The organism is Xanthomonas maliensis, from assembly GCF_009192945.1.
In the GTDB taxonomy this organism is placed as follows: Bacteria; Pseudomonadota; Gammaproteobacteria; order Xanthomonadales; family Xanthomonadaceae; genus Xanthomonas; species Xanthomonas maliensis.
In genome coordinates this window covers 1-51,887 of the sequence record NZ_NSET01000022.1, presented here as the reverse complement: position 1 = coordinate 51,887, position 51,887 = coordinate 1, and the positions used below count along the sequence as shown (strand labels likewise).

Genomic DNA, 51,887 nt, shown 5'->3' with positions numbered 1-51,887 from the left:
GAGTCAGCCCTCGGCCGATTGGACCGCAGCCGGATGGCTGTCGATCAAGCCGGCCTGCTCCAGACCTTCGACAAGCGCAGCATCGAATGGCCGCACCTGGCCGCACTTGCCATACGGACTATCGCGCAGGACCAGCGCCTGCTTGGACTCGCCGCCCTCGCGGGGGGCACCGAGCAGCGCGCTTTCGGTGGTGGCGCTGTCGCCGGTGCTCGGCAACGTCACGATGGCAACTTCTGCGCGCTCGGCGCCCGGCGTGCCTTCCGGGGTGGCAGCAATCACCGCCTGCTGCGTGCCCAGCGCCGTGGTTGCTTCGGACGCGACGCCGGCATCGCCGAGCGCGGCGCGCTCTTCTGGGGTGATCTGAACGCCGATGTCGTCCGTCGGCGGCACCTGGCCGGGAAACACAACGGCCGCCGGCGCGGTCGCCACGGTGGTCTCGGTCGTTGCGACCGGTGCGGTTTCTGCAACCGGCGCCGCGGTGGCGGGGGTGGTCTGATTCTTCTTGGCCATCAGGAAAGCTCCGATGTTGAGGAAAGGCGGGCAGCGAACTGCCCGCCAGTGCAAGCCGGTTTAGGCGGCCGCGCCGTGCTGGAACAGCTTCACTGCATCGCCCTGATCCAGCAGCGCGCCACCCGTGCGCATCCAGGCCAGGAAGCCGACCTGGCCGCGGCGCGTGTACACCGAGTCCGTGAAGCGGAACATGGTGAAAGCCATCACGTCGCGGATCTTGTAGTACTTGAAGTCGCCGAAGGCGATCGACTTGGCACCGGGCGCCGGCGCCGGCATGTGCTGGTTGATCTCCAGGCCCCGATTCAGCAATCGGTCCGGCGCGCCCTGCGGATTGCCCTGGTCGTAACCCGGCACGAAGATCGGGCGGCCTTCGCCATCCTTGACCTTGCGCAGCGAGGCCAGCACGTTGTCGTGGAACATCCACTTTGCATTGGCGCGGTAGGCCGGATCGACGCTGTGCTCGAGGTCCACCAGGTCGTCGTAGGTGACCGCTGCAGAAGCCAGCACCGCGCCGATCTTGCCCACGGTCGCACCGGTGACCAAGCCCTGCGGCTGGCCCACGCCCGTGCCGACGGTGTAGTGGCGGTTGGTGATGCGGTTCAGGCGGTGCACCAGGCGCCCGGCGATGAACGCTTCGATGTCCACCGAGCTGTCCTGCAGCAGCTCCCACGGCACAGTGACGACCTTGGAGCTGTACTTGAACACGCCCAGGTTCTTGGTGCCGAAGGACACATCCAGATCGGTGGCAGCCTGGTTTTCCGGCACCAGCTCACCCTCCTCGGCCGTGCCGTCGCTGGTCGGGAAGTTGATCGGCTCGCCGCCGGCGGTCGGGATGATTTCGGCGACACGCCGCATCGCGCCGTATTCCTTCATCCGATCCAGAATGGTGGTGGCCACACGGGTCGGCACGGTGTAGCCGCCCTGCTCGGGATTGAGCGCCGGATTGCCGCTCATGGCGTTACTGATCTGGCGGCGTTCTTCGGCGCTGAGCGCCGCTTCGCCACCGCGGCACCAGGAATTGAACAGCTTCATTGCGGCCGACGCGTTCTTGCCGCCGGCGCCGCCGTTGTCGTGCTCCTTGACGCCTGCATCGCGCATCGCGTTTTCGGCAGTCAGGTCCATGACCTTCTGGTGGCGATCGATGGCGGCATCGATGCGCTCGATTTCCGACATGTTGTTGTCGTACTTGGTCTGATCCTCGTTGGTCCAGGCGTTGCCGTTGCCGGTGCTGGCGTCCAGCAGGTTGCGGGTTTCCTTCGCCAGGGTGTTACGGCGCTCCCGCTCAGCGTTCAAATTGAAGGGCATTTCGGTTCCTTGTTGTAGGCACAAAAAAGCCGCCTTTCGGCGGCGGTGGTTTGCAAGCGGGAGCCGCTTACGCTGGTGCGCGCTCCAGCAGCGCCAGGCGCCGCTCGAGTGCGTTTCGGTGGGCGGCGATGGCTGTGCCATCGTCCGCGGTGGGGCCGGGCTCGGTCAGAGCTTTGGGGGCGTTCTCGTAGGCCGACAGATCCCACTGATTGGACGCCTTCTTCTTGCCGACGACCTCAATCACGCGGTCGGCAAAGCCGTGCTCCTTCGCCTCGTCGGCGGTGAACCACGTTTCGTCGTTCATCCACTGCACGACCTGCGCGATCTCGTTACCAGTGCGGCGGGTGTAGTCGCCAGCCAGACCGTCATCGATCTTGCCCAGCAGCTCGCCGGTCTTGGCCATATCGGCCCTGTTGCCGATGGCGATGGTCCAAGCGTTGTGGATCATGAAGCCGGCGCCCTGGGTGATCTCGACCTCATCGCACGCCATGCAAATTCCGGTGGCGGCCGATGCTGCCAGACCATCCACGTGCGCGATGACGGTTGCCTTGTGCTGCGCGATGGCCGTCATCATGGCGCGGGCAGCGAACACATCGCCGCCCGGCGAGTCGATGCGCAGGTGGATGGTGTCGGCCTCAATGGCGGCCAAGGCCTTCACAAACTCTGTTTCGTCGATATCACCCCACCATCCGCCGATCACCCCATGCAGGTACATGGTCGCCTCGCTGCCCGCCGTCTCGGCGCGCAGCGGCTTGGAGACGGCTGCGTTGTTACGCGCCAGCTGCAGCAGCTTCGGAATCGTCATCTTCTTGCTTCCTCTCGGTATCGGTGGGCGCCGCATCCTCTGCCGGCTTTGCGGCTTCGGACGGGCGATAAAGCACATCGCCGCCCGGGATTGGCGGCAGGTTCTTGGTGCGGCGCACTTCGTTGACAGTCATCCAGCCCTGCGCACCAGGACCGCCAAGCGCTTTGCCGAAGTACTCGGCCTGCGCCTTGGAGTCGCCGGCCATCAGGCTCTCGACGCTGTGCTCCACGAAGTAGCGGGAGGTGTAGAAGAGCTTCCGGTTCAACTCGTCCCGAAAGCGCTTTAGGTGAGGCCCGAGCGTGTGTTTCACGAAGCCGATGCCCATCTGCTCGATGCCGGTGCCCCAGCTGCTCGCCTTGCTGGTCTCGCCGATCATGTGCGGCGGGCAGCCAAACGCGCGCGCGATGTCAATGACCTGCCACTGCCGCGACTCCAGCAGCTGCTGGTCGACCGCTGACATCGTCAGCTCTTTGAGATCCAGGCCCTCGCTCAGGATCAGAGGGATGCGGCGATTGCCCTGCATTCCGCCGTACTTCTTCACCCATGCGTCGCGGAAATCATCCTGCATCGCCTGCGTCATTTTGTTTGGCGCAGTGATGGCTACCTCCGGCTTGCCTCCCTCGCTGAAGAACTTGCCGGCGTGTTCGTCACCCTGCAGCGCGATGCCGATACCGTTGCGCGCGCCCCACTGGATCACCGACATGGAGCACACGCCGTTGAAGCCGAATCCCGGCAGGTGCAGAACGTCGGCCTGGTCGACCGTGAAATAGCCCACGTCCGCGTAGAAGGTGTACTGCAACCGCGGCGCCTGCTTCGGGTCGGTGCGCGCCTGCTCGAGTATCTGCACGAAGTCACGCGGCCACGGGATCAGACCGGTGGCCTGGCCGGCGCGGTTGCGCGTGATGTAAGCGATGCCGTCGCCGCGCAGCAGCACCTGCGACACCAGGAACTCCCAGGCTGCCGATGCGGCCCACGCCTGGTTGAATTGCTCGTTGAGCAACCACCAGTAATCGTGATCGGCACGGCGGCGCGAGTCGTCGACCCGCTCGTAGACGTGCAGCGGTAGCTGCGCGATTGCACCGGCGATCAGGTTCACGCAGGCGAACACAGCCGAGTTGCGCATCGACGTGGTCGGGTTCACGACCGCGCCGGCGGCGGTTCGCTGCTCGCCGAACACCTCGAAAATGCGCACGTCCGACGATGACACGCTGTCGCCTGGGGCCAGTGCCGAGAATGTCGGCTCGATGCGGTCGCGGTAGTGGCGTTCCTGCTTGTTGAAAATTCCCATCAGTTCATCACCACGAAGCCTTGTTCGATAACGCCGGACTCCTTCGCCTGCAGGGCGAGGGCCATGGCCAGGATCAGCGCGACAGCGCCGTCGATTTTGTTGCCGGGTGTCTCCTTGCGCGGGTAGACGTGCTCTTTCGCATCGAGGCGCGCCACCACGTTCCCGACCATCCACGTCATCGCCGGGTTGCCGTCGTGCCACAGGCGGCGGGCCAGGGTCAGCGCCTCCACCTCCTTCATCGGCTCAGACAGGTTGCGCACCGTCTGCGCCATTTCGATCACCGGCAAGCCAGCTTGGCCAAGGCGCGTCATCAGATAGGCGGCCTGCGCCGGGTCGAACGCGATGTTGATCAGCTCCGTCTGCGCGGCGAACTCTTTCAAGTCCTCCTCAATGAACGCGTAGTCGGTCATGTTCCCGGGCGTGGCCACCATGGCCTCGTCCAGAATGAAGTTGCCGTACTTCTCGTTGTCCTCGAGCGCGGCCTCCGGCACATAGAAACGTGGAATGGCGTAGTAGCTGTCGCCCTTCTCGAACAGCAAAACCGCAGCGGCCACGTCCAGCTTGGACGCCAGGTCCACGCCGACGTAGCACTTGCACCCCTGGAAGTCCTCGATCGAGAACGCCCGCTTCTGCCGCTGCCACGCCAGCATGTTCATCCACGCCGTCTTGGCACCCACCCAGTCGTTCAGGTGCTTGGTGCGGAAGGCGTTCTGCTTGGACGCCGAGCGCTTGGCCTGGGCCAGCTGCGCCAGCAGGAACGGCTCGAACACCGACACGCCGTAGTTCGGGTTCGCCTTGCGCAAGCTCGCCGGGTCGTCCCAGCGGTCCTCCTCGTCCAGCGAATAGATGATCCCGAACACGGTCTCATCGATCACTTCGCGCCGCAGGATGCGGATCACGTCGCGGCGCTTCTCGTAGCACGGGCCCGACAGGTTCGTCCCCGCGGTGGTGATGATCGACAGCAGCGGCTGCTCCCGCGCGCCCATGCCGGTCTGCATCGCGTCCACCATGTGGTCGGTGTCGTGCTCGTGGTACTCATCGATCAGCGCCGCGTGCGGGCTGGAGCCGTCACCCGGCTTGCCGATCATCGGCTCGAACTTCGACATGTCCTCCATGGTGAACATCGAGCCGGGGTTCTTGGGGTTCCCCGATTGCTCGATGCCGAACCGCGCGCGCAGCGCCGGCAGCCTGCTGACCATCTGCCAGGCCGGCCGGTAGATCTCGTAGGCCTGCTTTTCGCTGGTGGCGCCGGAGTAGACCTCCGCGCCCGCCTCCCCGTCCGCCGCGAACAGATACAGCCCGCGCGCGGCCAGGCGCAGCGATTTGCCGTTCTTGCGCGGCTCCTCCTCGTAGGCCTCGCGAAAGCGCCGCAGGCCGGTGTCCTTGTGGACCCAGCCGAAGAGGTTGCATTCGATGAAGCACTGCCAACCCTCGAACACCAGCTGCTGCTTCTTCGCAGCCCACTTGCCCTTGGTGTGGGGCATCAGCTGCATGAACTTGACCGCGCGGTCGGCCTTGGCCGCATCGAACTTGTAGGGCCAGTCCTTGCCGGTCCGCTTGAGGTCGTCCAGGTGCCGCTGGCACGCCAGGCGCACGTACTCGCCCGCCGGGATCTTCCCCGCCACCACCGAGGTTGCGTACTCCTTGGCCATGGCGCTCGGTGTCTTGGTGGCCATGGTCAGAACTCGTTGAAGGCGTTTTCCTCCGGGGGCTTCTCCGTCCCCAGCTTCTGCCGATCAGCTGGCGACAGGCCCAGGCGGGCGAAGCACCCGATCAGGTGCGAGTACTTGGCCGCCTTGAAGTCGGGCGGGCTATTGCGGAACTCGGCCAGCAGCGACGCGGCCACTTCCATCACGAAGCGATCCGCCCCGGTCAGCACGCCCGGCAGCGCGTGCTTCTCCAGCTCCTTCCACGCGCTGATCGCTTCGGGGCTCAGGTGATCGGGTGCTTTGCCCAGGGCGGCCTTGGACTTGGGCACTTGGCGCTTGTAGCGCTGCGGGTTTTGCTTGTCGGCCCCCTTGAGGCGGGCCAGCTCATCGGGCTGTTTGTGCCTCGCCATTGGTCACCGACCGAAATTCAAATTCTGTGGAAACGCGAAGAAAGGGGGACGAACGGGCCGGGTCCGGACGACTCCCGACTTTGACCCTCCCCCCGTTCAGTTTCGGCCCCGTCCGTTCAGGTTGAGACTGCCGCTCAGTCTCGCGCCGTCCCGTTCAGGCTCCTGGTCGGGCTCGAGGAGCAGCCCGTCGAACGGGTCACCCTGCACCGCCGCCCTGCCGAATCCGCCGTTCTCCCGCGCCGTCTTGCTGCTATGGCATGCATGGCACAGCGACTGCAGGTTCGATGACGCGTTGTTGCTGTCGTCGCCGTCGATGTGGTCCACGTCAGTCGCAGCCGTCACCCTGCCAGATTGGGCGCACGACCTGCATAGCGGCTCGCCTGCCAGGTGCACAGCCCGCAGCTTGCGCCAGGCCGTCGAGTTGGTCGCCAGCGCGCGCCGAGCGTGCCTGCGCTTCACCTGCTTGGCGTCCTCCTTGTAGGGCTTCCACCAGGTGGGCCGGTGCTGGGGCGGTCTGGTTGGCACTGTCGGTTATTCGTCCTTGAACACGCCGACTGCGACGCCGCCCGTGCTGGCGAGCCGCACCCGCACACCGGTGCCGGACACCGGGCCAGGAACCAACACAGTCGGAGCCTGGGCCGTCAGCTGCCCGATGACGATATCCGCGCCCGGCGTGCCCATCAGCACCTCGGCCAGGACTCCAGCCGGCAGGGCGCCCGACGCGACGTAGAGCCCCACCTTCGACGTGGAGCCAGAGGCCGGGGTAACCGCCGTGCTGGTGCTGGGCGTTGCGGCCGTGGGCGCGAGGATTGAGGTCTGCGGCATTGCTGTCTCCGAATGGGTTAGAGGGCGGCCATCTGCGCACGCACATCGCCGGCCATCAACTGATAGGCCACGGTGGTGGGATGGGTGCCATCGGCGGTGGCGTAGCTGTTCGCGCCGCTCACCACGAACTTGAGGTCATCGGTGCCACGGATCGATGGCCAGTGCTGCACGCCATCAATCAGCGCGCCCACTTGCCCCGTCAACCACGCGTTGACCTGTGCCGGAGTCCCGGCGGAGTCCCAGCCGCCGGTGCCGCCGCTGTAGGTCTGGTTGGCCTCGGTCGCCCAGCTGTCGGTCGAGGTGGTGCGTGGCAGCAGGTGCCCGGCCAGGATCTTCTGAATCCCGTTGCTGCGCAGGAGCGAGTAGACCGCACTCAGCCGCGACTGCATGGTGGCCAGCGTGGCGCCTGTGCCGTTGTTGCCCAGGTCGTTGGTGCCGTACATCGGAATGGCATGCGTGGCGTACTTGAGCAACGTCGCGTATCGGGCGTCGGCGACGGGCAATGTGCTGGCGCTGCCGTGCACGGCCAGGCTCATGTAGGCCACCTGGCTGGCATCCGTGTCGCTCGCATCCCTCGTCGCGCGCGACATCCAGCCCAAGCCGGTGATGCGGCTCGTACTGCCGGTGTCGCCCGTGCCCTGCGAGATCGAATCGCCGATGCTGACCCAGACCTTGGCGTCCGCAGCCGCATGCCGCCCGACCAGCTTGGGCACGTAGCCATTGCTTCGGCTCGTCACTGCGGTTCCGGTGGCGGTCCACTGACCGGCGGCATAGACATCGCTGCTGGTCGTCACGGTTGGGTCGAACCATGCCACACGTGCGCCTGATTGGGAGACAGCGCGCGCGGCGCTGTTGCAAAGGAACGACGCCGACGCCGAGTCGAACATCACCAGCAACTTCACATAGACGATCGTGCCTCGCACAAACGCGCTGAGGCCGAAATCACCAGGCACCACCGCATCGCTGAGCACATCATTTGCGCCGTCGGCGAGTGTCACCGCCTGCTGGCCGCCGAACGTGAAGGGCCGCACCACCCCGCCGATCTCCAGAGACGCGCCCTGGATCGGCATGGTGTTGCCGGCATTGATCAGCTGGTTCGTCGTGTAGGCCAGCCGCCAATTGTCCAGCAGCAGCCGCAGTTCGTTGAGGTCGCCGGATCCCAGCACATACGGCCAACGGATCTGCACGCCACGCCGGTTCTGCGTCTCGCCACCGTTGTGCACCACGTTGCCCGATGAGGCGAAGAGCAGCGGCACCGGGATCGGGGGGCGTCCCCATTGCAACCCATCGCGCTGAAGCGCCGACCGAGTTGCACGGCGTATCGCCGGCTGCAGTGGCCGCAGCAGTGCTGAGTTCATCGCCATGGTGCGTTAGGGCTTCTCGGCAGCGGGCTGCAGCGCGCGGATCTCGCCCATGCGGCGGTCGCAGTCGTCCTGTGCCGGGACGTTGACGTTGTAGGCCGACACCACGGCCTCCACGGTCCTCTCCTTGGCGCGCACAGCCGGGCATGGCTTGGTCAGCTCGTCCGGTAGGCGCACAGGCTGCGGCACCGTCACGCGCACGACGGCGGGGATGGTCGGCTTGGCGTTCTTGTCGCCGCAGCCGGCAAGCACCAGCAGGATGACGATCAGCAGCAGGCGGATCATGCGGTCACCATGTGCAGCCACGGCTTTATCAGCTCCCATAGCCAGGGGACCAGCCAGAACAGCAGCGCGAAGATCGCGGCACCGGCCAGGGCGCACATGATCGCGAGTCCGGCGAACATGCCATCCAGGGAATTTCCGTACATGGTCTGCTCCTACGGCAGGGGGATTTCGGGGCAAAGCGCGATCGCCAGCTGCGATGCGCACGTGGGCTCGGCCTTCGCGGCCTTCATCGCCTTGGCAGCGCTGTCAACCTTGGCCTGGGCTGCGGCGGTAGCGCGCGAAGCGTTGGTTGCTGCGGCATCGGCGGCAGCCTTCCACTCGTCTGCTCGCCGCTCCGCGAGCCGGGTCTCGGCAGACACCTCGCTCAGGGCCTGGCCGCATGCATTGGCGGCGGCGAGGTAGTCGGCAGAGTGCTTGTTGGCCTTGTCGCGCTCCTTAGCGGCCGAGGCCACCTTGCTGTCGGCGTCGGCGCGCTCCATGTGCTGACCCATCTTGCAGCCACCGATCAGCACGGCGCCCCCCAGCAGGCAGTAGCCGACCACGCGGATCGTCGCCAGGTACGGGCGAACCGGGTCAGGAATCTGCATAGGCAGACGCTCCGGCATGCCGCGATTCCACTTGTCCGTCATCGCTGGGTTCCAGCTTGCGTTGTCGAGCGGCGCGCGCTATCAGGGCCCCAGACTTGATAACCAGGCCTGTGCCAGCCAACCACGCGACCATGCTCTGCGGCAGCGCGGCGCGCCAGCCGTCCGGCAGCTGGGTGTATGACAGCGCGACGGCCCCGACCGCCAGCGCTGCAGCGTCGAGCTTCACCGACCACCAGCGCTTGAAGTTCGCAATGTCGGCTACCGGCTCCAGCCCAAGCACGCGGACGGCTTTTTCGGCGATTTTCATTTCAGCCCTCTGAGCTGTTTCAGTTCGCGGATGTCCTGGTCGTGCTGGTCAAGCCGCAGCTGAGCCTTCGCAACCTCGAGCTTGATGGTCGGCACGTCCTGCAGCTGGGTCGTGATCTGCTGCATTTGGGCGGTCACCTGCGCCATCTGCTGGTTCGTGACCTGTTGCTGCGTCAGCACTGCCGAAACAGAGACAACGAGCCATCCGGCCAGTGCTACGCACCCGGCCCCGATCGCGCTCGCGATCGCCTTTTCGACCGTCCCGAGTGAAAGCCGCGTGCGGCCGTCCGTGTTCTGTTGCGCGTCCACCGTCATGCCCCTAGCGCCTTTAGCGCACGCGTATAGCGAGCGCGCCGATCGGACGCACCGTTCTGTGCGCCATTGACCCGCTCGGTGATGTCATCGAACCTGCCCACGTCAGCCAGAGGATTCAGGCTGCGTGTGTCCCAGAAAGCAGCAGCGGCCAGTGCCCCCCATCTTGGCTGCTCCAGCGCTTCCGGCTGCTTCTCAAAATCCGGCACGTCCCGCACGCCCTTGGCACGAAGCGTGTCGCGCATGCCAGCGTAGTTGGCGCGGCCGGTGTTCTGGATCGGGCCGCGGCCGCGATACCGGTAGCCATCACCGCTGGCTTCGTCACCATTCCCCATGCGGCTGGCATACGCTGCATTGCCCAGTCCGACGGGATTTCGTGCCAACTCCTTCGCCCGCGGCAACAGGGAGCGCCACCGGCTACCGGCCTTTGCTCGGTTGCAGGCCTTGATCAGGTTTTCAAGGCTGTAGCTCAGCCCTTCAACTACTGCCGTCAGCCCGTTCGACTCGTGGCCAACCTGCGCCAAGAACGCGGCCATGCGACGCGGTGTGCTGATGCCGTACAGCCGGCAAGCCTCGCCGATCGGCTCGATCCAGCGCTCAGCGGTCCGGTCGTTGCAACCAACCGCCTGCTTCAGTTTTTGGGCGGTCAGCTGCATGATGGGCCTTGAAAAGTATCGGCGCTTCGACGCCATTTCTAAGAAAACAAACGGGGGGTTACGAGATGTACGACAACACCAAGCAGTTCATTGATCGCTTCAAAGAAACGCCATTCGATGTTTCCGTCATGGCCTTCGTTAACTTCACGAAGACGCTTGCTGAGCTCGTCACCTTGGCTGCGCTATTCCAATACGTCGCCACCAAGTACTCGATCCCGGTAGCAGGGCTGGCCGCACAACTTATGAACTTCTGCGTTGGTGCCTACGTCGGCAACAGGTTTGGCCTACTCACATACAACGAGCTGAGCCATAGGCTGCCAAAGGTCAAGGAGATCCTCCGGGTGTCGCTGCCTATCCAAATTTCTGTAACCATCGCGGTGGCTTACGGGGCCAAGGCGTTGATCGCCGGAGTGATGCTCCAGCTCGGCCAGTGAAGTTGAGCCGGCACAGTGGATGCGTCGCTGAGGCGCCGCCGTCACGGAGCGCCCCTTCTATGCGACTCCAGCGGGAAGCCCCACGGCTGGCCAGTTGGCTGGATTCGCACCCACTGTGACTACCGACTCGAAAGCTGGAACGGAAAAAGCCCCTGCATCTCTGCAGAGGCTTTTGTCACCAATTGCCTTATTCTGCCGATTCGTCCCTCGGTGTCAAGCGTTTTCGCTATCCATTTTTTTCCGAAGACTCTCCTGCGCCGCGCTGACGAGCTCGCGCGTCTCTGCCTTAACTCGCTCCCCTGCCTGCCCCGCCCCCGCAATGAGTAAGTTCACGTCTGTTGAGGCTTCAACCTCTGCGCGCATCGTGACAATACTTTGATAGGCGAGCCTGGAGACCTCACGACACTTATCTCCCACACACTCTGTAAAATTTTCCCGCATCTGCTTAATCTTTTTAAGAGAATCCGAGAATTCATCCCGGAGTGCTTTTTGCATTTCTTGCAGGGACGCTCGCGTTCCAATTGAAGCAACACCAATGGATTTCCCAATCTCAATTAATGAATCATGAGTTGAGGCTAAATCTTTCTCGATATTTTCCATGCGAATCACAAGGTCTCTTATGGGTCCGGCCAATTCATGAGCAAGCCCAAAAAGTATTGCCAACTGGGAATTAACCTCTTTCACTTGATCAAATAATCCAGCCTCACACAAAAGCTGGACCTTATAGGTCTCTGCCTGGGCAGCGAGAAAAGCTTCAGCCGCGCCATCTTCTTTACCAGGGTTAGGTAGAGTAAAAACAATCCCGATTGCCTTATGAACAGCCTCTACGTAAGGGACATATATAGATCTGCGAGCAGTAGCCAACCTCTCTTGAACCTTCTGCTTAGCTTGATCTTCGAGCTGCTTATTAAGATTTTTCCCCTGCGCACGCAGAGTGAACCAGATTCCAGCAACAGTGATAAATCCAGACGCCAAAACTGGAATGGCTTTTTCAAGAATCGCATTAAAGGCTATTGGATCGAAACCCATCCCAGCTCACCCCACATGATCATTCGCCTATCCTAGCCGAACAGCGCCACGCCGTGGTCCAAGCAAGGCATCCAAATGCGCAACTCCCCAAGAAGTTGCTGATCCATTCCCCACACTGGCAAGCTCCTCACCTAGCGTCATAGCATCACCAAGCACCGCCTTGTCAGTCTCATTGCCGAGCTGGAAGCGAAACCAACGAGACCGCTCAAGCCGCGCGGAAAGAGCACCAGCAATTGTGCTTTCAATTCCTCGAGCGGCCCTGTTATCCAAGACGCGCAGGGACCAGACTTTTGCGATGGGCAACGGGCAGCAATCCTGCAGCTCATCGATTGATCGTACGACGTCAGTGGTTCTTCCGAGACGCACCGCCAGGTCTCGTTCGAGCACCAGTACACCAGCCAGATATATCCGCCATTGCTTCATGCCATCACCAGTTGTCGTTCAATCCATTCGGTCTGCAGCGCGATCAGCTCGTCGTCGCTGCCGTAGGTCTCGTGAAACAGCGCGCTCCCGTCCATCAGCGACGGGCCGTAGCGATCGCGGGTGCTGCTGGTCGTCTGCTTGGGCATCGGGTGCGCACGGTGGTGCCACACGCACAGCGCGTAGCCGAGCAGGTGCCCGCGCCGACGGTTGCCGCTCTTGCAGTGGTTGTAGTCGCAGCCCACCACCACCAGCTGCTGCGGCAGCAGGCCGGTTGCCATGCGGACCACGCACGCCATGCACGGCCCTTCCTTCGACAGCTCGAACCGCACTACCTCCTCGGCTGTCGGCGCGCCGGTGCTGTGTCGCATCACGCGACCACCTGAAGCAGCGGGCGGACCATGTGTGGGCGGAGGCGCCGGCCGACCAGCTCGAACCCGGCCGCGCGCAGGGTCAGGTAGGCGCCCTGGCGCAGCGGAGCGTGCCCAGCGTTGACGATCAGGTTGTTCGCCGTCTCCATGCGCTCGAAGTTCTTGCGTCCGCGCCCGCAGTAATAGCCGCGCAGGACGCAGGCCATGACCACGTCCTGCCGTGCGATGCCGCCGACCACGTCCTCCACGCGCTGGGCGCGGGCGTCCACCTCCATCGGCTTGAAGCCCACGTTCGGCGGCGGCATCTCGCCGCGGTGCTCGATCAGCACCTGCAGCATGTTCTTGCTGGCCAGCCCCAGATAATCCATGTCCCGGTGCAGCGCGAATTCGTAGCCCCACCATTCCAGGTCGGAGCGCGTTGCCTCTGTGAAGCTGTCGAACTCGGCCATGGTCAGGCCCTCCCCTGCACCGGCTCTGCGCTGCCGTCCCTGCCCAGGCACCACACCTGGCCGTCGACGTGCACGTTTGCCCATAGCGCGCCCTGCAGCACCAGCCAATGTGTGGCGTCGTCCAGCGACTCAAACTCGTGGCGCGCGGCGCGTGGGTCGGCTGCGCTGGTGTTCGTGTCCATCAATTTCCCCTCTTCTCTGCTGCGGCCGCGATGCGTTCGAACTTTCGGGCCTGGTACTCGTTGGCCTGGATCGCCGCGCTTTTTCTCTTGCGCTCGCGCTCGCCAATGGCCGGCTTGCTGTGGATGCCATCGAGCTGCGCCCGGATCTGCTTGGCCTGGCTGCGCGCCCAGGCCGAGCGCTTGGCCGGGGGGGTCATGCCTGGTCGTTCCCGGCGCGGCCGAACGCGGTGCGCATGCGCTGCGTCCAGATGTAGAGGCGCGAGCACCAGCTCGCACGGAATTGCTCGTTCTCGGCCCGCAGATCGATCAGCTCCTGCAACCGGCTTTTCAGGTTGGCGCGCAGCACGTCCTTGGTCGGCTGCTTCATGCGGCGCAACTTCGGCGCGGGCTGGTCGGAAATCAGGTCTTCGCTCATTGGGGCCTCAGTGGTGCGTAATGGTGGAAAGCGCGGCCGGCACGCTCAGCGCCGTGGCCAGATTGGCGAGCCCCTTGGCGGTGACGCGCACCTGCGTGTTGATCCATTCGGTGCCGTCCGGCTTCTGGCCCGTCGTGACCTTGTGTTCCAGGCAGCCGCTGTGCAGGCGCCCGGCGTAGGCCAGCCATGTCGAGCACAGCGGATGGCGGTAGATCCAGCGCTTCTGCTCGAGCAGGGCCAGGAACTTCCGCTCCGGGATCTGCATGGTCTTCGCCGCCTCGCGCAGATTGAGCGAGCCATCGGCAATGGCGATCCGGTCCAGGGCGTCAGCCTTGGGGGTCAGTTCCTCAACGCGGCCGGCGTAGCTGGCCAACAGTCCGCGCAGCGCGGCCGGGTCCGAAAGCAGCACCAGTGGGTCGACCGGCGCGGCGACACGACGCTCCAGCTCCTGCCAGCGGTCGACCAAGCGCGCAGTGAACTGCGGGGACAGCTGCGCGACGACCACGATACTGTCGCGCTTGCCTCGCTCCCCGGAGAACACAAACACACTGCCAGGGCGAGTCGCAGTGGGAATTTCCGCCGTTGGCGGCGATTCGATGACGTCCTGATTGACCAGGCGGACAATCGACCTCTTCACGTCGTCGTGCCTGGATTCGACCAACTCGGCGATATCGCGGCTGGTGATCGCCGGCTCGTCGCCGGCAATGGTGAGTTGGCTCATGGCTGGCTCCCGTACCGCGCGATCAGCGCTGCGTCGGCAAAGGCCTGGCCGGCCGCCTTCTCGCCTAGATCAGCCCAGCGCGGCCACAGCTGGATTGCGCGGCTGCGCGCGGCGTCCTTCTCCGATCCGATCAGCCCGGCGCGCTTCTTCCACGCCTGCGGGGTCACCAGCGTCACCGGCAGCATCATGGCGGCGACCACACCCTCCACGACCCCAGCGGCATGCCCGAAGGTGTAGACGCTCGACACGCCCTGCTTCGGCATCGCATGAACCTGCTCGATAAAGACGTGTCCCGTGTCGAAGTCCTGGAGGAACCGGGAAACGGCTGCGGCATCTACCCTCGTTGACTGGCCCACCTTGAGCGTAGGCATGCGGATCCACTCCACGGGCAAGGGCTGGGCCGCGCTTTGGAGCACCACCAAGGCGCCAGAACAGCCAGGGTCGATTCCAATCACGTAACTCATGCATTGCTCCGGTCGGGGATGTGCTGCTCGATGCCCGGCAAGCGGATCACCCGGCCGCCAGTGCGTATGAACTCGTCGACTGTCTGGGCGCGCGGGCGCGGCGGCGGCGCGGGCTCCGGCTTCGTGGCGGCAAGGCGTGTCGCGATCACGGTGTAACCGGCTGGCGAAACCTTGGGCCGCGGCTTCGGCGCTAGTCGCGCGTGCGAGCGCAGGGCTTTCCGGCGCTCGCGGAGCGTTGCGCGCTCTGCCTTCTGCGCGGCGAGCCGGTCCAGACGCAACGCCTTGCGCAGCGCCTCGTCTTCCCGCCGCTCGGCCAGCGTCCGCCCGCCTTTGTTGATATGCCGCTGCCGCATGTACGCGCGATGCTTCTCCACCCTGGACTCGCTCGGCCCCGTGTTGCGCCCCGGCGGCTCGCCCACGAATGCGTATGCCGTGCGGCGGCCGCGGCCGGTGCGCTCCAAGTAGCCGGCATCCGTGTTGTCCTTCATCGCGCTGTAGTACGGACGCCGTGCCTTCGCGCCGGCTTCAATGCCCATGCCGTCCAGGATCAGCTGCGGCGTGTGTGCGCCGGGGTTGGCCTTCAGCCATTCGCGCACGCGGGCTGGGTAATTCTTCATGCCGTCACCGCCGTGGCGTCGCCCAGCTCTGCAGCCGCCCGCGCCAGGGCAGCGCGCGCGGCATCACGGTCTGCAACTTCCGGCACCTTCGCCGGCGGCGGCAGTGCGGTGGCAGCAGGCTCCGGCACTTCGCCGCCGCGCATGACGTGGTCGCGCGCCAGTTCGTACGCTTCGCGCACCATGCGATCGGCATCGCTGGCATTGGCGCCGCGGTAGCGATAGCCGTCCAACTTCAGGCCGACCAGCACGGTGAAGCCGCTGCGGTCACCGCCGCCGCGCAGTTCATTGGCCACCTGAGCCAGACTAGGCACACCGAGGCAGCGCGCGCGGAACTCCGGCAGCGTGGGGGGCCACGGGTCCGCCGCGGCGATGCACGCCGTCAGGCCTGTGCCGAGCTGCTGCGCCGTGACGCCCGCTAAGCCCTTCGCCCAGGTGCTGCCCGCGCCAGTGGACGGGTCCGCACCAAAGCCGCTGGTCCAGCGCGTGCCGTAGATCTCAGCCATGCGCGTCCACACCGTGGCGATCGACGTGATCGAAATCGGCGCCGGCGTGGTCGGCTGCTTGGCGCTGGATGGCTTCACGGGCAAAGCGTTGGGTGCGCTCGGCAGCGCTTTCGCGAGGGATTGCATGGGCAGATGCTCCGGAGGTGATGGTGTTGGCGCCGGCGGCACGCTGGCGGCGGGCCGCGGCGATGAGGTAGCCGGCCGACTTGCCCGGGTAGACGTCGGACAGCTCGAGCAGGTGGTCGGCGGTTACGCCCTCGCCTGCCGCGGCGATCAGGTCCGGGTGCTGGCTCGTGGTGCGCAGCCAGGGACGGTTGAGCGACATGGCTGCTCGATTCAACGCTGCTGCGATGAAACCTGCATCGGTTCCACACACACCTCGCGCAGCGTCTGCGCCAGTGGTGTGTGGTGTATTGCTTCCCTGATGGTTATATGACGGTTCCGTGTCCCGTTTTTGGGACTGTTTCGGCGGAAAAACGGGACTGTTACCAGGAAAAAACGGGACTGTTTGCTCCTCGGAAGAGTCCCAATTTCGGGCCTCTTCAAAGCAAAAATGTTCCACGAAATAACGGTCCCGTTTTTGGGACTGTTCAATTTGATGTTCCACGACGGGCGAAGGAACCGATAAACCGGCTTGCTGAGCATCAGCGGAAGGCGGGTTGAGCCGATAGACGATGACTTGGCTGGTGTTGCCACGCCGGTGGCCGGTATCGCGAATCAGCCCCGCCGACACCAGGCGCGCCATGTTCGTCAGCACCGTTTTGCGGTCCTGGCCCGTCGCCTCGGCCAAGTAAGCAACCGATGGGTAAGCCTCCCAGTTGTCGCCGCCGGCGCAGTTGGCCAGCACCACCAGTACGAACTTGGCGGACGACTTGTCCACGGGCTGCTTCAGAGCCCAGGTGATGGCCTCGACGCTCACAGACTCACCACCAGGCCGCCGAGCGCATTGCCCACGCGGTGGTCCGCCATCTGCCGATCCTGCTCGCGCAGCGACTCTCCGCGCACGCGGCCCAGCGCTTCATCAATCATCGAGGAGGCAACCGCATCGCTGACGTTCGCCGCTGCCGCAATCTCGGCCGCGTTGCAGCCCTGCTTCAGCAGTTCCCACACCTGACGCTTGGACATAACAGCGCCGCTCATTGCCCACCGCCTTCCTGCGCTTCCAGCTCGGCGACCCGTGCCTTCCAGTAATCGACGCCCTTCTGTGCGATTTCCTGCTGCACCTTGAGGCGGTCTTGCGCCGCGAAGCTCACAGTCGCCGCAATTCGGTCGGCTAGGTTCTCGAGGCTGATGATCTTCATCTGCAAGATCCCTCGCGCGGAATCGAGCTCAGATTTAGGCTTGGGCGTGGTGGCCAGCGGGCTGGTTTGTTGCAGGCGCCGCACGGTCGGATGGTTGGATGCCCAGGACATCACCGCACCCCGGCTTGCGCGGCAGCGCGCGCATGTTGGGCCACCTGCGCCAGCATCGCCTGGGCATCGCCACACGCGGCTGCGATCTCTGCAGCTTCGTTAGCGGTGATGCGACCATCGTCGATCGCCTCGTTGATGAGCTGCGACAACTTGCCCTTTGCGGATGCAGCGGACAACAGTGCCGTCAGCATCGTGCCGCTGGTCGGCGCCTCGGTGCGCGTAAGCGTGTAGCCGTGCTCGGCCGCCAGGGCGTGCAGGATCCGGTCATCGCCCGTCACGCCCATGATCTGGCTGGCCTCCGCCAGCGTCAGGTGGTGCGTGCGCGTGTTCGGGTTCACTTTGCTACGCAACACCGCCGCAGACATGGCGCGCTCGCGCCCGTCCTCGTTCTTGCTGATCAGCCGCGTGGACAGTGCCTCGCTACCGCCAGGGTAGCTGTGCACGGTGTGGTATGCGGCATCGGAGATGTTCATCGGGGTCCTGCCTGAACGTGGTTTCTGGGATGGGTGACCGGCAACATCACGGACATGGAGAACAACAGCTCGGGAAAAGCACCGGCCATGGCCGGAGGTGTTCAAAGCAGGGGCCAGGCTCCGTCACGCGGCATCGACCGGGACGATTCGGTTCGAATCAACGTCTTGGCTAGGCGGCGACGCCAAGAAAGCGTCCGGACGCAGCGCGCGCGCCTGCCATTGCCGGCCCTCCGGCAGCTCCTCGTCCTCCGGCCAGCGGCTCACCGCTTGCTTTGAAGTCTTGAAGAAGTCCGCCAGTTCGCGGTCCCGAGTGAAGCCGAGGGCTTCGCGCACCATTCGTTTGGTCAGGCGTTCGTTCATGCCAAAAGTAAATCCGTGTTTACCCTTAAAGTCAACCACTATTTACCGCGTGGAGTCAACAATTGTTGACATGCACATCGGTGATCGACTTCGAGAACTCCGTCTGGCCGAGGGCCTCACCCTCGAGCAAGCGGGCACCATCGGCGGGACGACAAAGCAGTCCATGTCCCAGATCGAGAAGGGGGTTACAAAGGAGCCCGGAGGGATCGCGCTATTCAACTGGGCGCGCCACTACGGCGTGAGCCTTGAGTGGCTCATCACGGGCAAGGGGTCTCGCAAAGCGAGCTCGTCTCAGGTCGCGAGACCTGACTTCGACAAGATTGCCGCAGCGGTCAGCGTGCTCTTGAACTACCTTGAGCTGGTTGGCGATCCACCAGAGTGGATCCACGACCCTGTGCTTCTGGAGACCGCCTACATGGTCGCGGACGAATTCGGACAGCCGGTGCTAGCCGATAATGTCCTCGACCTGACCAAGATTCTGGCAAAACGCATAAGGGGTTCGAAGGATGAGCAACAGCAGTCGGTTGGAGGAGCTCGCTCAGCGGTTGGCTGACCGGACACGTCAGTTGAGAGCCGAGCAACCGACCCGCCCTGCTCTATCCGTCGTTCGGCCGCTCCCCAATACCGCATGCCCTGACGCCCTGCTGGCCGAAGGGGCCAAAGGGATGGACGTCGTCGTCCGTGAGTCCCATTGCAAGATGATCCGCCACTATCGCCGCCGTTGGGGCATGGCGATGCAGGAGATCATCGATCAGGCCTGCTTCGGGTACACCGGGATCGAAGCTCTGCCGGACGAAACTCTGGTCCAGCTGCATAAGGACATGGAGCGCGCACAAGAGTGCATGCGAGATGGGGTCTCGTTCGAAGATGCAGGCCTGCTCCGATCACGCTATGGATAGATGGGGGTACGCATGCAATTCAGCAAGTTGGCGACTATTCTGAGCGTCGCCATGATCGTCGGCTGTGCCACGAAGCCGGTGTCGGATTCAGCAGCGAAAGCCGCGCCAGCCGAACGGCTATTCGCACACCAGACGCCAATCGAAGGCGGCGGAATTCTCGTCGTGACTCGTGATGCGGGGTTCCAGGGCAGCGCCTGTGCAGTATCCGTGCTCATCAATGGAGCAGAGGCGGCACGACTGGAGGCCGGAGAGCGCGCGGCGTTCCAGCTACCTGCCGGCGAGGCAATCCTCGGCGTGCAACCGTTTGGCCGGGGTTTGTGCGGGGCAGGCTCAGACCGTATGCGTCGAGAGACCGGTCTGATGATGAAATCAGGGGACACGAGGAAATACAGAACCGGAATCGGTAGCTCTGGCGAGCCCTTGATAGCACCGACGGCCTATTGATTAAGATCAGCAGTGACGCGTAGGGCGAGAGCTGGTGCCGGTCCGAAACGAACGAGCCCCAGCTATCAGGGGCTCGCTGCTTGAACTTCAGCCGCATTTGGCGATGCGTGTCCGCTCGATAAATGCCTCAACTGGCGGACTTGACTCATCGTCTCGCTGAGCTGCCTGCATCCTTGAATCGAGCTCATGCGCAATTTGCTGAAGCTCCGAACGGGCAAAGCGCGTCAACAGGTCGCGAACCATTGGCTGGTAGGCAATCTGGTTGTGTTCTGCGATCAACTTGAGCGTGTCGATCAAGGTCACCGGCAGACGGATGGAGACCAGCTTCATAGCCATGACCTGTTCAAGCTCTGCATGAGCGCTCTCCGGCGCCACAGCCACGTGCTCTTCGCTACGCCCGTACTCGCCATCTTCCCACTTGGCGGTGATCGTCTGATCGATGGGGTGCGTGCTCATTGTGTTTCCTCAAAAGTCGTTGGGATTACCGTGCTTCCGATAGATAGCCAGCTCGGCCTCGTTCGGTGGGTAGCATGTGCGGAGGTAGAAGTATCCTCCCTTGGAGACGTAACACACCTTCAATAGACGTCCGCGGTTGGTAGGGGCAATGAACCAAAGCGTCGGTGGATCACTGCGATGCTCATCACGGTTGTCTATCAGCAACTTGCCGGTGATGTTTGCAAAGCATTGATGAACCTCGGGCTCTCCGACGTCATGCTTTGTACCTAGCTTGGCTCGAGTTTCCTCGGAGATGACAATCCTGCCCATGGGCATCCTTCCTGGGAGACGGCGGATTCTACGATGCATGATGCGTATATACAACGACCAGGATTCTGAGCCTGTGACACTGCTAGCAATGCGGACACACCGTATATACAGCTACCCACTGCGAACACAATCGGCAGAAGTGATGTAGAACTTTAACGGTTAAATCTGAACGCCGATCTAGGGCCTTCAAGCTGCAGGCATGCGCTTCCAGCGGAGATGTAAATTTTTGTTGACTTAAAAGGTAAACCTTTGTTTACTTTCGCCGTCGCCCCAGTAACACGGCATTCCGCCGCGGGGCACGGAGACTCCGATGCGCGCCGTCACCGCTCGCCTCACCTGCCTGTCCCTCGCCGCCGCACTGGCCGCAGGCTGCGCCGTCACCGGGCAGCCGGCCGCCGAGCCCATCACTGCTACCGGTGAGGACATCCCCGAACAACTGTCGATCACCTCGCCGCGCTTCTGCGCCGCGCTGGCGGTCTATGAGCTGGCCACCGTCGACGATTGGGGGCTGCGCGCCGGCATCGCCCGCGCCGCCCTCAACGGTTTCGCCACTGCTGGCCGCGTGCCGGACTGCGCCGAGGGTGTCGCCACCGTTCTGACCCGCGACGAGTTCAGCGCCCGCCGCTGGCAGGACGCAATCGACGCTGTGGACGCAGTGGACTCGGGCGATTACGCCCTGCCCGACACCTGCGCCCGCGCCAATGCGGTGATCCCGGTCGACGCGCCTTCGTCGCTCACCAACACCCTGCCCGTGGCAGCCCAGTGCGTGATGCACAGCTTGGCCCTCGTTGAGGTGAAGCCATGAGCGCCACGTATATCAACCCCTGGTATCAGAAGGGACGCCTGGACTATGGCCCGGACGTCTATTCAACTGACGCCAAGCCGACTGAATACCGCGGCTACCTTGTGTTTCAGCGCAACGCGACCTGCTTTGACGTCGTAAAAGATGGCGTCTGCGTTACCCAGCTCGCTGGGCCAAACGGTGCAAAACGAGCAATTGATGCGGTGCTGGCGGCTGAGATCGGTGTGTCGTTCGGAATCCGCAACTGCGGCACATGCTCCAAGACGTACACATGCGCCGCTTGTGACCACGAATCTCATCAGCAGCTGTTCGATCGATCTTGCCGTGAGCATGCAATGCGCGCTCTGCCCCAAGGCCGCGCCGCATGAGTGGGCATGAGGTGATTTTTCTTCTCTGGATCCTCGCTCTCGCGGTAGCTGCGCACGCCGCCCTGCACAGCAGGAGGGTTGCCGATCGATCACGCACGTTCCAACGACTGACCGACGCTCAGCACTACGCCGCCCGCATGGATGCCGCTGGATACGACTGCTTCATCCACTACCAGGTGCGCTGCTATCGGCGCAAAAAGGACATCGCCGCATGAGCCGCCTGACCTACCGCAACACGGTAAAGGGCTTCCACTACGACGTGGACCTGCGCTGGGACGCCAACAGCAACAGCTGGCTGCTTCAGTCGCTCGTGCGCGGCGTTCCGTCCGTGTCCATCATCATCGGCCGCGCCCACGGCATCGACTTCGTTGCGCCCGAGCCTGGCATCGCCAAGGGCCACTACATCTACGTGCGCGGTGCCTTCATCGACCTGCCTGAAGAGAGCTGGCGCGAGCTGAAGTGCTGGTATGAGTCCGTCGCCGCCGCTGTTGCGCCGGCGCCGCCTGTAGAAGACCTGCCCCGCAACCTGCCGCCCATTGCGCCGCCGCTGACGCCGTACGCACAGCGCGCGCACGCATGAGCACCACGCAGACACCGGAATAGCGCGCGGCCCTTGCCCGCGCCAAGAACCCCGGCGCGCACCCGTGGCGCATCTGGCAAGGCACGGCAAACCAGGAGCGCGCCGTCGCGCGCCGCGCCGAAACCATCGTCCCCAACACCACCAGGTTGATCAACCGATGAGTATTCACCCGACCGATGACGCGGCCTATGCCGCGAAGCAGCTGCGCCGCGCGCGCCGGCAGCTGCGCGACCGCGTGGACGAGATCGACCTGGCCGCAATGGGAGTTATCGCGTGATCTCAAGACGAACTGCCGAAGATTTCCTTGCGCCGAGCCTCAGCAATCTCTGCGATTTCGCTACTCGAGTCCAGGAGCTTTTTGCTGCTAACGATGATCATTTCGGCAAATTCCTGAGCAACAGCCCCACTCATCCCCCGCGCGATATCAGCTACTTCTTGCAGAGCACTAAGCCCGCCTTTCAGTCGCGCAATTGCGTAGCCAAAATTGCTGGGCAAGACATGAAGCCGATCGAATTTCCCTGTTATCTCTGGGAGCGTAACCGTCCTCAGATGTTCGGCCACTCGATTCCTTGTGTCCAGCGAATCTGCATAAGGAGCGTCCTCAACCTCCACCAGTGCCCGAACAGAGCCGATGCTGATTCTAAAAAGATGGAGCTCCGGCTCGAACAAAATCGTCAGCAGGTCAGCTTCCCTTCTGATGGCATTCGACGCATCAATCCCGCTTCGCTTTACCAGCGCGTTGGCCTGCCAGCCCAGATAACCGACAGCGCAGGCCCCAGCCAGTGCGATGACTGCTGCGACTGCGGCTATGCCTGCGCCCGCAACCGCAACGACAACAGCAGCCCAGTCCGCCACGTTGCCCCAGTCCGCTGCTAGCGGACAGAACTCGCTTGCCATATCGCCTCCCTGTGATGGATCCAATTCTGCCATGACCAATCTACACCCGAACGACAGACTCGCAGCGCTGGATTGGGCGCTGAGCCGAGCGCGCGAAGCAGCCGCCAGTGATGAGTTGATCCGACTCACCCACCTGCCGGTCCTGCAGCAGCTGCGCGACGAAGCGCAGCGGGAGGCTCGCGGTGGCTGAAGGCTCGCACTCCTTCAATTTCCCCGCTCCGCAGATCTCGTGCCTGCGCCCGGGCGAGATCGTGGTCGACCTATTCGCCGGCGGCGGCGGCGCCAGCGAAGCGCTCAAACAGGCGCTGGGCGTCGATCCCGCGCTGGCCTACAACCACGACGAATGGGCTATCGGCATGCATGCGGCCAATCACCCGCTGACGATCCACCACCGCGAAGATATATGGCACGCCGACCCGCGCAAGGACGTCGCCGGCCGGCCGATCGGCTGGTTCCATGCCTCGCCGGACTGCACGCACTTCAGCCAGGCCAAGGGCGGCCAGCCGCGCAGCCGCAAGACGCGGGCGCTCTCCTGGGTCGCGCTGAAGTGGATCGGCCAGCTGCTCCGCGCCGATGAGCGCGACGGCACGGACACCGCGCCGCGCATCCTGTCATTGGAAAACGTGTGGCAGATCCTGACCTGGGGTCCGCTGGTGGCCAAGCGCTGCAAGATGACCGGCCGCGTCCTGAAGATGGACGGCAAGGTGGCGGCGCGTGGCGAGCGCGTACCGGTGGAGAATCAGCAGCTGGTGCCGGACAAGCGCCACAGCGGCCGCACCTGGCGTCAGTTCGTGGCTGCGCTGGAGTCGAAGGGCTACCGCGTCGAGTGGCGCAAGCTGACCGCCAGCGACTACGGCGCCGGCACCAGCCGGGAGCGGCTTTTTCTGCTGGCACGGCGCGACGGCGAGCCGATCGTGTGGCCGGCGCCGACGCACGGCACCGCGCCCGGCCAGCAGCCGCGCGTGCGCGCCGCCGATTGCCTGGACTTCTCCATCGCCTGCCCTTCGATCTTCACCCGCAAGCGGCCGCTCGCTGACGCCACACTGCGCCGCATCGCCAAGGGCGTCATGCGCCACGTGCTGCAGTCGGCGGATCCCTTCATCGTGCCTGCCACGCATCAGGGCTCGGACCGCGTCAACGACGTGCAGGCGCCGCTGCCGACGATCACCGCCGCCCACCGCGGCGAGCTGATGCTGGTTGCCCGGGAGCTGGCGCCGTTCATTGCCGAGCACGCCAACAGCAGCCATTCGGTTGGAAGCATGCGCGCCGACGAACCGCTGCGCACGATCTGCGCCGGGGTGAAGGGCGGTCACTTCTCGGCGGTGGCGCCGATCCTCGCCGGTGTCGGCGGCCGCGCCGGCCAGTCCGAGCCGCGCTCAGGTGCCGAACCGCTCTACACGATGACCACGAAGGCGGACACGGCGCTTGTGGCACCGATCATGGTGCAGGCCGGACATGGCGAGGGACGCCCAGGCGCCGCGCAGCGCTGGGGCGCGGGCAGCAAGGATGTCCGCGCACCGGTGAGCACCGTCACTGCCAGCGGTAGCGGCGGCCAGGCGGTCGCTTGCGCATTCCTCGAGCAGGCGAACGGAGGCTTCTACGAGGGCGGCGGCCGCGATGCGCGCGACCCGATGAGCACCATCACCGCGACCGGCAGCCAGCAGCAGCTCACTACCGCGCACGTGGTGCCGCTGCGCAACAACACCCACGGTCAGCCGGCAGATGAGCCCCTGGGCACGGTGTGCGCCAGCACCGTGCACCACGGGATGATCGAGTGCACGCTCAGCGCAGAGCAGCAGGCCGGCGCACTGCGGGTCGCGGCCTTCCTCGTAAAGTACTACGGGACCGGCGCCAATGTGCCGTCCCTTGCCGATCCCCTGGACACGGTGACCACGAAGGATCGGCTGGCGCTGGTAGAGGTGGTGATCCAGGGTACGCCGTACATCATCGTCGACATCGGCCTGCGCATGCTCAAGCCGCACGAGCTGTTCCGTGCGCAGGGGTTCCCCACCGGCTACCGGATCACGCACACCGCCGACGGCAGGGCCATCAGCACCAGCGCTGCGGTTCGCATGTGCGGCAACAGCGTCAGCCCGCCGCCTTTGGTCGCCCTAGCGCGCGCGAATCTCGACACGAAGCCGCTCCCGCTGCAGGCGGCCGCATGACCCTCGCCCTCCTCGGCCGCGGCCTGGACGCCATCCTGCAGCATGACCTCGCCGGCATGCCGCGCCAGATCAACAACGCCGCGCGCCTGCACCGCTACGAGTGCGCCCAGCAGCTGCACTGCGCCACCCAGTCGCCCGAAGCCCGCGAGATCGAACAGCTCCGCGAGCAGTTCGGCCGCAACTACCAGACCGCCTGGCGCAACGGCCAGCGCCCAGACCTCACACAGCTGCCGCAGCACTTCGCGGCGGCCCATACCGATTCGGAGTGATCATGTTCTTTCGCAACCTCACCATGTTCCGCTTCCCCACCTCCCTCGACCTGTCCGCCGTCGAGGAGCTGCTGCCCCAGCACGTGCTCAAGCCGGTCGGCCCGCTTGAGATGGCCTCCCACGGCTTCGTCTCGCCGTTCGGCCGCGAGGAGACCGAGCAACTGTCACACCGCATCGGCGACTTCCTGTGGCTTGCCGTCGGCGGCCAGGACAAGATGCTGCCCGGCGCCGTCATCAATGACGTGCTCGAGCAGAAGTGCGCCGAGATCGAGAAGGCCGAGGGCCGCCGGCCGGGCGGCAAGGTGCGCAAGCGCCTGAAGGACGACATCATCCACGAGCTGCTGCCCAAGGCCTTCGTGCGCAACTCGCGCACCGACGTGATCCTCGACCTGGCGCACGGCCTAGCCATCGTCGACACACCCAGTCGCAAGGTCGGCGAAAGCGTCGTGTCGGAGATCCGCGGCATGCTCGGTAGCTTCCCGGCCCTGCCCCTCAACGCCGAGGTGGCGCCGCGCGCCGTGCTCACTGGATGGATCGCCGGCGAGCCGCTGCCGGAATCGCTGAGCATCGGCGAGGAAGCGGAGCTGCGCGACCCGATCGAGGGCGGCGCTATCGTGAAGTGCCAGCATCAGGAGCTGCGTGGTGACGAGATCGAGAAGCACCTGGAAGCCGGCAAGCAGGTAACAAAGCTGGCGCTGGTGATGGACCACAACCTGTCGTTCGTCCTTGGCGAGGATCTGGTGTTCCGCAAGCTCAAATTTCTGGACGGCGCACTGGATCAGCTCGACGACGTCGAGGGCGACGGCACGCGCGCGGAACTGGATGCACGCTTCGCGCTGCAGTCGGCCGAAATGCGCCGCCTGTTCCTGGTGCTCGAGCAGGCGCTGCGCCTGTCGAAGGTGGAGGGCTGAGCCGAAGCTGGCTGGGCCATCGACACGAAATACCTGCTGGAGGAGAACCCCAATGCCCGAGACTGATAACGATCTGCGCCTGCTTGCCATGAAGGACGTGCGCGCGAAGGTAACGCTAAGCCCCGCGACCATCTACCGCAAGATTCAGGTCGGCGAATTTCCGAAGCCGCACAAGGTTTGCTCGCGATCGCTGTGGCTATCCACACAGATCGACGAATGGATCGTGCAGCAGACCGCTGCACCGAGTATGGGACAGGAGATGGGACGAGTCGGTGGATCTTGAAAAAAGGCCGTCGCCTCAGTACTTTGCATCGACATGTGGCGGAGAGAGTGGGATTCGAACCCACGGAAGGTTTGACCCTTCGCCGGTTTTCAAGACCGGTGCCTTAAACCGCTCGGCCATCTCTCCGTTGTGCTGCTTCGACTGCGCCGCGATCATGCTGCTGCGCCTTCGCGGGTAGCCCAGTCTGCTGCTACTCCGCGCCCGGAGTGGCTCCGGGCGCGCATTCTCGCATGTCGCTGCGCTTTGCGCAGCCGATGCAGGCGGCGCGTGCCGGCGTCAGCCGGCCTCGGCCATCAGGCGCGGGGCGTTGGCGGCGGCGCGCTTGAGCTTTTCGGCCAGTTCGGCGCAGTTGCCGCCGCAGTCCAGCCGCGAGCGTTCGATCTCGCGCGGCAGGTGTTCGGCCAGGTAGTCGATGAACACCCGTACCGCCGGCAGCAGGCCGCGGCGCGAGGCGAACACGGCGTGGCAGATGCCCTGCGGCAGCGACCAGTGCGGCAGCACCACTTCCAGTTCGCCGCTGCGCACCGCTTCGGCGCAGACGGTCTCCGGCAGCATGGTGATGCCGAAGCCGTCGCGGGCCATCGATTGCAGCAGCGGGAAGTCGAAGCCGGCCAGCCGCGGCTGCAGGTCGACCCGGCGCATTTCGCCGTTGGGGCCGTGCAGTTCCCAGCGCTGGTGGGCCTCGTCCTCGCTGATGCTCATGGTGGTGTGGTTGGCCAGTTCGCTGGGATCCTTGGGCCGGCCGGCGCGATCCAGATACTTCGGGCTGGCCACCAGCAATTCCTGCACCTGGCCGAAGCTGCGCATCACCAGGCTGCCGTCGTCGTCCAGCCGCGAGCGCACGCGCAGGGCGACGTCGTAGCCTTCGTTGATGACGTCGACGCGGCGATTGCTGATATTGAGCTGCAACCGCACCTTGGGATATTTGGCGAGGAAATCCGGCAGCAACTTCGGCAACTGGATCTGCGCCAACGACACCGGCACGCTGACGCGTACCAGCCCGCGCGGCTCGGCGCTGAGGCGGTCCACCACCTCGCGCGCGGCCTGGGCCTCGGCCAGCATGGTCTGGGCATGGCGATGCACGCTGGTGCCGACATCGGTGACGGCAAAACGGCGGGTCGAGCGCTGCAGCAGACGCACGCCGAGGTCGGTTTCGAGCTGGCTGATGCGGCGGCTCAGGCGCGACTTGGGAATCCCCAGGGCGCGCTCGGCGGCGGCGAATCCGCCGTGATCCACCACCATCGCGAAGTAGTACAGGTCATTCAGGTCGTGCATGGCGTATACATCCATGGATGGAACGATACGTGATATTTAACCACCTTTATTCCACCGGAGCAACAACCTAGCTTATCCGGCAACGCGGCGCCGCCGCCCAATCCCGGAGATCCTCGCCATGAAACTGCTCCATCTCGATTCCAGCGCCTTGGGTGCCACTTCCGTCAGCCGCCAGCTCAGCGCAGCGGTGGTCGACCAGCAGCGCCAGCTGCATCCGGACCTGACGGTGGTCTACCGCGATCTCGACCAGGCGCCGCTGCCGCACCTGACCGGGCAGTCGCTGGCGCAGGCCGATGCCGCCGAGACCGCGGCGGCCGAGGAAGCGATGCAGCAGTTCCTGGAGGCGGACGTGATCGTCATCGGTGCGCCGATGTACAACTTCTCGGTCCCGTCCACCCTGAAGGCCTGGATCGACCGCATCGCCGTGGCCGGCCGCACCTTCCGCTACACCGCCAATGGCCCCGAAGGCCTGGCCGGTGGCAAGCGGGTCATTGTGGCCAGCGCCCGTGGTGGCGTGCACAGCGGCCAGCCGACCGACTTCCAGGAGCCCTACCTGCGCCAGGTGTTCGGCTTCCTCGGCATCGACGACGTGCGTTTCGTGCGTGCCGAAGGCGTGTCCTACTCGCCGCAGCATCGCAGCGATGCGCTGGAGCAGGCCTTGGCGAGCCTGACGCTATCGCAGACCGCACAGGTCGGCGAGCCGGCGTAAGGTCGGACAACGCGCCGCTGCCGGGCAACGCCACCGGCAGCGGCGCGCGTCGTTGTCGAGGTGGAGCGAGCGTTGTTGCAACACGCAGCGCGCGTCTCACGGGTCACCACGCAGACGGCGCCCTGCGGCACCGCGCGGCAGGCTGCAGTCTCGCCGCCCTACGATGAGAGGCGGCTCCACGCCGCCCGCCGTGACGCATCACCCGATGCGGGTGATCCCGCCCATATACGGACGCAGCACCTCGGGCACGTCGATCGAGCCGTCGGCGTTCTGGTAGTTCTCCATCACCGCGATCATGGCGCGACCGACCGCGGTGCCCGAGCCGTTGAGCGTATGCACCAGTTCCGGCTTGCCGCTGGCCGGGTTGCGCCAGCGCGCCTGCATGCGGCGGGCCTGGAAGTCGCCGCAGTTGGAGCACGAGGAGATCTCGCGATAGCTCTGCTGCGACGGCAGCCAGACTTCCAGGTCGTAGGTCTTGGTCGCCGAAAAGCCCATGTCGCCGGTGCACAACAGCACCTTGCGGTACGGCAGGCCCAGTCGCTCCAGCACCACTTCGGCACAGCGGGTCATGCGCTGGTGTTCCTGCTCGCTGTCCTCCGGGCTGCACACGCTGACCAGTTCCACCTTCTCGAACTGATGCTGGCGGATCATGCCGCGCACGTCGCGCCCACCGCTGCCGGCCTCGGCGCGGAAGCACAGCGAATGCGCGGTCATGCGCAGCGGCAGGCGCTCGGCCTCGACGATCTCGTCGGCGACGATATTGGTCAGCGACACTTCCGCGGTGGGAATCAGGTAGCGCGACGACTCGCCGATCTCGGTGCGGAACAGATCGTCCTCGAACTTCGGCAGCTGGCCGGTGCCGCGCAGCGCGTCGGCATTGACCAGCACCGGCACGTTGGTTTCCTGGTAGCCGTGCTCGCCGGCGTGCAGGTCGAGCATGAACTGCGCCAGCGCGCGGTGCAGGCGGGCGATCGGCCCACGCAGCACGGTGAAGCGCGCACCCGACAGCTTGGCGGCGGTCTCGCCGTCCAGCCAACCGTGCACCGCGCCCAGTTCGACATGGTCCTTGACCGTGAAGTCGAAGCTGCGCGGGGTGCCCCAGCGCGACTGCTCCACGTTCTCGCTCTCGTCCTTGCCCTGCGGCACGTCGTCCTGCGGCAGGTTGGGCAGCACCAGGGCGATGGCGTCCAACTTGGCGCGGATCGCGTCCAGCGCGTCCTCCGAGGCCTTGAGCTCGTCGCCGAACCCGGCCACCTCGGCCATCAGCGCGGCGACGTCCTCGCCCTTGGCCTTGGCCTGCCCGATCGCCTTGGACTTGGCATTGCGCTGGCTCTGCAGCTCCTGCGTGCGCACCTGGATGCGCTTGCGCTCGCCCTCCAGCGACTCCAGCTCCGCAGTGTCCAGAGCGAAGCCGCGCGTGCGGCGCAGGCGCTCGGCAAGGTCGGCGGGATGTTGGCGAAGCAGGGCCGGATCTAGCATCGGGGAATCGTATCGGTGGAAGAGACAGCGCATTATCGCCTGATCGGCCGTCTCTGCGATCGATTCACCGAGGCTATGCCAGAATCGCGACGAGTCCCCAGGTACGCCTTATGCCCGCGCCCCGCTCCGCGTCCGATCGCCCCATCGTCCTGCACCTGCCGCGCCACACGCTGAAGATCGTCGGGATCGCGTTCGTTGTGGGCCTGTTGTTGTTCGTGCTGGTCTGGGCCAGCGGGCGCAAGGACGATTTCTACAAGGCTGCGCCGACCCAGCCGACCACGGCCGATGCACCGAGCGACGACAGCCTCAAACCCCTGCCCGCCCCCTTGCCGGCCCAGGACGGCGCCAGCGACATGCCGCAGGCCAAGCCTGCCGACGAGACACCGACCCTGGTGGAGACCCCGCCACCGCCGCCACCGGCACCTGCCCCGCTGGCCGAAGGCGCGCCGGCGCCCGGCACGGCCGCGCCCGCTGCAGCAGGCGCAGGCGGCGATCGCCCGACCCCGATCCAGGGCCAGACGCCGCCGCCGCGCTACCCGGCGGCGGCGCTGCGGCGCGGCGATGCCGGCAATGTGGTCGTACGGGTGGATGTGGACGCCAGCGGCGCCCCCGGTGGCGTGACCCTGGTCCAGCGCAGCGGCTCGCGCGAGCTCGACCGTGCGGCGATGGAAGCGGTGCGCCGTTGGCGCTTCCACCCCGCGCAGCGCGACGGCAGGCCGGTGCCCGGCAGCCTCGACGTGCCTTTCGAGTTCAAATCCACTCAGTAAACTGAACCGTCCCGGGCTGCGACCCGGGGCCGGCACGGCTGCCTTAGCTGCGCCTCAGCCAACAGGGACCAGACTGATCGGGTGCTCACACGACGCGCCTGGAGGTCGGCCATGCCCTACACCTCACATCATCCTCTGTCCTCGACAGCCCATGCGGCCCGCTCCATCCCGGGGCGCTCAGAGCCGTCACGGCCTGTGCTGACGCGCGGGCTGTGGCTGTTGGGCGTGGTGGCGGTGATTGCCGCATCGGCATGGTGGTGGACGCAGCATGCGCAGCGTCGCGCCGCCGCGCCGCTGGTGGTCGCGCCGGTGACTGCGCGGCAGATCCTGCCGGCGTCGGACGCACCGCGCGCCATCACCATGGTGTCGCATGGTCCGCCGCATGCCGAGCCGACGCTGGAAGAGGCCCAGCCGCTCGCGGGCAATCTGTTGCCGGCCTACCCGGCCAGCGCCATGCAGGCGGGCGATGGTAGCCGCACGGCGCGTCTGCGCCTGGATGCGCGCGGCCGGGTCGCATCGGTCACGATCGTCGAGCGCGAGGGCAACCCGGACCCTGCGCTCGATCGCGCCGTTATCACTACCCTGCAGCAGTGGCGTTTCACCCCGGCGATGCGCGATGGCACCGCCGTGGCCAGCAGCGTGCAGGTGCCGATCGAGTTCAGCGCAGCGCGCTGAGGGTGAAGCCGGCGCCCTGCGCCAGCGTGTCGAAGCCCGGGAACGAGGTCGCCACGTTGGCGACATCGGCAATCTCGACCTCGCCGGTCGACAGCTGACCGGCGATGGCGAAGGCCATCGCGATGCGATGGTCGCCATGGCTGTCGATCCGCCCGCCGCCGATCGGCCCGCCGTGGAGGGTGGCGCCATCGTCGGTTTCGTCCACCCGCACACCCAGCGTGCGCAGTCCGTTGGCCATCGCGGCCAGGCGATCCGATTCCTTGACCCGCAACTCGGCCGCACCGCTGACCACCGTCTGTCCCTGCGCCGCCGCCGCAGCGACGAACAAGGCGGGGAATTCGTCGATCATGTCCGGCACCAACGCCTCGGGAATGCGCGCGCCCTGTAGCGGCGCATGGCGCACGCGCAGATCGGCGACTGGCTCACCACCGTGGGACGCGTGGTTCTGCTCGACGATATCGGCCCCCATCAGACGCAAGGCCGCCAGCAGGCCGGTCCGCCGCGGATTGAGCCCGACCGCCTTCAGCGTGATGTCCGAGCCGGGGATGATGCTAGCGGCAACGATGAAGAACGCTGCCGAGGAAAAGTCCGCCGGCACGGCGATGTCGGTCGCACGCAGGCGCTGGCCGCCGCGCAGGCGTGCCTGGCCGGGCGCGAAATCGATCCCCACGCCGAACGCGGACAACATGCGTTCGGTGTAGTCGCGGGTGGGATGCGGCTCGCTGACCGAGGTCTCGCCCTCGGCATACAAGCCCGCCAGCAGCACCGCGGATTTGACCTGTGCGCTGGCCACCGGCGAGACGAAGTCGATGCCCTGCAGGCGCTGGCCACCATGCACGCGTAACGGCGGCGTGCCGTCCTGCTCGGTGTCGATGCGCGCGCCCATCTGCGCCAGCGGCGCCGTCACCCGGCGCATCGGCCGCTTGGACAGTGACGCATCGCCGACCAGCACGCTGTCGAAGCGCTGCGCTGCCAGCAAGCCCGCCAGCAAGCGCATGCCGGTGCCGGCGTTGCCGCAGTCCAGCGGCGCGGTCGGCGCCTGCAAGCCATCGACGCCGACGCCGTGGACGATGCGCTGCGAGGCCGACGGCGTCTCGATGCGCACCCCGAGCTGGGCGAAGATGGCCGCGGTTGCGCGGGTGTCCTCCCCTTCCAGGAAGCCGTCGATGCGCGAGGTGCCATCGGCCAGCGCGGCGAACATCACCGCGCGGTGCGACACCGACTTGTCGCCGGGAATCTCCAAGGTGCCCTGCAAGGGGCTGCCGCGCTGCGCGACCCAGTGTTGCGTGCTGCTGCTCATGCGATGTATCCGAGTGCGGTCGCACCGCCTAGGCCAGCGGTGCGGTTCGAGAGAAAGGAGGTGGCTGCGCGCTGCGCGCAACCCACCATCAGAGGCCCATCAGGGGATGGCCACCGGGTAGGAGCCCAGCACCTTGATCTGCGCCGAATGCGCCTTCAGCTCGGCCAGCGCCTGCTTCATCGCGTCGTCCTCGACGTGGCCGGCCAGATCGATGAAGAAGCCATATTCCCACTTGGCCTGGTGCGAGGGCCGCGACTCGATGCGGTTCATGCTGATGCCGTGACGGGCGAACGGGCTGAGCACGTCGAACAGCGCACCCGGCTTGTCGTGGATGAACACCAGCACCGAGGTGCGATCGTGCCCGGACGGCGGGAAGATCTGCCGGCCGATCACCAGAAAGCGCGTGGTGTTGTCGTCATCGTCCTCGATCGACTTCATGATGACCTTCTTCAGGCCATACACATGCGCGGCGCTCTCGCCACCGATGGCCGCTGCATCGTCGGCATTGCGGGCGCGGCGCGCGCCTTCGGCGTTGCTGGAGACGGGAATCTTCTCCACCTTGGGCAGATGCGCGCGCAGCCAACCGGCGGTTTGCGCGAACGACTGCGGGTGGGCGTAGATGCGCTCGATATCGTCCAGCCGACCATTGCGCGAGAGCAGGTACTGGTGCACGCGCAGCTCGACTTCGCCGCAGATCTTCAGGTTGGAGGTCAGGAACATGTCCAGCGTGACCTGGATGGTGCCCTGGCCGGAATTCTCCACCGGCACCACGCCGAAATCGCTGTTGCCGGCCTCCACTTCCTGGAACACCTCCTCGATCGTCGCCATCGGCAGACCCACCGCCGAGCGCCCGAAATGCTTCAGCACCGCCTGCTGGCTGAAGGTGCCTTCCGGGCCGAGGTAGCCGATCTTCAACGGCTCCTGCTGGGCCAGGCAGGCCGACATGATTTCGCGGAACACATGCACCAGCACTTCGTCGCTGAGCGGACCTTCGTTGCGATCCACCACCATGCGCAGCACCTGCGCTTCGCGTTCGGGACGGTAGTAGTCCACCGCCGCGGCCAGCTTGCCCTTGGCCTTGCCGACCTGGTGAGCGAAGTTGGCGCGTTCGGCGATCAACGCCTGGATGCTGCGATCGATCTCGTCGATCTTGGCGCGCACATCGGCCAGCACGGGGGCGCTCGCGTTGGCCGCCTTGGCGCTGGCCTTGCCGGACGGCTTGCCGGTGTCGCCTGCGGCGGAGCTGGATTTCTTGGACTTGGAGGCCATTGCCGGCATTCCTCGGTAAATCGGCGCTGTGCGCCGGCGCGGCCGCAGCCGCGTGCGGATGGATCAGCCGTGACGCTGCTGGAAGTCGTGCATGAAGGACGCCAGTGCCTGCGCGCCCTCCACCGGCATCGCGTTGTAGAGCGAAGCGCGGATTCCGCCGACCGCCTTGTGCCCTTTCAGTGCGAGCAGGCCGGCCGCCTTGGACTCGCTGACGAACAGGGCATCCAGCGTGGCATCGGGCAGGAAGAACGGCACGTTCATGCGCGAACGCACCTGCGGCTTGACCAGGTTGCGGTAGAAGCCGCCGGAACGATCGATCGCGCCATACACCAATGCGGCCTTGGCGGCATTGCGACGCGCGAATTCGCTCACCCCGCCCTGCGCCAGCATCCACTTCACGGTCAGGCCCAGCACGTACCAGTTCCAGGTCGGCGGCGTATTGAGCATCGACTCGCGCGCCAGCTGCGAGCGATAGTCGAAGATGTCCGCGCGCGGTTGGCCGGCGCGCTCGAGCAAGTCGCGCCGCACGATGATCACCGAGATGCCGACCGGGCCCAGGTTCTTCTGCGCGCCGGCATAGATCAGGCCATAGCGCGACACGTCCAGCGGCTCGGAGGCGATCGAGGAGCTGAAGTCGGCGAATAGCGGCAGCGGACCCACATCGGGCGTCTCGCGGAATTCCACCCCATGGATGGTCTCGTTGGCGGTAATGTGCACATAGGCCGCATCCGGCGACAACGTCCAGTCCGCGACCGGCGGGATGTCGATGAAATCGTCGCCCTGGCGATCGGCCGCCACGCGGACATCGACGTAGGGACTTGCCTGCTTGATCGCGGTCTTGCCCCAATGGCCGGTCACCACGTAGTCGGCCGACTGCCCGGGCGCGGCGAAATTGAGCGGCAGCAGCGCCTGGATGGTCGTGGCGCCACCGGCGGTAAACAGCACCGCATAGTCGTCGGGGATGGACAGCAGGCTGCGCAGATCGGCCTCGGCCGCGGTGGCCACGGCCATGAAATCGGCGCTGCGGTGGCTGATCTCGACGATCGACGCCCCCACGCCGTTCCACTCGAGCATCTCTTCCTGCGCCTGGCGCAGGACCGATTCGGGTAATGTCGCCGGGCCGGCACTGAAATTGAACGCGCGTGTCATGGCATACCTTGTCGAGCTAGCCTCTTAGTATGCCGCAGCGCATCAGCGTTGACAGCGCGGATAAACGGTTGCAGGTGCATCCTTTCGCTCGCCGACCACGTAGGCCGTGGATAGGCTGTTGCGGAGCGCGTCGCTCCGCGCCGATCACTGCCAGGAGTTTCGCCATGTCCTTCCGCGATGCCTTCACGCTGCCGTCCCGCGAGATCACCGATGAGGCCGTTTATCGCGACCGCCGCCGGCTGCTGCAACTGTTGGCGCTGACGCCCGCGCTGGGCGCGGCCGGGTGCGCGGCGGCCGATCCGCCACCGCCGGCCAAGACCGTCGTGACCCCGGAGCAGGCGCGCAGCGGCTTCCGTACCAGCGAGACGCTGACCCGGCTGGAGGACGTCACCAGCTACAACAACTTCTACGAGTTCGGCACCGACAAGATCGATCCGTCGCGAGCGGCCAAGACGCTGAAGCTGTCGCCATGGACGGTGAAAGTCAGCGGCGAGTGCGAAAAGCCCGGCAGTCTGTCGCTGGACGAATTGCTCAAGGGCCTGACGGCGGAGGAACGCATCTACCGGCTGCGCTGCGTGGAAGGCTGGTCGATGGTGATTCCGTGGACCGGCGTACCGCTGGCCGCGGTCCTCAAGCGCTTCGCCCCCACCGCCAAGGCCAAGTATGTCGCCTTCACCACCTTGGCCGACCCGCAGCAGATGCCTGGCGTGCGCTACCGCTCGATCGACTGGCCCTACCGTGAGGGCTTGCGCATCGACGAAGCGATGCACCCGCTGACCCTGCTGGCGACCGGCCTGTACGGCAAGCCGCTACCGCAGCAGAACGGCGCGCCTCTGCGGCTGGTGGTGCCGTGGAAGTACGGCTTCAAGAGCATCAAGTCGATCGTCGAGATCCGCTTCGTCGAACGCATGCCGCGCACCGCGTGGAACGACCTGCAACCGTCCGAATACGGGTTCTTTTCCAACGTCAATCCTGCGGTGGACCATCCGCGCTGGAGCCAGAAGACCGAGCGGCGCATCGCAGGCACCGCCAGCAAGCTGTTTGCCGAACGCATCCCCACCCGCCCGTTCAACGGCTACGCCGATCAGGTCGCCGCGCTGTATGCGGGGATGGATTTGAAGAAGTGGTTTTGAGCGGGCGGGACGCGGGACCCGGGACCCGAGACCCGGAGAAGCGCAAGGCAGGCGCACGCCCGCGAACGTCGCTTGGATGGGTGGCGGCCAAAGGGGTGGTGCATGTGCTCGCCTTGCTGCCGTTGGCCGTGCTCTGCTGGCAGTTCTGGCAGGTCTGGCAAACCGGCAGCGATGCGTTGGGCGCCGATCCGGTGGCCGAGATCGAACACCGTACCGGCCTGTGGGCGCTGCGACTGCTGTTGCTCACGCTGGCGATCACGCCGTTGCGCCAGCTCACCGGCCAATCGGCAGTGCTGCGCTTCCGGCGCATGCTCGGGTTGTACGCCTTCGTCTACGCAAGCCTGCACCTGGCCGCGTACCTGGGCCTGGACCTGCGTGGCTACTGGACGCAGCTATTCGAAGAGATCGTCAAACGCCCATACATCACCGTCGGTTTCGCCGCCTGGTTGCTGCTGGTGCCGCTGGCGATCACCTCCACCCAGGGCTGGATGCGCCGGCTCAAGCGCCGCTGGGGACAGCTGCACCGGCTGATCTATGCGATCGGCCTGCTGGCGGTGCTGCATTTCTGGTGGCTGGTGAAGTCCGACATCCGCGAACCGGCGCTGTATGCCGCGATCCTGGCCGTGCTGCTCGGCTGGCGCCTGTTCAAGCGCCTCAGCGCGCGCCGAACCACAGCAGGGCGCTCAACGCCGCCGCCAGCAGCACGGCACTGAGCAGCAACCACGGCCAGCGCGCCACCTTGACCGGCGCCCGCTCGACCGCAGCCGTGGGCTGCGGCGGTGCCGGCGGATCGAGGTCGGGAATGTCCCAGCGGGTGTCCTGTTGCGCGCGCGGCACTTCCACCACGAAGCGATGGCGGGTGTCGAAGACGAGCTGGTCGCCCGCCTGCAGCCAGCCATCGCGCACCGGCACGCCATTGATCCAGCTGCCGTCCTCCGAGCCGAGATCGCGCAGCAGCACGCGCTCGCCGTGCCGCTCCAGCCGCGCGTGCTGGGCGGCGAAGATCGGATCGTCGATGACGATATCGGCGGCCGGATCGTTGCCCACCAGCCGCGGCCGGTCCAGGGTGACGCTGCGGCCGTGATGGCGTCCGCCCAGGCCACGCAGAACCAGGCAGACCTCGCCTAGGCCACGCGCCTGCTCCTGGCCATCGTCGCTGGGCGCGCTGGACGGCGCACTGCGCAACAGCATCTCGACCCCATCGGCGTAGACCGCATCGCCGGCCCGCAGCAGCGCCATCCGCCGCACCGGCCGCCCGTTCACGTGGATGCCGCGGATGCCGTTGGCGACCTGCAGCCACAAGCCGCGCTGATCCAGGCAGAACTGCGCCAGCAACAGCGCACCCTGCGCGTCGTCGACCACCCGCACGCTGCCGGAGGCATGTCGTACGATGCGATGGACGCCGGGCTTGAGGGGATGGTCCGGCTGTTGCCGGTTGCTGAAATGGACTTGCAGGTCGCGCACTGCGGCAGCCTAGCAGGTTTGCCACAGGCCCCATAGCCGCACCGACGGACTTGGAGCGCGCCGCGCGCTTGCGCACAATGCGCATCCTTTCTGTTGTGTGATCGCCCATGTCCAGCATCGATATTCGCCACGACCATTCCCGAACCCCCGCCCAGGCCCGGGCGGCGATCGAGGAAGCGGCACGCAAGCTGGGCGAACGCTTCGGCGTCACCTCGCACTGGGAGGGTGACACCTTGCATCTGGCGCGTGCCGGCATCGACGGCATGATCAAGCTGCTGCCGCAGCAGGTACACGTGACCGCCGAGCTGGGCTTTCTGCTGGCGGCGATGCAACCGATGGTCGAGTCGGAGATCCGCCGCCTGCTGGCCGCCAAGCTGGACTGAGTTGCCTTCAGCGGCAAGTCACCTGTCTGACGCTGCGCAGGCGGATGCTTGGCATTGCTTCACCTGGTCGATGCAGCATCGGCTCTAGGGTGGAGCGCATGGCATCCGGCAATCGACAGGAGCATCGCATGACGAGCCAATACGATCCGAACGGACAGCGCGACACCGCCGCCCACGGCTTCCAGGCGCAGGCCGAGCAGATCTCGCGCCGGCTTGGCGAATCGGCGCAGACCGTGTGGCTGGCCGGCCTGGGCGCGCTGGGGCGCGTGCAGAACGAGGGCAGCAAGCTGTTCGACTCGCTGGTGCGCGAAGGCGCGGCCTACGAGCGCAGCGGCCGCCGTCAGGCCGCTGCCAGCGCAGACGAGCTACGCGCCGAGGTCGAAACCCAGTTCGAGCAGGCCCGCGATACCGCGGTGCGCGGCTGGGACCGCCTCGGCAAGGCCTTCGACGAGCGGGTCAAGGGCGTGTTGCGCACCTTGAACATTCCCGAGCAGGACGAGCTGGAAACGCTGCGACGCGAGGTCGAATCGCTCAAGGCCCAGGTCCGGGCCAATACCGCCGCCACCAAACGCGCCAACCGCACCGCCAACCATGCGGCGGCCCAGGCTGCGGCCGGCGAGCACGCCGAGACCGGCGGCGATCACGAGGCCCCGTAACCGCCGCGCATGTTGCAAAGCAACAAGCGTTTTCCAGATAATCGGGAACGACCCGCCAGTCCAGCAACACAAGTCCGTTTGATCCCCTCCCCTCACGGCTTTGGACTGGCGGGTCTTTTGCTGCCTGCATCACGCCTCTCACGCTCAATTCCATCGCCTCATTGACGAAAGCTGCACAAGGCAGTCTTCTAGGCACATCGTTCCCCGCCTGCGCCTGGTTACCGCTCGACAATGCATCCCTGGATCCTGGCGCTGTTGGCCGCACTCCTGCTCTGGTTGGGGCTGTGCGCGTATTTCTGGTTGGTGTATCGGCGTTCGGACGAGACCAACCGGGGCATCCGCGCCTTGGCCACGATGCACTGGCGCGATTTTGGCGCGGTCGTGGTCCGCGTGCTGCAGGAACAACGCGGCTGGCAGCCGCTGAAGATGCCGCAAGACGGCATTCCCTCGACCGATTTCATGATGCAGACCGAGCACGGCACCCGTCTGGTGGCGTGCAAGCATGGCCGCGGTTATCGGATCGGCGTGGCAGCGGTGAACGAACTCGGCGCCAGCGCGCGGCTGGCCGGCGCGGTCGGCGGGGTGATGGTCACCGAAGGCCGCATGGAAGGCGAAGGCCTGGCCGCGGCGGACAAGCAATCGGTCGAGGTGCTGGACGGCGTCCGCCTGTGGCCGCTGCTCAAGCCTTATCTCCCCGGCGACGTCGAGTCCAGCGTGGTCCAGGGCGCGCGTCGGCGGGCGATCCGCTATTGCCTGCTGACCGGGATGGCCATCGCGGCCGGGGGCGTGGCGATCGGCCTGGCACTGCGACCGGCGACGCCGACCGTCGCGCCCGCGATCGCCAACAGCGCTGCGCCGGCGGCAGCGCCTGCACGTACGCCGCCTGCAGCGGCCGCACCCCCGACCACCGCCGCTTCGCCGGCCACGTCTTCGCCGGCTCCGGCTGCCGTACCGGCACCGGTACCGGCAACGTCGCCTGGCGCGGCATCGACTCCCGCAGTGTCGAGTGCGGCCACGCCCCCCACCGCGCCATCGACGTCGCCAGCAAACGGCGAACCGGATGCGCAGACCATGGCGGGCTACCGACGCGAGCTTTCCAAGATCCTGGCGCAGACGCCCGGACTGGTCCGCGGCATTTGGGTCACCCCAACGACCCTGGCAGTGGATCGCACCGTCGAGGACGCACAGGCCTGGCCGTTGATCTGCAAGGAAGTGCAGCAATACCCGTACCTGCGCACGGTGCGGGTGCAACTCAATCCACGTCCGGGCAACAAGGAAGCGGTGCGCTGGCGCCAGTGCGCCACCTTCTGAGCCGAGCGCCTGCGCTGACCAGGTCGGTTAGCGCAGGCCGGGTGCGAAACGCGCCACCAGGTCGTAATAGCCACCCAGAAACAGTTGCCGCACATAGGTCACCGGCTGGTCGCCGCGCCAGGTGTGACGGTCGATCACCAGGCACGCGGCGCCCTCGGCCACCTGCAACTGCCGCGCCTGCGCCGCATCGGCCCCGATGGCGCTGATCCGATGCTCGGCGCGGGTCCAGGACACATTGCGCAACAACCAACTGCCTGGCGCCAGCTCGGTGAACGGCTGCGCGAGCGCCTCCGGCACGGTGGTGACGTCGATCACCCGCTGTTCCAGCGCGAACGGCGACCCGTCGGCCAGATGCACGCTGTCCAGCGCCAACACCTTGCCGGTGCTGCCCAGCATGCGCTCCTGCGGCGCGCGCGCCCGCGGCGCGCGCAGCCGTCGTGCCAGCAGGGCAAACCCGTAACGGTGACCACGCGCCGTCATCTCGACCTCGATGTCCGGGATCGACAAGGCCACCTGTTCCAGGTGCGGATGCGGGCGCGCCACGAACGAACCGGCGCGGCGGCGGCGCTCGATCATGCCGGCGTCGGCCAATAGCCCGAGCACCTTGTTGACGGTCATCCGCGAGCAGCCGTAGCGCGCCATCAGTTCGTGTTCGGGCGGGATGCGGTGTCCGGGCGGCCAGCGACCGCTATGGATCTGCGCTTCCAGCTCCTGGCGGATGCGCTGGTGCAAGGTGCCGGGCACCGGGGGCGAAATAGCGGTCAAGCCGGGCCTCCGATCGGACCTGCGGTGTGCGGGGACCGGCTCATGCGTTGAGCAAGCTGCGCAAGGTGGCGCGATAGCGTGCACCGATGCGCTCGCGATCGACGTGGCGCCCGTCGGCCACCACCACGCGCCCGGCGCGCCAGACCGTCCGCACCGCGCCGCCGCGCGCGGCGAACACCCAGCTGTCCAGCAAGGCATCGCCGCTGCGCGCAGCCAGCGCCGGATGCTGCAGCTCCAGCGCCAGCAGGTCGGCGGCAGCACCCGCCACCAGGCCGACCTGGGTCACGCCCAGCGCCTGCGCCGCGCCATCCAGCGCCTGCCGGTAGAGCCAGCCGCCGCTGGCACTGCCCGCCGGCGCCAGCACGTTGCGCGCACGCACGTGCAAACGCTGGCCATATTCGAGCAAGCGCAACTCCTCGGCGGCATCGATCAGCACATTGGAATCGGAGCCGACCCCGAAGCGCCCGCCGGACGCGGCGAAGGACGCCATCGGGAACAGCCCATCGCCCAGGTTGGCCTCGGTGATCGGACACAGGCCGACCACCGCTGCACTGGCGACGATGGACTGCAGTTCGTTGGCGTCGACATGGGTGGCGTGGACCAGGCACCAACGGCGATCCACCGGCAGATGCGCGTAGAGCCATTGCACCGGACGCAGTCCCGACCAGGCCAGGCAGGCATCGACCTCGCGCTGCTGTTCGGCAATATGCAGGTGGATCGGGCCATCGCGCAGGCCGATCAAGGCCTGTAACTGCGCCGGCGTGACCGCGCGCAGGCTGTGTGGCGCCACCCCGAGCACGGCGTCCGGCAGTGGTGCCAGTGCACGGGTGCAGCCGTCCAGCAACTGTGCGAATGCGTCCAGGTCGTGGATCAAGCGCGCCTGCGCCGGAGTCGGCGGCGCGGCGCCGAAATCGGCGTGCGCATAGAACACCGGCAACAGGGTCAGACCGATGCCGGTGCTCGCTGCGGCCGCCGCGATACGTGTACTCATCTCGGCGGGATCGGTATAGGGCCGACCGCCCGGGCCGTGATGCAGATAGTGAAACTCGCCGACGCGGGTGAACCCGGCCTCCAGCATCTCCATGTACGCCTGTTCGGCGATGGCTTGCAGGCTGTCCGGATCGAGCCGATCGACGAAGCGGTACATCAGCTCGCGCCAACTCCAGAAGCTGTCGCCGCTGGGGCCGCCGACTTCCGTCAGGCCGGCCATGCCGCGCTGGAACGCATGGCTGTGCAGGTTGCCCAGGCCGGGGAGCAACGCATCCACCCGGGTGTCGCCGGTGGCGGCCGGCACTCCCACCTGGATCTCGGCGATACGCCCCTGCGCCAGCGTCAGCCGTACCTGCGCGGCCCAGCCGGACGGCAGCAGCGCCTGCGCAGCCCAGAGCGTCTGCGCTGGAACCTGCGATCGAAATTGCGGATTTGCCACTGGACACCCTCGCTGCGCGAACATAATGTATATACATATCAGACACCCGGGAGCTGCGCCATGCAGTGCGACGTCCTCTGGCATAACGCACGGCTGATGACCCTGGATGACAGCCATGGCGGTCTGGGTATCGTGGATGATGGTGTGCTGGCCTGCCAGGCCGGCCGCCTGGTCTACGCCGGCCCGGCCGCGGGCGCGCCCGACCTGCAGGCGGCCAGCAGCCACGACTGCCAGCGCCGCTGGATCAGCCCCGGCCTGATCGACTGCCACACCCACCTGGTGTATGCCGGCAATCGCGCCAACGAATTCGAACAGCGCTTGCGTGGCGCCAGCTACGCGCAGATCGCTGCCGCCGGTGGCGGCATCGTGGCGACCGTCGGCGCCACCCGCGCCGCCGACGAGGACGCGCTGCTGGCCGCCAGCCTGCCGCGCCTGGACGCCTTGCTGCGCGAAGGCGTCACCACGCTGGAAATCAAGTCCGGCTACGGGCTCACGCTGGACGACGAAGCCAAGCAGCTGCGCGTTGCGCGCCGCCTGGCCGAGCTGCGCGCGGTAGAGGTGGCACCGACCTTCCTCGGCGCGCATGCGGTGCCGCCCGGCAGCCAGGCGCAGGACTACATCGATCAGGTCTGTATGCAGATGATCCCGGCGATCGCCACCCAAGGCCTGGCCGAAGCGGTGGATGTGTTCTGCGAGCACCTGGCGTTCTCGCCGGCGCAGGCCGAACAGGTGTTCGTCGCGGCGCGTGCGCATGGGCTGGCGATCAAGATCCACGCCGAACAACTGAGCAACCAGCATGGCGCTGCGTTGGCGGCGCGGCATGGCGCGCTGTCGGCCGATCACGTCGAATATCTGGATGCCGACGGCATCGCCGCGATGGCGCAGGCCGGCACCGTCGCGGTGCTGCTGCCCGGCGCGTTCTACTTCACCCGCGATACCCAGCTGCCACCGCTGGACGCCTTGCGCGCGGCCGGGGTGCCGTTGGCGCTGGCCACCGACTGCAACCCCGGCACCTCGCCGCTGACCAGCCCGTTGCTGGCGATGAACCTGGCCGCGACCTTGTTCCGCATGACGGTCGACGAGTGCATCGCCGGCTTCACCCGCGCAGCCGCACGCGCGCTGGGCCGCGGCGATCGCCTGGGCCAGCTGCGTGCGGGCATGGACTGCGACCTGGCGATCTGGGACATCGAGGCGCCGGCCGACCTGGTCTATCGCATGGGTTTCAATCCTCTGCATGCCCGCGTTTGGCGCGGGCAATCGTTTTCCTGATCTCGCGTTGGAGTCGTCATGAGTGCTTGCATCACCCTGCAGCCCGGCCAGGTGTCCCTGGCACAGTGGCGCGCCCTGTACCGCGGCGCCGACGCCGCGCTGGACCCGGCCTGCGCCGCGGCCGTGCTGCGCAGCGCGCAGACGGTGGCGGCGATCGTCGCGCGCGGCGAGCCGGTGTACGGCGTCAACACCGGCTTCGGCAAGTTGGCCAGCGTGCGCATCGAACGCGAGGACCTGCAAACCCTGCAACGCAATATCGTGTTGTCGCATGCGGCCGGCGTCGGCGCACCGACCCCGGTGGCGGTGGTGCGGTTGATGATGGCACTCAAGCTCACCAGCCTGGCGCAGGGCGCCTCGGGCGTACAGCCGCAGACGTTGGCGCTGCTGGAGGCCATGCTGCGGCAAGGCATCACCCCGGTAGTGCCCTGCCAGGGCTCGGTCGGCGCCTCCGGCGATCTGGCGCCGCTGTCGCACCTGGCCGCGGTCATGCTCGGCGTCGGCGAGGCGTTCGTCGGGCCTGCGCGTCTGCCGGCCGCGCAGGCACTGGCGCAGGCGGGGCTGCAGCCCTGCGTGCTCGGCGCCAAGGAAGGCCTGGCGCTGCTCAACGGCACCCAGTTCTCCACCGCCTGCGCGCTGGCCGGGTTGTTCGAGATCGAGACCGTGCTGCAGGCCGCGCTGGTCACCGGCGCGTTGTCGGTGGAAGCGGCCAAGGGCTCGGACACGCCGTTCGATCCCCGCATCCACGCGCTGCGCGGACAACCCGGGCAGATCGCCGTGGCTGCAGCGCTGCGCGCGCTGATGGCCGACTCGGCGATCCGCGAATCGCACCGGCTCGGCGATGTGCGCGTGCAGGACCCGTACTGCCTGCGTTGCCAGCCGCAGGTGATGGGCGCAGCGCTGGACGTGATGCGCCAGGCCGCATGCACGCTGGAAATCGAAGCCAATGGTGTGTCGGACAATCCGCTGGTGTTCAGCGACACCGGCGAGGCGCTGTCCGGCGGCAACTTCCACGCCGAGCCGGTGGCGTTTGCCGCCGACATGCTGGCGCTGGCGGTGTGCGAAATCGGCTCGATCAGCGAGCGCCGCACCGCCATGCTGGTGGATCCGGCGCTGTCCGGCCTGCCGGCCTTCCTGACGCCGCGGCCGGGATTGAATTCCGGCTTCATGATTCCGCAGGTCACCGCCGCCGCGCTGGTCTCGGAGAACAAGCAGCAGGCCTATCCGGCCAGTGTCGATTCGATCCCGACCTCGGCCAACCAGGAAGATCACGTCTCGATGGCCGCACACGGTGCGCGCCGCCTGCTGGCGATGGCCGAGAACGCGGCCAACGTGGTCGGCATCGAACTGCTGGCCGCCACGCAGGGTTGCGACTTCCACGCTCCGCTGCGCTCCAGCGCCGCGTTGGAAGCGGCGCGCGCATTGCTGCGTGCCCGCGTGCCGGCGTTGCAGGACGATCGCTATTTCCACCCGGACATGCTGGCCGCCACCGCGCTGGTGCGCGACGGCGCCCTGGTTGCGGCGGTGGGGATGCGCTTGCCCGAGGTCAGTGTCTGACCCGCAGAAACCGCCGTAGGAGCGGCTCCAGACGCGACCGGGTCTTCTCGGCAATGCCCGGTCGCGGCTAACGCCGCTCCTACAGAACAGCACAACGCGCGAGGCCGTATGACATCCCTACCCGATTGGCTCAGTGTGCACCGCGGCGATGCGCCGCTGATCCTCAGCTTCCCGCATACCGGCACCGACCTGCCGGACGCGCTGGCCGAGCGCTTCGTCTCGCCATGGCTGGCGCGGCGCGATGCCGACTGGTGGGTGCACCATTTGTACGACTTCGCCGAAACGCTGGGCGCGACCTGCGTACGCACCGCGATCTCGCGCTCGGTGATCGACGTCAATCGCGACCCGGCCGGGGTGTCGCTCTATCCAGGGCAGAACACCACCGGGCTGTGCCCGCTGACCACCTTCGACGCGCAGCCGCTGTACCGGCCCGGCGCCGAGCCGGATGCGGCCGAGATCGCGCAGCGCCGCGCGCACTGGTTTGCGCCTTATCACGCCGCGCTGGACGCGGAGATCGCGCGCCTGCGCGGCCTGCATCCGGCGATCGTGGTCTACGACGCGCATTCGATCCGCTCGCGCATTGCGCACCTGTTCGAGGGCGAGCTGCCGCAGTTCAACATCGGCAGCGCCGGCGCCTCCGGCGCGGTGGACACCAGTTGCGCGGCGACGCTGACCGATGCGGTCGAAGGCGTCTGCGCCGGCAGCGGCTTCAGCCACGTGCGCAACGGCCGCTTCAAGGGCGGCTGGAGCACCCGCCATCACGGCGCGCCGGCCGACGGCGTGCACGCAATCCAAATGGAACTGGCCTGCCGCGGCTACATGCACGAACCGGAGACGGTCGATCCCAGCACCTGGCCCTCGCCCTGGAACCCCGAACACGCCACGCCACTGCGCGCGGTGCTGCAGCAGGTGCTGCAGGCCTGCCTCGACTTCGCCCGCCGCCCCGCCGCCTCCGGCCACGTCGCCGACTGACGCGCGCGCCGCGCTTTCGCCTTCCGCGCATCCACCTGAGGATTCCCGCATGACCCGCCTCGACGCCACCCGCCGCATCCAAGCCCCCACCGGCAGCAGCCTCACCGCAAAGAGCTGGCTCACCGAAGCGCCGCTGCGGATGCTGATGAACAATCTTGACCCGGACGTGGCCGAACGTCCGCAGGAGCTGGTGGTGTACGGCGGCATCGGCCGCGCCGCGCGCGATTGGGAAAGCTTCGATGCCATCGTCGCCGCGCTCACCCGCCTGGACGACGACCAGACCCTGCTGGTGCAATCGGGCAAGCCGGTCGGCGTGTTCCGCACCCACGCCGATGCCCCCCGCGTGCTGATCGCCAATTCCAATCTGGTGCCGCGCTGGGCCAACTGGGACCACTTCAACGCGCTGGATCGCAAGGGTCTGGCGATGTATGGGCAGATGACCGCCGGCAGCTGGATCTACATCGGCGCGCAAGGCATCGTGCAAGGAACCTACGAAACCTTCGTGGAGATGGGCCGACAGCACTACGGCGGCGATCTGTCCGGGCGCTGGCTGTTCACCGGCGGGCTCGGCGGTATGGGCGGTGCACAGCCGCTGGCCGCGGTGATGGCCGGTGCCTCCTGCCTGGCGGTGGAATGCCGCAAGAGCAGCATCGACATGCGCCTGCGCACCGGCTACCTGGATACCTGGACCGACTCGCTGGACGAGGCGCTGCAGCTGATCGATGAGGCCTGTGCGCGCAAGACACCGCGCTCGATCGGCCTGCTCGGCAACGTCGCCGACGTGCTGACCGAGCTGCTGGCGCGCGGGGTGAGGCCTGATCTCTTGACCGACCAGACGTCCGCGCACGACCCGGTCAACGGCTACCTGCCGCAGGGCTGGACGGTCGAGCAGTGGGACCAACAGCGCGTCTCTGCGCCGAAGCAGGTCGAACAGGCCGCACGCGCCTCGATGGCCAACCACATCCGCGCCATGCTCGGCTTCCACGCGCTCGGCGTGCCGACCGTGGACTACGGCAACAACCTGCGGCAGATGGCGCTGGAAGAAGGCGTGGACAATGCCTTCGACTTTCCCGGCTTCGTACCGGCGTATATCCGCCCGCTGTTCTGCCGCGGCATCGGCCCGTTCCGCTGGGCTGCACTGAGCGGCGACCCGGAGGACATCGCGCGAACCGATGCCAAGGTCAAGGAATTGATTCCCGACAATCCGCACCTGCACCGCTGGCTGGACATGGCGGCGGAGAAGATCCGGTTCCAGGGCCTGCCGGCGCGGATCTGCTGGGTCGGCCTGGGCGACCGCCACCGGCTGGGCCTGGCCTTCAACGCCATGGTCCGCAGCGGCGAGCTGAAGGCACCGGTGGTGATCGGGCGCGACCACCTCGACAGCGGCAGCGTGGCCTCGCCCAACCGCGAGACCGAGGCAATGGCCGACGGCTCGGACGCAGTCTCGGACTGGCCGTTGCTCAATGCCCTGCTCAATACCGCTTCCGGCGCGACCTGGGTCTCGCTCCACCACGGCGGCGGCGTCGGCATGGGTTTCTCGCAGCATGCCGGCATGGTGATCGTCTGCGACGGCAGTGAAGCCGCCGACCGACGCCTCGCACGGGTGCTGTGGAACGACCCCGCCACCGGCGTCATGCGCCACGCCGATGCCGGCTACGCCATTGCGCTCGACTGCGCCAAGGAACAGGGCCTGGACCTTCCGGGCATCCTGCGCTGACCGCACGCCGCGGTCGCCGCCATCGATGCCGCGGTTGGCGGCGCGGCGTCTTGCTGCCGGCGATGGGGCTGACGCGAGATCGCAGCAATCGGCCGGGGCATCGCGCTGGCAGCGGCCCTGTGCCCTGAGAGACCACCAGCGCATATGCGTCGCCAGCACGCGCCCATATGCGACGATGCCGCACGGCCGAGCGCTTCGGCCAGCGAGGCGAACGCAGATGGATGAGCCGGCCAACATGGACGATACCCCTCCGACACCACCGCGCAGTGCCCGCCTCGCGCTCGATCGCTATCGGCAGGGCACGACCACTGCGGGTGTCATGCCCTCGCACCTCCAGCCCATCGCAACGCCCTGCCTATCGGGCCGCACGCACACCCGCGTTGACCCGTCGACCTTCGCCGTGGCGGTCGCCGTGCGTCTGCGCTTGCACGCACGCTGGCTGCGTCCATCCCCACTGCTGTGCGTCCTCTTGTGCCTGTTACCGGGCGGCGCGGCGGCGACGGAGCTGTCCAGGCGGCTGGACGCGCAACTGCAACTCAATCGCGAGCGTTACGGCATCGCCGGCCAGGCCGTGCTGATCGCGCACGACGGCAAGGTGATCTACCAGGCGGCGAGTGGCGAGCGCGATTTCGCCGCGCAGGCGCCGATGACGGTGGACAGCGTGTTCGCTGCGCAGTCGCTGGCCAAGCTGTTCACCAGCACGTTGCTGATGCAGTTGGTGGAACACCGCAAGGTGGATCTGGATGCGCCCATCAGCCGTTACCTGCCGCAACTCCCGCAGGGGTGGCGGGCGATCCCAGTGCGCGACTTCCTCAATCACAGTTCGGGCGTGGCCGAATACTTCGAAAAACGCGGCGAACGGCTGGCGAGCCCAGGCTACGACGGCCTCGCGCCCGATCTGACCGCGGCGCTGGCAGCTGCCGGTGCGGCACCGCTACAGTTCGCACCCGGCACCCGCGCGCGCTACACCCAGACCAATTTCCTGGTGCTCACTGCCCTGCTGGAAGCGCACTACCGCAAGCCCTATCCGATCATCGTGCGCGAGCGCATCCTGCGGCCCCTGCAGCTGCGCAACACCTGGCTGGGACGTGCTGCGGTGCCGAAGGATCGCGCAGCGGTGGCGTACACCGGCAAGCAGGGCGTGCTGCAGCCGGACGACGAAGCGCCGTGGCCCAGCTACGGCTGGGGCCATGCCGATCTGCAGACCACCGTCGGCGATATGCAGCGGTTCCTGCAGGCGCTGGCCGCCGGCCGGCTGCTGCAGCGAGCGACATTGGAACGCCTTTGGCAGCCGCAACGCCTCAGCGACGGCGGCCAGAACGCGTTCGCCAGCGGCTGGGATCGCGCGAACCGCGATGGCTATACCGAGGTCGGGCATGATGGCGGTACCCGCGTGCGCGTCCGTCTGGCCTACCGGGGCACGCTGGCCGGCGACTGCTGGATCTTCGTGTATTTCACCAACGGCAGTGCACGCAATGTCTGGTCGCGGGTGCTGGTGGACAGCACCATGGCCACCACCGCACCGGCGCAATTTCCGCATGCCGCGCTGTCCGAACGCATGATCGCTTACGCGCTGGACAGCGCGCCCGAGTCCGAGCGTGCGTTGCGCGCGTGGCTGAAGGACTGCGGCATCGACGGCGCTGCGCTGGAGCCTGCAATCAACACGGCGGGCTATACGATCCGCGAAAACCTTGGCGCAGGCGTGGCGCTGAAGGTATTTGCGCTCAATGCCGCGTTGCATCCGGATTCGGCCAACGTCTGGGACAGTCTGGCCGAGTGCCACGCTGCTCTGGGCGACAAGGACACCGCCGAGCGGCTGTACGCCAAATCGCGCGCGCTCGCCAAGCCCGCGCGCTGATGCCGGATCGGTGACTGCCGGCCGCGGCGGCGCGTCGGACTGGACCGCCGATCACCAGGCATTGCCTGCGGAATCCATAGGCCACCCGCGGCAGGTACCGGCCGGTGCCGCCGCCGCTCACCGGGCGGCGTGTCGCGCATCGGCACAGGCAGCACCTTCCGGACACGGTAGCTCCACGCTATCGCGCGTCCCTGCGCAGTGCCAGCCCACTCCACCGCTACCCGCAACTGACGCCCCCCCACGAAACAGCCGCGCTCGCCAGCGTATTTCGGCCTCAAGAGCTAGCGCTTCAGGCCGAAAAGATATGCATCGTTCCGAGGAACCTCCATGGGTATCCTGATCTATCTGGTGCCGGCGCTTGCGCTCTGGGCGCTCATTGCCACCGGGATGGCCTATGCCCGCGGTCAGCAATGGCGTGCCGAGTGCAACCAGCACGCCAATGCCCAGGACAGCCTGTCGCGCTACCAGGCCGCGTTGTCGCAACTGAAGGCCCGCGCGGCTGCCAGTGCGCGCGAGCTGGAGGCATTGCAGCACAGCTACGCGGCGCTGAAGGAAACCCTGGAGGCCCAGCAGTCGAACGACACGGCAACCACTCCGCGCGATCCGGTCCCGGTGCTTCCGGCAGTCCTGATCCAGCAATTGGACATCGCCGCCGAAACCGGGGTGTTGTTCAAGCACGTGGCGCGGGTCGCCCGCAGCCTGCGCCGCTATAGCGCCTACAGCCGCGGTCACGCCGGGCCCGAACCGGCCACCGCGCGCTACGACCTGCATTGGCTGGCCGACTGTCTGCACAGCGTGGACCAGATCGGGCATGCGCTGGAACGCAGTAGCGTCGGGGCGCTGATCACCGCCTGCCAGGACTTGCTGTCGATGTACGAGCACTACTTGAAGGACGGCTCCGGCTACAACAGCCGCGACACCTTCCAGCGACTGAGCAGCGATGTGCCCCTGGCCGAGGCGATCGATGCGATCCGCTCGATCATCGTCAAGGCCACCCTGGCGCAGGACGCGCGCGACGCCATCCAGGAAGAACAGGACAGCACGGTCGATTCGGTCGGCTGAGTGGTGGAGTTAGCACATGTTGGCAATGGGCTGCTGCCCGAAGTTAGCCATGCCCACGCGGCGCGGAACGGCGCACCTGGAAGCGATCGACGACCGCGCGGCCTGAGCGCAAACGCTTCTACAAGCGCAGGCTGACCATTCGCATGCACTACTTAAACAGCTCAATCACCTGCTTCGCAATGAGCTGATGTCCCTTAGCGTTGGGATGATTCGATTGAGCCATCAACTCTTGCCGCTCGCCCTGATAAGCCTGAAAAGCAGCGTAAGTATCGGCCAACGGTAATCCTTGCGTCCTTGCAAGGCTGCGAATCATCTCAACCTGTTGCAGCAACGTCGACTTGGAGAGCGGCGGATCGCCACTAAGGTCGATGCTTGGAGTCATCAGCACCACGCAGGCGCGCACCGATCGCGCCTCACCGATCATCGACATGAGGTTGGAGCGCGACTGCGCGACGGTCAAACCACGATCGTTAAGACCATAGTCGATCATGATCACGCGGGGCGAATGACCCAAAACCTCGCGACGGAACCGCAGTAATCCCTGACTGGAATTCTCGCCACCAACGGCAGACGTGATCACATTGATGACGGCGGTTGGATAAAGCCTATCGAGTCCGTCGGCGATAAGACGTGGATACGCCTCCCGGCCATGCACCGATGGGGTGGCAAAATATCCCGCTGGCACGCTGTGCCCGAAGGCTACGATATTGACAGTATGGTTCTCAGGCCAAGCGAGCCTCAACTCCTGCTTGACCGCGGCAAGACAGGCACCTACCGCGGGCGCGGGCGCGGGCGCAGCATGCGCCGCAAATGGGAGGGTCGCCAGGCTCAAAAGGAGTCGCATGATCTTCATCGGGCGGATTATGGCGTATTAAAAGCCGTTTGGCGCACCACTTCCACAGCTGCTATCTCAGAGCTTATCGCAATGGGTCAGTATCGCCCGCACCCAGCCCCCCCCCCCGCCTCTTATACACAACTGACGATGCCGACGAAGAGGATAGTGGTGATCTCGGAGGTGCGCGCAGCCTTATAAAAAAAAAAAAAAAAAAAAATAACACGAAGGAACAGTACTAAACACAAAACTATAAACCGAAATCGAAACGGTCATCTGCGGACACACTAGTAATATATCCGTAAGACTCACACAGCGTCTAATACA

General features: G+C 66.2%; 68 protein-coding genes and 1 tRNA gene. 27 read left to right on the top strand and 42 right to left on the bottom strand.

Translation table 11 applies throughout. From position 1 onward, the window contains the following. Nucleotides 1–3 precede the first annotated feature (3 nt). From CKY51_RS07175 to CKY51_RS07110, 15 genes are all read right to left on the bottom strand, one after another. Nucleotides 4–510, bottom strand: coding sequence for a hypothetical protein (locus CKY51_RS07175; protein ID WP_022974296.1), 507 nt, complete (start codon nt 508–510; stop codon nt 4–6). A 60-nt stretch (nt 511–570) separates the two neighbouring features. Continuing rightward, nucleotides 571–1,815, bottom strand: coding sequence for a phage major capsid protein (locus CKY51_RS07170; protein ID WP_022974297.1), 1,245 nt, complete (start codon nt 1,813–1,815; stop codon nt 571–573). A 67-nt stretch (nt 1,816–1,882) separates the two neighbouring features. Beyond that, nucleotides 1,883–2,620 carry a head maturation protease, ClpP-related gene (locus tag CKY51_RS07165; RefSeq protein WP_022974298.1) on the bottom strand — a complete coding sequence of 246 codons (738 nt, stop codon included), beginning with the start codon at nt 2,618–2,620 and terminating at the stop codon, nt 1,883–1,885. After that, complete coding sequence (locus CKY51_RS07160) at nt 2,586–3,908, bottom strand: phage portal protein (protein ID WP_152249036.1); 1,323 nt, start codon at nt 3,906–3,908, stop codon at nt 2,586–2,588. Before CKY51_RS07160 ends, CKY51_RS07165 begins: the two co-directional genes overlap by 35 nt. Continuing rightward, nucleotides 3,908–5,584: a terminase large subunit gene (locus tag CKY51_RS07155; RefSeq protein WP_152249035.1), complete on the bottom strand. Its 1,677-nt coding sequence runs from the start codon at nt 5,582–5,584 to the stop codon at nt 3,908–3,910. Before CKY51_RS07155 ends, CKY51_RS07160 begins: the two co-directional genes overlap by 1 nt. A 2-nt stretch (nt 5,585–5,586) precedes the next feature. Further along, complete coding sequence (locus CKY51_RS07150; RefSeq protein WP_022974301.1) at nt 5,587–5,967, bottom strand: hypothetical protein; 381 nt, start codon at nt 5,965–5,967, stop codon at nt 5,587–5,589. A gap of 96 nt (nt 5,968–6,063) precedes the next feature. Next, nucleotides 6,064–6,360, bottom strand: coding sequence for an HNH endonuclease signature motif containing protein (locus CKY51_RS22640; RefSeq protein WP_272944145.1), 297 nt, complete (start codon nt 6,358–6,360; stop codon nt 6,064–6,066). Between the two features lie 138 nt (nt 6,361–6,498). Further along, nucleotides 6,499–6,792, bottom strand: coding sequence for a hypothetical protein (locus tag CKY51_RS07140; RefSeq protein WP_022974303.1), 294 nt, complete (start codon nt 6,790–6,792; stop codon nt 6,499–6,501). 17 nt (nt 6,793–6,809) lie between these two features. Further along, entirely contained in the window at nt 6,810–8,048 is a 1,239-nt protein-coding gene (locus CKY51_RS07135) for an SGNH/GDSL hydrolase family protein (protein WP_022974304.1), read from the bottom strand. 114 nt (nt 8,049–8,162) lie between these two features. After that, nucleotides 8,163–8,438 (bottom strand): Rz1-like lysis system protein LysC, encoded by a 276-nt coding sequence (gene lysC / locus CKY51_RS07130; protein WP_022974305.1) that lies wholly within the window; start codon nt 8,436–8,438, stop codon nt 8,163–8,165. Continuing rightward, nucleotides 8,435–8,581 carry a hypothetical protein gene (locus CKY51_RS22395; RefSeq protein ID WP_022974306.1) on the bottom strand — a complete coding sequence of 49 codons (147 nt, stop codon included), beginning with the start codon at nt 8,579–8,581 and terminating at the stop codon, nt 8,435–8,437. The genes lysC and CKY51_RS22395 overlap by 4 nt, the downstream gene beginning before the upstream one ends. 9 nt (nt 8,582–8,590) lie before the next feature. Continuing rightward, on the bottom strand, nt 8,591–9,025 hold the full coding sequence (locus tag CKY51_RS07125; RefSeq protein WP_022974307.1) for a hypothetical protein: 435 nt from the start codon (nt 9,023–9,025) through the stop codon (nt 8,591–8,593). After that, the gene (locus tag CKY51_RS07120; RefSeq protein WP_022974308.1) at nt 9,012–9,332 is read right to left on the bottom strand and encodes a DUF7940 domain-containing protein; all 321 of its coding nucleotides are present in this window, start codon (nt 9,330–9,332) and stop codon (nt 9,012–9,014) included. The genes CKY51_RS07125 and CKY51_RS07120 overlap by 14 nt, the downstream gene beginning before the upstream one ends. Then, nucleotides 9,329–9,646, bottom strand: coding sequence for a hypothetical protein (locus CKY51_RS07115; protein WP_022974309.1), 318 nt, complete (start codon nt 9,644–9,646; stop codon nt 9,329–9,331). Before CKY51_RS07115 ends, CKY51_RS07120 begins: the two co-directional genes overlap by 4 nt. Further along, on the bottom strand, nt 9,643–10,299 hold the full coding sequence (locus CKY51_RS07110; RefSeq protein ID WP_152249034.1) for a glycoside hydrolase family 19 protein: 657 nt from the start codon (nt 10,297–10,299) through the stop codon (nt 9,643–9,645). Before CKY51_RS07110 ends, CKY51_RS07115 begins: the two co-directional genes overlap by 4 nt. A 65-nt stretch (nt 10,300–10,364) precedes the next feature. Here CKY51_RS07110 and CKY51_RS07105 point away from each other — a divergent pair, with 65 nt between their 5' ends. Further along, nucleotides 10,365–10,733, top strand: coding sequence for a hypothetical protein (locus CKY51_RS07105; RefSeq protein ID WP_152249033.1), 369 nt, complete (start codon nt 10,365–10,367; stop codon nt 10,731–10,733). A gap of 213 nt (nt 10,734–10,946) precedes the next feature. On the opposite strand, the gene CKY51_RS07100 is transcribed toward CKY51_RS07105, so the two are convergent. From CKY51_RS07100 to CKY51_RS07030, 15 genes are all read right to left on the bottom strand, one after another. Further along, the gene (locus CKY51_RS07100; RefSeq protein WP_152249032.1) at nt 10,947–11,762 is read right to left on the bottom strand and encodes a DUF2408 domain-containing protein; all 816 of its coding nucleotides are present in this window, start codon (nt 11,760–11,762) and stop codon (nt 10,947–10,949) included. Nucleotides 11,763–12,181: 419 nt separating this feature from the next. Next, nucleotides 12,182–12,553: a Ref family recombination enhancement nuclease gene (locus tag CKY51_RS07095; protein WP_022972423.1), complete on the bottom strand. Its 372-nt coding sequence runs from the start codon at nt 12,551–12,553 to the stop codon at nt 12,182–12,184. Next, complete coding sequence (locus CKY51_RS07090; RefSeq protein WP_022972422.1) at nt 12,553–13,002, bottom strand: hypothetical protein; 450 nt, start codon at nt 13,000–13,002, stop codon at nt 12,553–12,555. Before CKY51_RS07090 ends, CKY51_RS07095 begins: the two co-directional genes overlap by 1 nt. A 2-nt stretch (nt 13,003–13,004) precedes the next feature. Continuing rightward, entirely contained in the window at nt 13,005–13,184 is a 180-nt protein-coding gene (locus CKY51_RS07085) for a hypothetical protein (RefSeq protein WP_022972421.1), read from the bottom strand. Continuing rightward, complete coding sequence (locus CKY51_RS07080; RefSeq protein WP_022972420.1) at nt 13,184–13,381, bottom strand: hypothetical protein; 198 nt, start codon at nt 13,379–13,381, stop codon at nt 13,184–13,186. The genes CKY51_RS07085 and CKY51_RS07080 overlap by 1 nt, the downstream gene beginning before the upstream one ends. Further along, complete coding sequence (locus tag CKY51_RS07075) at nt 13,378–13,599, bottom strand: hypothetical protein (protein WP_022972419.1); 222 nt, start codon at nt 13,597–13,599, stop codon at nt 13,378–13,380. The genes CKY51_RS07080 and CKY51_RS07075 overlap by 4 nt, the downstream gene beginning before the upstream one ends. Nucleotides 13,600–13,606: 7 nt before the next feature. After that, complete coding sequence (locus CKY51_RS07070; protein WP_022972418.1) at nt 13,607–14,320, bottom strand: phage antirepressor KilAC domain-containing protein; 714 nt, start codon at nt 14,318–14,320, stop codon at nt 13,607–13,609. Next, nucleotides 14,317–14,784, bottom strand: coding sequence for a crossover junction endodeoxyribonuclease RuvC (locus CKY51_RS07065; protein ID WP_022972417.1), 468 nt, complete (start codon nt 14,782–14,784; stop codon nt 14,317–14,319). Before CKY51_RS07065 ends, CKY51_RS07070 begins: the two co-directional genes overlap by 4 nt. After that, nucleotides 14,781–15,401, bottom strand: a complete 621-nt coding sequence (locus CKY51_RS07060; protein ID WP_022972416.1) for a hypothetical protein — start codon at nt 15,399–15,401, stop codon at nt 14,781–14,783. The genes CKY51_RS07065 and CKY51_RS07060 overlap by 4 nt, the downstream gene beginning before the upstream one ends. Beyond that, nucleotides 15,398–15,904 (bottom strand): hypothetical protein, encoded by a 507-nt coding sequence (locus CKY51_RS07055; RefSeq protein ID WP_022972415.1) that lies wholly within the window; start codon nt 15,902–15,904, stop codon nt 15,398–15,400. Before CKY51_RS07055 ends, CKY51_RS07060 begins: the two co-directional genes overlap by 4 nt. Then, a complete protein-coding gene (locus CKY51_RS07050; protein ID WP_152249031.1) occupies nt 15,897–16,823 on the bottom strand; it encodes a helix-turn-helix domain-containing protein in 927 nt (308 codons plus the stop codon). Before CKY51_RS07050 ends, CKY51_RS07055 begins: the two co-directional genes overlap by 8 nt. Further along, complete coding sequence (locus tag CKY51_RS07045) at nt 16,820–17,029, bottom strand: hypothetical protein (protein ID WP_022972412.1); 210 nt, start codon at nt 17,027–17,029, stop codon at nt 16,820–16,822. Before CKY51_RS07045 ends, CKY51_RS07050 begins: the two co-directional genes overlap by 4 nt. Before the next feature lie 11 nt (nt 17,030–17,040). Next, a complete protein-coding gene (locus CKY51_RS07040; RefSeq protein WP_022972411.1) occupies nt 17,041–17,316 on the bottom strand; it encodes a hypothetical protein in 276 nt (91 codons plus the stop codon). Then, the gene (locus tag CKY51_RS07035; RefSeq protein ID WP_238319502.1) at nt 17,316–17,894 is read right to left on the bottom strand and encodes a phage regulatory CII family protein; all 579 of its coding nucleotides are present in this window, start codon (nt 17,892–17,894) and stop codon (nt 17,316–17,318) included. The genes CKY51_RS07040 and CKY51_RS07035 overlap by 1 nt, the downstream gene beginning before the upstream one ends. A gap of 18 nt (nt 17,895–17,912) precedes the next feature. Then, nucleotides 17,913–18,149, bottom strand: coding sequence for a helix-turn-helix domain-containing protein (locus CKY51_RS07030; RefSeq protein ID WP_152249030.1), 237 nt, complete (start codon nt 18,147–18,149; stop codon nt 17,913–17,915). 70 nt (nt 18,150–18,219) lie between these two features. Here CKY51_RS07030 and CKY51_RS07025 point away from each other — a divergent pair, with 70 nt between their 5' ends. The 3 genes from CKY51_RS07025 to CKY51_RS07015 all read left to right on the top strand — a co-directional run bounded on the left by CKY51_RS07025 (nt 18,220) and on the right by CKY51_RS07015 (nt 19,492). Next, complete coding sequence (locus CKY51_RS07025) at nt 18,220–18,702, top strand: helix-turn-helix domain-containing protein (RefSeq protein WP_170292298.1); 483 nt, start codon at nt 18,220–18,222, stop codon at nt 18,700–18,702. 112 nt (nt 18,703–18,814) lie between these two features. Then, nucleotides 18,815–19,048 carry a hypothetical protein gene (locus tag CKY51_RS07020; RefSeq protein ID WP_244952521.1) on the top strand — a complete coding sequence of 78 codons (234 nt, stop codon included), beginning with the start codon at nt 18,815–18,817 and terminating at the stop codon, nt 19,046–19,048. A gap of 12 nt (nt 19,049–19,060) precedes the next feature. Beyond that, nucleotides 19,061–19,492, top strand: coding sequence for a hypothetical protein (locus tag CKY51_RS07015; protein ID WP_152249028.1), 432 nt, complete (start codon nt 19,061–19,063; stop codon nt 19,490–19,492). Nucleotides 19,493–19,579: 87 nt separating this feature from the next. Here CKY51_RS07015 and CKY51_RS07010 read toward each other — a convergent pair whose 3' ends face one another. Next, nucleotides 19,580–19,948: a hypothetical protein gene (locus CKY51_RS07010; protein ID WP_152249027.1), complete on the bottom strand. Its 369-nt coding sequence runs from the start codon at nt 19,946–19,948 to the stop codon at nt 19,580–19,582. A 619-nt stretch (nt 19,949–20,567) separates the two neighbouring features. Between CKY51_RS07010 and CKY51_RS07000 the strand changes: the two genes are divergently transcribed. Genes CKY51_RS07000 through CKY51_RS06985 form a run of 4 tightly spaced genes read left to right on the top strand, consistent with a single transcriptional unit; the run spans nt 20,568 to nt 22,007 of the window. Continuing rightward, nucleotides 20,568–21,062, top strand: a complete 495-nt coding sequence (locus CKY51_RS07000) for a hypothetical protein (protein WP_022970706.1) — start codon at nt 20,568–20,570, stop codon at nt 21,060–21,062. After that, nucleotides 21,059–21,427, top strand: coding sequence for a hypothetical protein (locus tag CKY51_RS06995; RefSeq protein WP_152249025.1), 369 nt, complete (start codon nt 21,059–21,061; stop codon nt 21,425–21,427). The genes CKY51_RS07000 and CKY51_RS06995 overlap by 4 nt, the downstream gene beginning before the upstream one ends. After that, nucleotides 21,424–21,642, top strand: a complete 219-nt coding sequence (locus CKY51_RS06990; RefSeq protein WP_022970705.1) for a hypothetical protein — start codon at nt 21,424–21,426, stop codon at nt 21,640–21,642. The genes CKY51_RS06995 and CKY51_RS06990 overlap by 4 nt, the downstream gene beginning before the upstream one ends. After that, nucleotides 21,639–22,007 (top strand): hypothetical protein, encoded by a 369-nt coding sequence (locus tag CKY51_RS06985; RefSeq protein ID WP_022970704.1) that lies wholly within the window; start codon nt 21,639–21,641, stop codon nt 22,005–22,007. Before CKY51_RS06990 ends, CKY51_RS06985 begins: the two co-directional genes overlap by 4 nt. A gap of 279 nt (nt 22,008–22,286) precedes the next feature. Here CKY51_RS06985 and CKY51_RS06980 read toward each other — a convergent pair whose 3' ends face one another. Further along, nucleotides 22,287–22,937, bottom strand: a complete 651-nt coding sequence (locus tag CKY51_RS06980) for a hypothetical protein (protein ID WP_152249024.1) — start codon at nt 22,935–22,937, stop codon at nt 22,287–22,289. Here CKY51_RS06980 and CKY51_RS22390 point away from each other — a divergent pair. The 5 genes from CKY51_RS22390 to CKY51_RS22385 are packed head-to-tail and all read left to right on the top strand — an operon-like array spanning nt 22,936 to nt 26,532. Next, complete coding sequence (locus CKY51_RS22390; RefSeq protein WP_170292297.1) at nt 22,936–23,094, top strand: hypothetical protein; 159 nt, start codon at nt 22,936–22,938, stop codon at nt 23,092–23,094. The two genes, CKY51_RS06980 and CKY51_RS22390, sit on opposite strands and share 2 nt — an antisense overlap. Further along, a complete protein-coding gene (locus tag CKY51_RS06975) occupies nt 23,087–25,069 on the top strand; it encodes a DNA cytosine methyltransferase (RefSeq protein ID WP_152249023.1) in 1,983 nt (660 codons plus the stop codon). Before CKY51_RS22390 ends, CKY51_RS06975 begins: the two co-directional genes overlap by 8 nt. Next, nucleotides 25,066–25,338 carry a hypothetical protein gene (locus CKY51_RS06970; RefSeq protein WP_022970821.1) on the top strand — a complete coding sequence of 91 codons (273 nt, stop codon included), beginning with the start codon at nt 25,066–25,068 and terminating at the stop codon, nt 25,336–25,338. The genes CKY51_RS06975 and CKY51_RS06970 overlap by 4 nt, the downstream gene beginning before the upstream one ends. A gap of 2 nt (nt 25,339–25,340) precedes the next feature. Continuing rightward, the gene (locus tag CKY51_RS06965; RefSeq protein WP_031338416.1) at nt 25,341–26,249 is read left to right on the top strand and encodes a recombination-associated protein RdgC; all 909 of its coding nucleotides are present in this window, start codon (nt 25,341–25,343) and stop codon (nt 26,247–26,249) included. Nucleotides 26,250–26,301: 52 nt separating this feature from the next. Next, nucleotides 26,302–26,532, top strand: a complete 231-nt coding sequence (locus tag CKY51_RS22385) for a helix-turn-helix transcriptional regulator (protein WP_022970819.1) — start codon at nt 26,302–26,304, stop codon at nt 26,530–26,532. A gap of 36 nt (nt 26,533–26,568) precedes the next feature. On the opposite strand, the gene CKY51_RS06955 is transcribed toward CKY51_RS22385, so the two are convergent. Then, nucleotides 26,569–26,658: transfer RNA gene (locus tag CKY51_RS06955), tRNA-Ser, on the bottom strand. A 150-nt stretch (nt 26,659–26,808) separates the two neighbouring features. Continuing rightward, nucleotides 26,809–27,822 carry a LysR family transcriptional regulator gene (locus tag CKY51_RS06950; protein ID WP_022970818.1) on the bottom strand — a complete coding sequence of 338 codons (1,014 nt, stop codon included), beginning with the start codon at nt 27,820–27,822 and terminating at the stop codon, nt 26,809–26,811. 103 nt (nt 27,823–27,925) lie between these two features. Between CKY51_RS06950 and CKY51_RS06945 the strand changes: the two genes are divergently transcribed. Further along, nucleotides 27,926–28,516, top strand: a complete 591-nt coding sequence (locus CKY51_RS06945) for an FMN-dependent NADH-azoreductase (protein ID WP_022970817.1) — start codon at nt 27,926–27,928, stop codon at nt 28,514–28,516. A gap of 198 nt (nt 28,517–28,714) precedes the next feature. On the opposite strand, the gene serS is transcribed toward CKY51_RS06945, so the two are convergent. Further along, a complete protein-coding gene (serS, locus tag CKY51_RS06940) occupies nt 28,715–29,995 on the bottom strand; it encodes a serine--tRNA ligase (RefSeq protein WP_022970816.1) in 1,281 nt (426 codons plus the stop codon). Nucleotides 29,996–30,105: 110 nt separating this feature from the next. On the opposite strand from serS, the gene CKY51_RS06935 reads away from it, so the two are divergent. Next, nucleotides 30,106–30,762, top strand: coding sequence for an energy transducer TonB (locus CKY51_RS06935; protein WP_152249022.1), 657 nt, complete (start codon nt 30,106–30,108; stop codon nt 30,760–30,762). A gap of 210 nt (nt 30,763–30,972) precedes the next feature. Next, nucleotides 30,973–31,437: an energy transducer TonB gene (locus tag CKY51_RS06930; protein ID WP_031338633.1), complete on the top strand. Its 465-nt coding sequence runs from the start codon at nt 30,973–30,975 to the stop codon at nt 31,435–31,437. On the opposite strand, the gene aroA is transcribed toward CKY51_RS06930, so the two are convergent. The 3 genes from aroA to serC form a co-directional block, all read right to left on the bottom strand. Beyond that, a complete protein-coding gene (aroA, locus tag CKY51_RS06925; protein WP_022971039.1) occupies nt 31,421–32,737 on the bottom strand; it encodes a 3-phosphoshikimate 1-carboxyvinyltransferase in 1,317 nt (438 codons plus the stop codon). The genes CKY51_RS06930 and aroA overlap by 17 nt on opposite strands. A 99-nt stretch (nt 32,738–32,836) precedes the next feature. After that, nucleotides 32,837–34,006 carry a prephenate dehydratase gene (gene pheA / locus CKY51_RS06920; protein WP_022971040.1) on the bottom strand — a complete coding sequence of 390 codons (1,170 nt, stop codon included), beginning with the start codon at nt 34,004–34,006 and terminating at the stop codon, nt 32,837–32,839. Nucleotides 34,007–34,069: 63 nt separating this feature from the next. Next, nucleotides 34,070–35,155, bottom strand: a complete 1,086-nt coding sequence (serC, locus tag CKY51_RS06915) for a phosphoserine transaminase (protein WP_022971041.1) — start codon at nt 35,153–35,155, stop codon at nt 34,070–34,072. Between the two features lie 164 nt (nt 35,156–35,319). On the opposite strand from serC, the gene msrP reads away from it, so the two are divergent. Both msrP and msrQ read left to right on the top strand, forming a co-directional pair. Continuing rightward, on the top strand, nt 35,320–36,288 hold the full coding sequence (gene msrP / locus CKY51_RS06910; RefSeq protein ID WP_022971042.1) for a protein-methionine-sulfoxide reductase catalytic subunit MsrP: 969 nt from the start codon (nt 35,320–35,322) through the stop codon (nt 36,286–36,288). A gap of 80 nt (nt 36,289–36,368) precedes the next feature. After that, nucleotides 36,369–37,001: a protein-methionine-sulfoxide reductase heme-binding subunit MsrQ gene (gene msrQ, locus CKY51_RS06905; RefSeq protein WP_022971043.1), complete on the top strand. Its 633-nt coding sequence runs from the start codon at nt 36,369–36,371 to the stop codon at nt 36,999–37,001. On the opposite strand, the gene CKY51_RS06900 is transcribed toward msrQ, so the two are convergent. After that, complete coding sequence (locus tag CKY51_RS06900; protein WP_022971044.1) at nt 36,943–37,752, bottom strand: FHA domain-containing protein; 810 nt, start codon at nt 37,750–37,752, stop codon at nt 36,943–36,945. The genes msrQ and CKY51_RS06900 overlap by 59 nt on opposite strands. 107 nt (nt 37,753–37,859) lie before the next feature. On the opposite strand from CKY51_RS06900, the gene CKY51_RS06895 reads away from it, so the two are divergent. The 3 genes from CKY51_RS06895 (at nt 37,860) to CKY51_RS06885 (ending at nt 40,102) form a co-directional block, all read left to right on the top strand. Then, on the top strand, nt 37,860–38,135 hold the full coding sequence (locus tag CKY51_RS06895) for a polyhydroxyalkanoic acid system family protein (RefSeq protein WP_022971045.1): 276 nt from the start codon (nt 37,860–37,862) through the stop codon (nt 38,133–38,135). A 128-nt stretch (nt 38,136–38,263) separates the two neighbouring features. Beyond that, nucleotides 38,264–38,791, top strand: coding sequence for a phasin family protein (locus tag CKY51_RS06890; protein WP_052172136.1), 528 nt, complete (start codon nt 38,264–38,266; stop codon nt 38,789–38,791). A 231-nt stretch (nt 38,792–39,022) separates the two neighbouring features. Continuing rightward, nucleotides 39,023–40,102, top strand: coding sequence for a restriction endonuclease (locus CKY51_RS06885; protein ID WP_022971047.1), 1,080 nt, complete (start codon nt 39,023–39,025; stop codon nt 40,100–40,102). Nucleotides 40,103–40,129: 27 nt separating this feature from the next. Here the strand turns inward: CKY51_RS06885 and hutC are convergent, their stop codons facing one another. Further along, nucleotides 40,130–40,867 carry a histidine utilization transcriptional repressor HutC gene (gene hutC, locus CKY51_RS06880; protein ID WP_031338636.1) on the bottom strand — a complete coding sequence of 246 codons (738 nt, stop codon included), beginning with the start codon at nt 40,865–40,867 and terminating at the stop codon, nt 40,130–40,132. A 40-nt stretch (nt 40,868–40,907) separates the two neighbouring features. Beyond that, the gene (locus CKY51_RS06875; RefSeq protein WP_022971049.1) at nt 40,908–42,296 is read right to left on the bottom strand and encodes a formimidoylglutamate deiminase; all 1,389 of its coding nucleotides are present in this window, start codon (nt 42,294–42,296) and stop codon (nt 40,908–40,910) included. A gap of 60 nt (nt 42,297–42,356) precedes the next feature. Here CKY51_RS06875 and hutI point away from each other — a divergent pair, with 60 nt between their 5' ends. From hutI to CKY51_RS06845, 6 genes are all read left to right on the top strand, one after another. After that, a complete protein-coding gene (gene hutI, locus CKY51_RS06870; RefSeq protein WP_022971050.1) occupies nt 42,357–43,565 on the top strand; it encodes an imidazolonepropionase in 1,209 nt (402 codons plus the stop codon). 18 nt (nt 43,566–43,583) lie between these two features. Beyond that, the gene (gene hutH / locus CKY51_RS06865; protein ID WP_022971051.1) at nt 43,584–45,119 is read left to right on the top strand and encodes a histidine ammonia-lyase; all 1,536 of its coding nucleotides are present in this window, start codon (nt 43,584–43,586) and stop codon (nt 45,117–45,119) included. Between the two features lie 108 nt (nt 45,120–45,227). Continuing rightward, complete coding sequence (hutG, locus tag CKY51_RS06860) at nt 45,228–46,091, top strand: N-formylglutamate deformylase (protein WP_022971052.1); 864 nt, start codon at nt 45,228–45,230, stop codon at nt 46,089–46,091. A 49-nt stretch (nt 46,092–46,140) separates the two neighbouring features. After that, complete coding sequence (hutU, locus tag CKY51_RS06855) at nt 46,141–47,808, top strand: urocanate hydratase (protein ID WP_022971053.1); 1,668 nt, start codon at nt 46,141–46,143, stop codon at nt 47,806–47,808. Between the two features lie 235 nt (nt 47,809–48,043). Then, entirely contained in the window at nt 48,044–49,666 is a 1,623-nt protein-coding gene (locus CKY51_RS06850; RefSeq protein WP_244952520.1) for a serine hydrolase domain-containing protein, read from the top strand. Nucleotides 49,667–49,993: 327 nt separating this feature from the next. Next, a complete protein-coding gene (locus tag CKY51_RS06845) occupies nt 49,994–50,728 on the top strand; it encodes a hypothetical protein (protein ID WP_022971055.1) in 735 nt (244 codons plus the stop codon). Nucleotides 50,729–50,876: 148 nt separating this feature from the next. Here the strand turns inward: CKY51_RS06845 and CKY51_RS06840 are convergent, their stop codons facing one another. Continuing rightward, nucleotides 50,877–51,581 (bottom strand): SGNH/GDSL hydrolase family protein, encoded by a 705-nt coding sequence (locus CKY51_RS06840; protein WP_152249021.1) that lies wholly within the window; start codon nt 51,579–51,581, stop codon nt 50,877–50,879. Nucleotides 51,582–51,887 lie beyond the last annotated feature (306 nt).

What these genes read in the sequence shown, in the direction of transcription:
- CKY51_RS07110 (WP_152249034.1), bottom strand. Translation starts at nt 10,299, where the DNA reads ATGCAGCTGACCGCCCAAAAACTGAAGCAGGCGGTTGGTTGCAACGAC.
- CKY51_RS07120 (WP_022974308.1), bottom strand. Translation starts at nt 9,332, where the DNA reads ATGAAAATCGCCGAAAAAGCCGTCCGCGTGCTTGGGCTGGAGCCGGTA.
- CKY51_RS06935 (WP_152249022.1), top strand. Translation starts at nt 30,106, where the DNA reads ATGCCCGCGCCCCGCTCCGCGTCCGATCGCCCCATCGTCCTGCACCTG.
- CKY51_RS06840 (WP_152249021.1), bottom strand. Translation starts at nt 51,581, where the DNA reads ATGAAGATCATGCGACTCCTTTTGAGCCTGGCGACCCTCCCATTTGCG.
- serC (WP_022971041.1), bottom strand. Translation starts at nt 35,155, where the DNA reads ATGACACGCGCGTTCAATTTCAGTGCCGGCCCGGCGACATTACCCGAA.
- CKY51_RS06890 (WP_052172136.1), top strand. Translation starts at nt 38,264, where the DNA reads ATGACGAGCCAATACGATCCGAACGGACAGCGCGACACCGCCGCCCAC.
- CKY51_RS07175 (WP_022974296.1), bottom strand. Translation starts at nt 510, where the DNA reads ATGGCCAAGAAGAATCAGACCACCCCCGCCACCGCGGCGCCGGTTGCA.
- hutI (WP_022971050.1), top strand. Translation starts at nt 42,357, where the DNA reads ATGCAGTGCGACGTCCTCTGGCATAACGCACGGCTGATGACCCTGGAT.
- pheA (WP_022971040.1), bottom strand. Translation starts at nt 34,006, where the DNA reads ATGGCCTCCAAGTCCAAGAAATCCAGCTCCGCCGCAGGCGACACCGGC.
- CKY51_RS06985 (WP_022970704.1), top strand. Translation starts at nt 21,639, where the DNA reads ATGAGCCGCCTGACCTACCGCAACACGGTAAAGGGCTTCCACTACGAC.
- CKY51_RS07025 (WP_170292298.1), top strand. Translation starts at nt 18,220, where the DNA reads ATGCACATCGGTGATCGACTTCGAGAACTCCGTCTGGCCGAGGGCCTC.
- CKY51_RS07020 (WP_244952521.1), top strand. Translation starts at nt 18,815, where the DNA reads ATGGACGTCGTCGTCCGTGAGTCCCATTGCAAGATGATCCGCCACTAT.
- CKY51_RS07155 (WP_152249035.1), bottom strand. Translation starts at nt 5,584, where the DNA reads ATGGCCACCAAGACACCGAGCGCCATGGCCAAGGAGTACGCAACCTCG.
- hutG (WP_022971052.1), top strand. Translation starts at nt 45,228, where the DNA reads ATGACATCCCTACCCGATTGGCTCAGTGTGCACCGCGGCGATGCGCCG.
- CKY51_RS07065 (WP_022972417.1), bottom strand. Translation starts at nt 14,784, where the DNA reads ATGAGTTACGTGATTGGAATCGACCCTGGCTGTTCTGGCGCCTTGGTG.
- lysC (WP_022974305.1), bottom strand. Translation starts at nt 8,438, where the DNA reads ATGATCCGCCTGCTGCTGATCGTCATCCTGCTGGTGCTTGCCGGCTGC.
- msrP (WP_022971042.1), top strand. Translation starts at nt 35,320, where the DNA reads ATGTCCTTCCGCGATGCCTTCACGCTGCCGTCCCGCGAGATCACCGAT.
- CKY51_RS22390 (WP_170292297.1), top strand. Translation starts at nt 22,936, where the DNA reads ATGACCAATCTACACCCGAACGACAGACTCGCAGCGCTGGATTGGGCG.
- CKY51_RS07105 (WP_152249033.1), top strand. Translation starts at nt 10,365, where the DNA reads ATGTACGACAACACCAAGCAGTTCATTGATCGCTTCAAAGAAACGCCA.
- CKY51_RS07055 (WP_022972415.1), bottom strand. Translation starts at nt 15,904, where the DNA reads ATGGCTGAGATCTACGGCACGCGCTGGACCAGCGGCTTTGGTGCGGAC.
- CKY51_RS07040 (WP_022972411.1), bottom strand. Translation starts at nt 17,316, where the DNA reads ATGTCCTGGGCATCCAACCATCCGACCGTGCGGCGCCTGCAACAAACC.
- CKY51_RS06845 (WP_022971055.1), top strand. Translation starts at nt 49,994, where the DNA reads ATGGGTATCCTGATCTATCTGGTGCCGGCGCTTGCGCTCTGGGCGCTC.
- CKY51_RS06995 (WP_152249025.1), top strand. Translation starts at nt 21,059, where the DNA reads ATGAGCGCCACGTATATCAACCCCTGGTATCAGAAGGGACGCCTGGAC.
- CKY51_RS07115 (WP_022974309.1), bottom strand. Translation starts at nt 9,646, where the DNA reads ATGACGGTGGACGCGCAACAGAACACGGACGGCCGCACGCGGCTTTCA.
- CKY51_RS06965 (WP_031338416.1), top strand. Translation starts at nt 25,341, where the DNA reads ATGTTCTTTCGCAACCTCACCATGTTCCGCTTCCCCACCTCCCTCGAC.
- CKY51_RS07100 (WP_152249032.1), bottom strand. Translation starts at nt 11,762, where the DNA reads ATGGGTTTCGATCCAATAGCCTTTAATGCGATTCTTGAAAAAGCCATT.
- CKY51_RS07030 (WP_152249030.1), bottom strand. Translation starts at nt 18,149, where the DNA reads ATGAACGAACGCCTGACCAAACGAATGGTGCGCGAAGCCCTCGGCTTC.
- CKY51_RS07080 (WP_022972420.1), bottom strand. Translation starts at nt 13,381, where the DNA reads ATGACCCCCCCGGCCAAGCGCTCGGCCTGGGCGCGCAGCCAGGCCAAG.
- CKY51_RS07000 (WP_022970706.1), top strand. Translation starts at nt 20,568, where the DNA reads ATGCGCGCCGTCACCGCTCGCCTCACCTGCCTGTCCCTCGCCGCCGCA.
- CKY51_RS06990 (WP_022970705.1), top strand. Translation starts at nt 21,424, where the DNA reads ATGAGTGGGCATGAGGTGATTTTTCTTCTCTGGATCCTCGCTCTCGCG.
- CKY51_RS07015 (WP_152249028.1), top strand. Translation starts at nt 19,061, where the DNA reads ATGCAATTCAGCAAGTTGGCGACTATTCTGAGCGTCGCCATGATCGTC.
- CKY51_RS07070 (WP_022972418.1), bottom strand. Translation starts at nt 14,320, where the DNA reads ATGAGCCAACTCACCATTGCCGGCGACGAGCCGGCGATCACCAGCCGC.
- CKY51_RS06885 (WP_022971047.1), top strand. Translation starts at nt 39,023, where the DNA reads ATGCATCCCTGGATCCTGGCGCTGTTGGCCGCACTCCTGCTCTGGTTG.
- CKY51_RS07125 (WP_022974307.1), bottom strand. Translation starts at nt 9,025, where the DNA reads ATGCAGATTCCTGACCCGGTTCGCCCGTACCTGGCGACGATCCGCGTG.
- serS (WP_022970816.1), bottom strand. Translation starts at nt 29,995, where the DNA reads ATGCTAGATCCGGCCCTGCTTCGCCAACATCCCGCCGACCTTGCCGAG.
- CKY51_RS07140 (WP_022974303.1), bottom strand. Translation starts at nt 6,792, where the DNA reads ATGCCGCAGACCTCAATCCTCGCGCCCACGGCCGCAACGCCCAGCACC.
- CKY51_RS07085 (WP_022972421.1), bottom strand. Translation starts at nt 13,184, where the DNA reads ATGGACACGAACACCAGCGCAGCCGACCCACGCGCCGCGCGCCACGAG.
- CKY51_RS06945 (WP_022970817.1), top strand. Translation starts at nt 27,926, where the DNA reads ATGAAACTGCTCCATCTCGATTCCAGCGCCTTGGGTGCCACTTCCGTC.
- CKY51_RS07010 (WP_152249027.1), bottom strand. Translation starts at nt 19,948, where the DNA reads ATGAGCACGCACCCCATCGATCAGACGATCACCGCCAAGTGGGAAGAT.
- CKY51_RS06850 (WP_244952520.1), top strand. Translation starts at nt 48,044, where the DNA reads ATGGACGATACCCCTCCGACACCACCGCGCAGTGCCCGCCTCGCGCTC.
- CKY51_RS06970 (WP_022970821.1), top strand. Translation starts at nt 25,066, where the DNA reads ATGACCCTCGCCCTCCTCGGCCGCGGCCTGGACGCCATCCTGCAGCAT.
- CKY51_RS06895 (WP_022971045.1), top strand. Translation starts at nt 37,860, where the DNA reads ATGTCCAGCATCGATATTCGCCACGACCATTCCCGAACCCCCGCCCAG.
- CKY51_RS07075 (WP_022972419.1), bottom strand. Translation starts at nt 13,599, where the DNA reads ATGAGCGAAGACCTGATTTCCGACCAGCCCGCGCCGAAGTTGCGCCGC.
- hutU (WP_022971053.1), top strand. Translation starts at nt 46,141, where the DNA reads ATGACCCGCCTCGACGCCACCCGCCGCATCCAAGCCCCCACCGGCAGC.
- CKY51_RS07160 (WP_152249036.1), bottom strand. Translation starts at nt 3,908, where the DNA reads ATGGGAATTTTCAACAAGCAGGAACGCCACTACCGCGACCGCATCGAG.
- CKY51_RS07095 (WP_022972423.1), bottom strand. Translation starts at nt 12,553, where the DNA reads ATGCGACACAGCACCGGCGCGCCGACAGCCGAGGAGGTAGTGCGGTTC.
- hutH (WP_022971051.1), top strand. Translation starts at nt 43,584, where the DNA reads ATGAGTGCTTGCATCACCCTGCAGCCCGGCCAGGTGTCCCTGGCACAG.
- CKY51_RS07060 (WP_022972416.1), bottom strand. Translation starts at nt 15,401, where the DNA reads ATGAAGAATTACCCAGCCCGCGTGCGCGAATGGCTGAAGGCCAACCCC.
- CKY51_RS22385 (WP_022970819.1), top strand. Translation starts at nt 26,302, where the DNA reads ATGCCCGAGACTGATAACGATCTGCGCCTGCTTGCCATGAAGGACGTG.
- CKY51_RS22395 (WP_022974306.1), bottom strand. Translation starts at nt 8,581, where the DNA reads ATGTACGGAAATTCCCTGGATGGCATGTTCGCCGGACTCGCGATCATG.
- CKY51_RS06950 (WP_022970818.1), bottom strand. Translation starts at nt 27,822, where the DNA reads ATGGATGTATACGCCATGCACGACCTGAATGACCTGTACTACTTCGCG.
- CKY51_RS06980 (WP_152249024.1), bottom strand. Translation starts at nt 22,937, where the DNA reads ATGGCAGAATTGGATCCATCACAGGGAGGCGATATGGCAAGCGAGTTC.
- CKY51_RS07170 (WP_022974297.1), bottom strand. Translation starts at nt 1,815, where the DNA reads ATGCCCTTCAATTTGAACGCTGAGCGGGAGCGCCGTAACACCCTGGCG.
- CKY51_RS07150 (WP_022974301.1), bottom strand. Translation starts at nt 5,967, where the DNA reads ATGGCGAGGCACAAACAGCCCGATGAGCTGGCCCGCCTCAAGGGGGCC.
- CKY51_RS07090 (WP_022972422.1), bottom strand. Translation starts at nt 13,002, where the DNA reads ATGGCCGAGTTCGACAGCTTCACAGAGGCAACGCGCTCCGACCTGGAA.
- aroA (WP_022971039.1), bottom strand. Translation starts at nt 32,737, where the DNA reads ATGAGCAGCAGCACGCAACACTGGGTCGCGCAGCGCGGCAGCCCCTTG.
- CKY51_RS07165 (WP_022974298.1), bottom strand. Translation starts at nt 2,620, where the DNA reads ATGACGATTCCGAAGCTGCTGCAGCTGGCGCGTAACAACGCAGCCGTC.
- CKY51_RS07045 (WP_022972412.1), bottom strand. Translation starts at nt 17,029, where the DNA reads ATGTCCAAGCGTCAGGTGTGGGAACTGCTGAAGCAGGGCTGCAACGCG.